The sequence below is a fragment of the Paenarthrobacter sp. DKR-5 genome (assembly GCF_018531425.1).
In the GTDB taxonomy this organism is placed as follows: Bacteria; Actinomycetota; Actinomycetes; order Actinomycetales; family Micrococcaceae; genus DKR-5.
Genome location: NZ_JAHBOI010000004.1, coordinates 225,459 through 283,129, shown reverse-complemented (window position 1 = coordinate 283,129; position 57,671 = coordinate 225,459). Strand labels below are relative to the sequence as shown.

The following is a 57,671-nucleotide window of genomic DNA, read 5'->3' as shown; positions in this document are numbered from 1 at the left end:
CCCGGGTCCAGGATGCTCTGCAGCAGCCGGTTGTCCGCAACGGACAGCAGCCGGCGCGCCCCGGGGGCGGCCGCCGTCAGCGCCCCTGCGGCCTCGGCCAGCGCCTGCCGGTCCGCGGCGGACCAGCCATCCCCGCCGGCCCGGGCAAGTACCATGCCAAACACATGCACGCGCAGGATTTTAGTGACAATGGCTGTGCGGGCACGCTGCGGCAGATGCCGGAACCACTCGCCCGCGACGAGGTCGGTGGCGAAGCCAAGGTCCTCGGCAACCGGGCGCCGGGCGCTGGTGATGCGGTCCGCGGCGTCCGCGCCAACCACGTACCGCCCTGCTCCGCGGGCGTAATCGATCCGGCCGCCGCCGAACCACAGCTTCGAAGAGAACTCCTGGTCCTCGCCCGACCGGCGGCCCGCGCTGAAGGCCAGCCCCTGCCGCCGGATTTCGGCGGTCCGCACCAGGCCCAGGGGCGCCGTCCGGTAGCTCAGCCTGTCCTTGACAGGATCCAGGTGCCGCCGCCGGCCCACGCGGACCGGTGGTGTCCTGACCTTTGCTCCGCCGGCGTGGCGCTGCGGAGCGATGACTGCGTCCGAGGTGCAGCAGCGGGCGACCTCCAACCAGTCCGCCAGCGCGCCGGGTTCGAGCGTGTCATCGCTGCCCATGATGCTCACATACTCGGCGTCGGCTGCCGCAAGGCCGGTGTTGAACGGTCCGGCAGGGCTGGGAATGCCGTCGGCACAGCTCAGGAAACGCACCTGTTCAGCCAGCGGCGACGGGAAGAGCGCCCGGATCTCTTCAACGGGCACGTTGTGGCAGACCACGGAGACCCGCACGCCGCCGTCCCTGCCGGGGGCCAGCCCGGCCGCGAAGACCGACTCCACTGCCCGGCGAACGGGCCGGGCGGCGTTGTGGACGGCTATGACGACGTCGACGGCGGGACGGATCGGGGGCTTCGCGGCAGGCACCCCGGCAGGCTATCACTTCACCTTCCGCGCGGCTCAGGGCCGGATCAGCGGAGCACAGGACCTCTCTTGGTAGTCTGAATCGTCATCCGCGTCAACCGAAGGCTCCCCCTCCATGCATTGGTCACAAACGGTCCCTGCTGCTCTGGCCTGTGTTGTGATCGTGTTCCTTCCGGGAGCCTTCCTCGCACGGATCATCGGGTTCCGCGGACTGGCGTGGGCAGGCGTCTCCGCGCCCCTGACAGCCGCCGTGGGAGCCGGGGGTGCCATTGCCCTGCAGCTGGTTCACGTCCGATGGTCCGTGGCGGCGTTCGCGGTGCTGACGCTCGCGTCCGGGGTGGCCGCCGCGCTCGCGCGGCTGGTGGTCCTGCGCATCAAGCGGGTGACCCTGCGCGAGGCTTTTGCGTTCCGGCGGCCCTCCTCTTTGTCGATGGCGGCTTTCGTTGCGGGCTTGGCGACCGGCGCCGGCATTATCGGCTACCGGTTCATCAAGATCTTCGGGCCACCGGACAATATCTCGCAAACGTTCGACAATGTCTTCCATCTGAACGCTGTCCGCTTCATCCTCGACACCGGGCGTGGCTCTTCGCTCACCCTGGGAGCGCTGGACCCCCAGTCCTCGGCCGTCTCCATCTACCCCGGCGCCTGGCATGACCTGGTCGCTCTGGTCATTGAGGCTTCCGGCGCGTCCATCCCGGTCGGCGTCAACGTCACGAACATCGTCATTGCCGCCCTCGTCTGGCCTCTCTCGGCGCTTTTCCTGGTGAGCCGGCTCACCGGTGCCCGGCCGGCGGCCATGGTCGTGACAGGGGTGCTCGCTTCCGGTTTCGCGTCCTTCCCCTACCTGATGGTCAACTTCGGGGTGCTCTATCCAAACCTGCTGGCGATTGCGATCCTCCCGGCGGCCATCGCGCTGGTGCTGGACCTGCTCGGGCTTTCGCTGCTGCCCAGCGGCGGCAGGCTCAAGACGATCGCCAGCCTGCTGCTTCTCCTCGCCGGGCTCGCCCTCGCCCATCCGAGCATGCCGATGGCTGTTTTCGCACTCTCGATCGCGCCCCTGCTCGCTTGGCTTGTCCTCAGGCTCGTGGCGGCGAAGCGGTCGAAGGCCCGTGCCTGGCAGTACATCTGGCCACCGGCCGCCGTCGTCGCCTATTTCCTGGTCCTGCAGCAGCTGTGGATCCGCGTCCGGCCCAGCGATAACGCGTCCTTCTGGCCACCCACCCGTACCATTCCGATGGCGCTTGGGGAGGCCGTGTTTTCCGCACCGGTGGGCCGTCCGATGCCGTGGGTTATTGCCATCCTGACCGTTGCCGGCGTCGTCGTGCTGCTCGCCCGCCGGCGGGCGCTGTGGCTGGTCGGCAGTTTCATCATCAGCTGCGGGCTCTACGTGGTGGTCTCGTCATTCAACAAGGACGAGGTCCGCTCGTTCATCACCGGTGTCTGGTACAACGACAGCTTCCGTCTCGCCGCAATGCTCCCGGTCATCGCCCTGCCCCTGGCGGCGGTCGGTGCCGTCTGGGTGATCGACAGGCTTCGGATCTGGATGGTCTCCGTGGCGGTCCGCACGGGGCGTTTCCCGCTGCTGCGGCCCGGCTGGCCGGCCGCCGCGACCGCTGCTCTCGCTCTCGGGCTGCTGGCCGTGGGCGTGCAGGGCGACGCCGTCAACCAGGAACAGGACGCGGCCCAGGACAAGTACGGGTACACGTCCGACGCACCGCTGCTGACCAGCGAGGAACATGACCTGATCGGCCGCCTCGACCGTGAGGTGCCGGCTGACGCCCTCATCGTGGGCGACCCGTACACCGGCGCCTCCCTGAGCTACGCACTGGCCGACCGCCAGGCCCTGATGCCCTCCGGCGGCTCTCCGTTGAACGCGGACGAGCAAAAGGTGATCGCCAAGCTCCGCGACGTCGCCAAGGACCCTTCCGTCTGCCCCGCGGTCAAGCGTCTGCGCCTGAAGTACGTGCTCGATTTCGGCGGCACCGAGGTCAATCTGGGGAACCACGGCCTCGGCGGCATCCAGAACCTGGACAAGGTCCCCGGCTTCGAGGTGGTCGATTCCCAAGGGTCCGCGGCGAAGCTGTACAAGATCACCGCCTGCGGCAGCTGAACCGGGGGCTGCCTGGCTGACGCCCGGCGGCCGGTCAGTGGCCTGTCAGTGGCCGACGCCGCTGCGAAGGCGGGCGATGGCCTCATCCACCGGTGCGTCCATGATGACCTTGCCGTGCTCGAGGAGCACGCCGCGGTCGCAGATTTGCGCCACCAGGTCCAGGTCGTGGCTGACGACGACGAGCGTCTTGCCGGCCTCCCCCAGTTCCTTGATCTTGGCGATGCACTTGCGCTGGAAGGGCTCGTCGCCGACGGCGAGGATCTCATCCACCAGGAACACCTCAGGGTCGGTGTGAACGGCCACCGAGAACGCCAGGCGCAGGTACATACCCGAGGAATAGAATTTCACCTCGGTGTCGATGAATTCGCCGATTTCGGAGAAGGCGACGATGTCGTCGAAGCGTTCGTTGATCTGCTCCTCCGACATCCCGAGGATGGCGCCGTTGAGGAACACGTTGTCCCGGCCGGTGAGGTCGTGATGGAAACCGGCGCCGACCTCGATCAGGCCGGCCACCCTCCCCCGCGTGCGGACGGAGCCGCTGTCGGGAACCATTACGCCGGAGATGTGCTTGAGCAGTGTTGACTTGCCTGAGCCGTTCAGGCCCAGCAATGCCACGGTCTCCCCCTGCTGCACGGTGACGGAAACGTCGTCGAGCGCCTTGAACTTCTTGGAGAGATCCCCGCGCCGGCCCTTGATCAACCAGACAAGTGCTTCCTTCAGCGAGCGTGTGTGCCGGAGCACGAACTTCTTGCTGATGTGCTCGACTTCGATGGCCGTGGGCATGCTCAGAGCTCCTGCGCGAAGCGGCCTTCCAGCCGCCGGAATGTGAATTGGCCCAGCAGGATCAGCAGCACGGAGACGACCAGGCCGACCGGCAGCCACAGGGCGAGCAGGTTCGGCGGAAGCTCCGCGGTCTGGGCCGTGGTGGGGTACCAGAAGGCGTAGTGGAAGATCTCGACCGCGATCGTGATCGGGTTCATCTGGTAAACGAAGAAGAAGCCGGTTCCGAGCGCCTTGCGGACCATGGTCCACATGTACAGCACCGGGGAGGCCCAGGTGACGACCATCAGCAACAGGTCCACGATGTTCTCCGAGTCACGGAAGTACACGTTCACAGCACCGAAGAACAGTCCGAGTCCGGTCGCCAGCAGTGCGGTCAGCAGGAAGGCGGCCACAGCCGCCAGCAGCTGGATGATCGACGGGTGCCAGCCGGAGAACACGCAGGCAATCACGAGTACCACCAGCTGGGGGAAGAAATGCACTCCGGAGACCCAGACAGAAGCCACCGGGAACAGTTCCCGGGGCAGGTAGATCTTTTTGATCAGATTGCCGTTGCCCACGATGGACCGTGCCGCGTTGCCGAGGGCTTCGGTGAAGAAGTTAATCAGCACGATGCCGGAGAACAGGTACACCGCGTAGTTCTCGGTGCCCTTGTTCAGACCAAGGAATACCCCGAGTGCCAGATAGAAGACGATGAACTGGACGCCCGGCTTCACATAGGACCACAGCAGGCCCAGCACCGACCCGCGGTAGCGGACCTTCAGTTCCTTGCGTACCAGCAGCTTGAGCAGGAAACGCGAGCGTACAACATCACCGAGCCCGCCCCCGATACCGGGGACAGCCAGCTCCTGCGGACCGGCGCTCATTAGTCCTGGCCGGAGTGCGCGTCGAAGGTCTTTTTCCACGCCTCGAAGGAGGTGATCTCCTGCAGGGCCGCACGGTACTGCGCGCGCAGCTCCGGCCACTTGCGCAGGACCTCGGAATAGACGACGGCGCTTTCCTTCATCAGTTCGCGGACGGCGCGGGGGTCGCGCTGGTACCAGGACGCAGCGCTGCCCTCCGCGTTGGAGACCACTGCGCTGTCGTACTGCGACATGCGCCACCACTTGTTGTCCTCATGCGGAACCAACGCCTGGGGGTGCTCCTTGCTCACCTCGTTCGCGGGCAGCACCACCTGGCGCAGGATGTTCTTCGCCAGCCACGGCGCGATCGTGACGATAGAGGGCACACTGGCCCGCTTGCCCCGGCGCGGAAGCTTGGTGATCTTCACATCCGGGAAGTCGTCCACGCTGGGCTTGAACTTGGTCTCCGTGTAGTCCCCGGCCATCGCCCTGATGGCCGGCAGCTTCGTGGGCAGGATGTCATGCAGGATGCTGGGCCCGCGCAGCAGGTCGCGCATGGCTTCGATCCGGCCCTGTGCCGTGTAGTACTGCATCGAGATGGTGTGCTTCAGGTCCAGCTTCAGGGCGTTTTCGATCAGCCCTCCGCCGCGCGGGTACGGGCTGTGCAGCAGTGCGTAGATGAAGCGGTTCCGGGAGTGGAAGTAGGCCTGCCAGCCGACGAGGTCATCCTTGTCGATCCAGGAGACGTGCCACACGGCGGACCCGGGCAGCGACACGGTGTGGTAGCCGGCGGACTTGGCACGGACACCGTACTCGGAGTCGTCCCACTTGATGAAGACCGGCAGGGAGAGCCCGATTTCGCGGATCACTTCGGTCGGGATCAGGCACATCCACCAGCCGTTGTAGTCGACGTCGACGCGCCGGTGCATCCATGCGGTATCACGCAGGTTGCTCTGCGCGAAGTTGTGCCGCATCTTTTGGCTGGCGTTGGGCTCGGACGGCCCGATCAGGTAGGGGTCAACGATCTCCCCCAAGGTGTGCAGCACGTTGCGGTCGTGGAGGTCGAACATGTGGCCGCCGACCAGCGTCGGCTTCTTGCAGTAGTCGGCGAAGGTGGACAGCCGGACGATGCTTTCGGGCTCGACCACGACGTCGTCGTCGAGAAGAAGAACGTAGTCGCTGCCGTTCTCCACGGCTTCGTACATCCCCCGGGCAAACCCGCCCGAACCGCCCAGGTTGTCCTGGTTGATCATCCGGAGCTTGCTTCCGAGGACGCCCGCCACTTCCTCAAAGCCCTCGGCCTCGGCAACCTTCTGGGTGCCCTGGTCGACGACGATGATTTCCTTCACCGCGGCGAGCGCGTCGGGATTCTCGCTGAGGATGCGCAGGTTGTTGACGCAGAAGTCGGTCTTGTTCAGTGTGGTGATTTCGACAGTCACCGATCCGGTGAGCCGGCGCGGGGCGTCGGTCTCCCAGCGGGCCCCGACGAATTCCATTTGGTCCGCCCCGGCGGTCACTTCGAACCAGTACCAGCCGCCGTCGCCAAAGGGCGCCAGCGAAAGCGTGTAGGTGGTGGTGACCTCGTCGCCGCTGACGCGGGTGGTTTCCACGTGCTGCAGTGAGCCGCGGGCGTTGGACTTGTAGACGCTCACGGTGCCCGCACCCGCAGTGGTCACCGAAAGCCGGACTTCCTTCAGGTTGGTCCACCGGCGCCAGTAGCTCGCCGGAAAGGCATTGAAGTAGGTGGCGAAGGAGATGCGCTCACCCGGACGGACGAGCGCGGATTCGCGCGAGCTGACGTCGTCGGCGTGGGCCGACCGCAACCGGACGGCGGAGGAGGCGGACTCCTCCTCACGGGAACTCGACGAGGTGTTGCCGGCGTTGGAAGGGCCGGTGACGACCCCTGAGTCCATGTAGAGCGGCAGGGTCTCCATGCCCTTCTCGCCGGGCAGGATGACCCGCTGGATCGTGGTCCACTCGCCGTTCACGCCAATGGCGGCCTCGGCTGACTCTTCAACTTTGGTGCTCACGCGTCCACTCCTCCGCTTTCAAGCTTCGCGCCGCCGGTGAAGTGCGGCTTGATCTTGTTGTCGTACATGCTCAGCGCCGATCCGATGGCCATGTGCATGTCCAGGTACTTGTAGGTTCCCAGCCGGCCGCCGAACAGCACCGACTTCTCGCCCTTGGCAAGGTCGCGGTAGGCCAGCAGCTTGTCGCGGTCCTCCGAGGTGTTCACCGGGTAGTACGGTTCGTCGCCCTTTTCGGCGAAGCGCGAGTATTCGCGCATGATGACCGTGGCGTCCTTGGTGTAGTCGCGCTCGGGGTGGAAGTGCCGGAACTCGTGGATGCGGGTGTACGGAACATCCTCGTCCGGATAGTTCATCACCGAGGTGCCTTGGAAGTCCTCGATCGGCAGGACCTCTTCCTCGAGGTCGATCGTGCGCCACGAGAGGTCGCCCTCGGCGTAGTCGAAGTAGCGGTCCACGGGCCCGGTGTAGACCACCGGCACCTGGCCCAGCGTCGTCGAGCGGGAGAACTCGTGCCCCTCGTCGAAGAAGTCGGTGTTCAGCGCCACCGTGATGTTGGGGTTGTCCGCCATCCGCTCGATCCAGGCGGTGTAGCCGTCGACCGGCAGGCCCTCGTACTTGTCGTTGAAGTACCGGTTGTCGTAGGTGTAGCGCACCGGGAGCCGGGAGATGATGTCCGCTGGCAGGTTCTTCGGGTCCGTCTGCCACTGCTTGCCGGTGTAGTACTTGATGAACGCCTCGTAGAGCGGACGCCCGATCAGCTGGATGCCCTTGTCATTGAGGTTCTGCGGGTCGGTCCCTGCCAGCTCGCCAGCCTGCTCCTGGATGAGGGCGCGCGCCTCGGCCGGCCCGTGGGAGGAGCGGAAGAACTGGTTGATGGTGCCGAGGTTGATTGGCATCGGGTACACCTCGCCCTTGTGGCTCGTGTACACCCGGTGGACGTAGCTGGTGAAGTCGGTGAAACGGTTGACGTACTCCCAGACCCGTTCGTTGGAGGTGTGGAAGAGGTGCGCGCCGTAGCGGTGGACCTCGATTCCGGTCTGCTCCTCGTTCTCGCTGTAGGCGTTGCCACCAATGTGGTGGCGCCGGTCCAGGACCGCCACCTTCAGCCCCAGCTCGGTGGCGGCGCGTTCCGCGATGGTGAGGCCGAAAAATCCGGACCCGACGACGACGAGATCAGCGTTCACAAACTCTCCTGTTACATTCGATGCAGGCCAAAGGTCCTTTGTCCGCCTGGTCAAGATTACCCGATATCGCCTGCCGGACCGGTATCCGAACCTGCGCGAGGACGGCCGGACGGCAGCATCGGCCGGCAAACCCACCACAGGAAGGAGCGCCCATGCCTCGGAGCGGGGAGCCACGGGTCACGCACTTCAACGACTGCGCATTTGTCGCCAAGACGCTGGTCGACGCCGCCGCCGCACAGGGGCACCGGTGGGGCTATCTGCCGCCCGGGAAGGTACGTCCCGAGGGCGGTTTCTCGTCCTCCGCTGCCGGCCGCCTCCGGCAACTGCCCTATGTGGCACGGCACCTGCAGGTTCTGCTGAGCTCGGACGTGCTGCACATCCATTACGCGACGGCGGCCGCACTGCTGGAGAAGAGCTTCTACCCCCGCAGACCGTACCTGCTCACCCTGCACGGCAGCGACATCCGCAAGCAGTGGCTTGACCCGGCTTACCACGACCAGATTCAGCGCGCGATCGACGGCGCTTCGATGGTCTTCTACGCGAACCTGGACACTGCCGAAAACGCGCTGAAGGCCCGCCCCGACGCGGTCTACATGCCGCCGCTGCTCCGCCCCGGCAGGCTGCCGCAGTGGACCCCGGCGAGCACTTCGGGAGCTCCGCGCGTGGTCTTCGCCTCGCGCTGGGACGAGTCCAAGGGCGTCGAGGCGCAGCTGGAACTCGCGGCGGCTCTTCGCGCAGCCCTGCCTCCCGCGGTGGACCTCGTCGGCCTGGACTGGGGTCCGGGGGCCGCCAGGGCACAGAAGCTGGGCGTGCGGCTCGTTCCCCGGATGGAGCAACCCGACTACCTGCGCCTGCTCGCCTCAGCCGATCTGGTGGTCGGCCAGCCGCAGGGCATCCTGGCCACCAGCGAACTGGAGGCCATGGCGATCGGTGTGCCGCTGGCGTGCCCGGGCCGGCAGCTGGAGGGCCCCGGCGGCACTCCCCCCGTCCTGCAGGGCACCGTCGCGGAAATCGTCGAGCAGACCAAAGACGTGCTGGCCGATCCGGCGGCAGCGTCGGCCGCGCTGAACGCCCGGCCGTGGGTCCTCGAGCACAACACTGCTGACGCGTGGATTCCCCTTCTCTCCCGGGCCTACAGCAAAGCGGCCGCGGAGGGAGTGCGCCGCTGAAAGTCCGACGTCAGCCGATCAGCGCCGCCACCTTGCGGCCGACGTAGTAGCGGAGATTACTCTCCACCCGGAGGTTGTCCCACGGCCGCGGGGTGAGGATCGTTCGGAGGTAACCGCCGGGCCATCCCCTCAGCGCGGCAGCAAAATGTTCGCGGTCCAGGTGCCGCGACCGCGCGAGCCTGACCAGGCGCCGCTCGGCGACGCTCAAGGGCCGCTCGGCGCCGGGGGCGAACGCCATGATTTCCTCGACGGCTGCGGCAAGCGCCGCGCGGTCCGGTTCCACCCACGGGAAGTCCGCCCCGCGCCGGAGCAACGCGCCGAGCACGTGGATGCGCAGCAGTTTCACCGCGACCGCCTGCCGGGCACCGCGGCGGAGATCCTTGAGCCAGCCGGCCTGCAGCACCTGTCCCAGGGCCCTGAATTCCTCCGCCAGCGGCAGCACGTGGCTCGTGACCCGCTCCACGGCATCCTCACCCATGATGTAACGCGGCCCGGGCCGCCCCATTTCCAGCCGGTCCGCGCCGAACCACAGGTGCAGGCTGAAGTCGATGTCCTCGCCGGTACGGACGCCGGGAGTGAGGCGCAGGCCAAGCTTCTCGACGGAGGACCGCCGCATAAGTCCGAACGGAACAGTGCGGTAGGCCAGACGGTCGCGCACTGGATCCAGCCTGCCCCGGCGCACCGCGCGCAGCCGCGGAGTCAGGTCCAGCACCCCGCTCTGCATTCGGATCGGCGCGATCACGGCGTCCGCGCCGGTCTCGTCCGCCTGCGCGATCCACGCCGCCAAGGCACCGGGCTCCAGGTAATCGTCGGAGTCCAGGATCGCCACGTAGCAGGTGTCCGCCCGATCCAGGCCGGCGTTCTTCGGCCCCGCCGGAGACGGGATGCCGTCCGCGAATTCGATGATCTCGAGATCCTCCTGAGGGAGGTCCGCCAGCAGCGCCTGCACCTCCGCCGACGGGATGCCGTGGCACATCACCAGCACCTTCACCTGGCCGGAAAGCCCCGCCAGGAGCGCCGACTCCGCGGCCCGCCGGACCGGCCGGTTCAGCTGGTGAACCGCAATAACAACGGTGACGGCGCGGGCCTCAGTCATCGACACTCTCCAGGTCCCCCGTGAGCCCGGCCAGCGCGGCCTGTTCGGCGAAGTCGGGCACCGCCGCGACGAGCTCGTCGAAGGTTCCCTGCGCCTTCACCTCGCCGTTGGCCAGGAAAAAGATGGTGTCCGCGTGGCGGATGGTCGAGAGCCGGTGGGCGACAAGGATCACAGTGGTCTTGCCGTGCAGGTCCCGGATGGCGGCACTGACGGCAGCTTCGGTGGCGGTGTCAAGGGCGCTGGTCGCCTCGTCCATGACCAGGACATACGGCTGCGGGTACAGGGCGCGGGCGATGCCGAGACGCTGGCGCTGGCCGCCCGAGAGCGCGAGGCCCTTCTCACCGATCCTGCCCTCGATCCCGTCCGCGCGCTGTTCGATGACGTTCAGCAACTGCGCCTGCCGCAAGGCTTCCTTGATCTGGCCCGGATCGTAGTTGTCCGTCCAGGTGAGCGCCACATTCTGCGCGACGGTCGCGTCGAACAGGGACACGTCCTGGGGCACGTAGCCCACCCGGGCACGCCATGCGCGCGAGACGTCGCTGATGGGTGTTCCGTCGATCGTGACGGACCCGCTGGTGGGTTCCATCAGGCCCAGTAGAAGGTCCACGACGGTGGACTTCCCGGCCCCCGACGATCCGACAAAGGCCACCGTGGAGCCGAACGGAATGTGCAGGGACACGTCCTTCAGCGCGGCCGGTTTGTCCGGTGCGTAGGCGAACGTCACGTGGTCCAGGTCGAGGCTGCGAGGCGCGTGGGCCAGCTCCCCTCCCCCGGCGGCGGCCTGCTCCGGCCCGACGGCAGCCTCGACGCTGCGGATGTCCTCCACGACGATGTTGGCGAACGGCGCGTTGGCGGAAGTGGTCGAGATGATCGCCTGGAAGCGCTGGATGGACGGGGCCATCCGGAATCCTGCGAGCCCGAACACGGCAACGGCCGTGACCGCCTGCGTGATGCCGCCGAGCAGGAACCCGGCGACGCCGACCAGGACGAATCCGCCGATCAGGCCGGCGTCGAGCACATAACGGGGAACGATGCCGAGGAATTGAATGTTGGCGCGCGCCCGTGAGGTGTGGATTCGGTTGCCGTGGATCACCTCCGAAACTTCCTCCGTCTTGTTGCGCAAGGTGATTTCCTTCAGCGCCCCGACCATTTCGGTGAGCATCTGCGCCACGCGGAACGAGTAGTCCCGGTTCACCCGGCCGGCGACCACGGAGCGACGGGATACCAGGAAGTAGAGCATCGCACCCAGCAGCCCGAGATACAGGAGCGAGACGAGGCCGGTGACCGGCTGGCTAATCAGCAGCACGGCCACGACGGTGACAAAGGACATCGCCTCGCCCACCAGCGACGAAGCGGGAAGCAGGACACCCGAGATGCTGTTGGCGATCCCGATGTCCGCGAGGCGGATGAGCTCGGAGGAGTTGCGCTTCAAGCGGTCCACCCAGGGCGAGCGGAAGTACGCCGCGAGCAGCCTGTCACCCATTTGCAGTTCGTACTTAGCGAACCGCCGGGTGGCCGCCCACTGCAGAATCACCGCGAGCACGCTCTTGCTCAGGATCAGCAGGCAGACCAGCCCGATCACCACGAGCAGCCCCCCGCCGGAGACTTCAATGCCAAGCAGCGGAATCCGCAGCGCGGTATTGCTGACCATCGGGGTCATCACCATCGCCAGCAGGGCCAGCGCGAGGGCGTCGAAAATGGCGAGTACGCCGCTTGCTACCGAGTAGTAGCGCAGGAACCGGCCGCTGCCCGCCGGCAGGATCGTGAGCAGCGAGCGGTAGGTGGCGTAAAGGGATTTCACCGGCCCAGTCTACCGGGCAGTGCGCTCACGCCCGGTGGCCGCTCCGCCGAGTGGGCACCAGTCCACGGCCGGCCGCCGTCCTCTAAGCTGGAACTCATGCGTATTCTGAGCGTCGTGGGCGCACGCCCCCAATTCGTGAAACTTGCCCCCATAGCAGCAGCGATGTCCGGCAAGGCCGAGCACATCATTGCCCATACCGGCCAGCACTACGACGAGCTCATGAGCGATGTCTTCTTCCGCGACCTCGGCATCCCCGAACCGGACTACAACCTCGGCGTCGGCTCAGGAAAGCACGGCGCCCAGACCGGAGCCATGCTCGGCGGCCTCGAGGAGATCTTTGAGAAGGCAAAGCCGGACTGTGTCCTGGTCTACGGGGACACCAACTCCACGCTTGCCGCCGCCGTCGCCGCAGTGAAGATGCACATTCCGCTGGCGCACCTGGAAGCGGGGCTGCGCTCGTTCAACCGGCGGATGCCCGAAGAGCACAACCGCGTGCTGACGGACCATGCGGCCGACCTGCTGCTTGCCCCGACGCAGACCGCGGTGGACCATCTGGCCACCGAGGGACTGGCGGACAGGACCGTGTTGGTGGGGGACGTGATGACGGATGTGTTGTTCAAGGTCCGCGACTCGCTGTCCTCCGCCGCCCAGCCGCTGCCCTTCGACCTGCCGGCACAGGGCTATTACGTCAGCACGCTGCACCGGCCGGACAACACGGACTCAGCGGAGCGGCTCTCCGCCATCGTCGAGGCGCTCGCTGCGCTGGACAAGCCGGTGGTGCTGCTCGCGCACCCGCGCCTGGTGGATCTGTCGCGGCGCCACGGCATCGAACTGGAGCAGGGCGCCATCAAGGTCGCCTCTCCACTGGCCTACCCGCAGCTGATCCACGCGGTCATGAACAGCGCGGGAGTCGTCACGGACTCCGGTGGCCTGCAGAAGGAGGCCTTCCTGCTGCGGGTGCCGTGCACCACGGTCCGGCCGGAGACGGAATGGGTGGAGACGGTCGACCTGGACTGGAACGTGCTGGTGAGCGAGGACCTCTCGTTGCTCACCAAGACGGTCGAACGGCCGCGGCCGGAGGCCACCGATGCCACTCCGTACGGTGACGGGCACGCCGCCACCCGCACGGTGGACGCCCTGTTGGAGCGGTTCGGTTCCTAAGCCGGCGGAGCCGCCGCGGAGCTAGCTGCGGGCCGCGGCGGAGAGGACCTCCGCCGCGGCCAGACGGCCCGACGCCGCCAGCGAGGCGTGCTCCCGCACCCACGCCGCGCGCGCCGACCGGCGGGTGTCCTGGCCGTCGAGGGCTTCGGCCATCGCCTTGGCCACCGCATCCACTTCGTACTCGGCGGCCGTCCCCAGCCCGTTGTCCGCGACGACAGCGGCACCGTCGCCCTGGCCCGCGAAGATGACCGGAGTGCCGCACGCCGCCGCAGCGTAGATCTTGGTCGGCTTGGCAAAGTCATAGCCTTGGTCAGGCTTGATGCTCACCAAGGCAGCCGCGGCGCCGCGGATCCAGCGTGCGGCGTCGGCAGGAGGAACCACGCCGCCGAAGTGGACGCTGCCGGGAGCGAGCCGGGCGGCAAGAGTGCGCAGGTGCGGTTCGTCGGCGCCCTGGCCAAAGAATCTGATGCTCACGCCCGGGTGGGCAGCGAGCACCGACGGCAGCGCACGGATGAAGATATCCGCCCCCTGCCACTCGGACATCGTGCCGGTGTAGACGAAATAGGCCGCATCGGCGGCGGCCTTCTCCCCCTCCTCGCTGAACACGGTCGTGTCCACGCCGTTGCCCACAACCGCGATGCTGGCCGCGGGAATGCCGAACTTTTCCACCTGGTAGGCAACGGGGTCCGAGACGGCGACCACGCGGTGCGCCCGGCGCAGGACGAAGCCTTCGACGGCGCGCATGATCCGAACCACAACCGGCGGAACGTCCATGGCCGAGAGGGCTTCGGTCCAGACATCGGCCGCGTAGTAAACGAACGGCCGGCGCCGCAGCCAGGAGCTCAGTGCCACTGCCAGACCGGTCGTAGGCGGCGGCTCGGAGACCACAACGTCGGCGCCGGTCAGCAGCAGCCGGAAGAACGCCGGAATGTCATAGCTGAGATACTGCACGTAGCCGCGGACGTTGCCGCCCGCGTCCCGCAGCACCGGCCAGCGTGATACCGCGAAGCGCTGCCGCGGCACCGGGGTGCGCGCCGGCGGCGTCGTCGTGAGTACCCGGACGTCCGCCCCGGCCTCGGCCAGCCCGTCCGCCAGCGCCTGCAGCCGGAAGGCGGCGGCGCCCACCTCAGGGGTGAACAGCCGGCTCGCGAGAATGACCTTCACCACAGAGGTCACGAAGCCGCGATCCTCACCAGGCCTCCGCCGGATGCGGACTGCAGTGCGGCCTCGGCCACCTTGATCGTGTTCAGCCCTTCGCGCATCGTCACCACATCGCTGCGCAGACCCAGTACGGCGTCGCGGAAAGCCTCGTGCTCGGTGCGCAGCGGCTCGGGCTTGGCGATCGCCAGGCGCGTCATATTGCCCTCGGAGACGCCGCGGAAGTTGGCCACGGAGTCCCACTCGGTGACGATGGTGCCGTTTTCGTAGAAGGTCAGGTCCGCCGTGACGGTGTCGGCAACAAACGCGCCCTTTTCGCCGGTGACCACGGTCAGGCGCTCCTTCATCGGCGAGAGCCAGTTCACCAGGTGGCTGGTGATCACGCCGCTGGCGAGCTGGCCGGTGGCCGCGACCATGTCCTCGTGCGGGCGGCCGCTGCGGGTCGTGGTGCGCGCGAAGATCGACTCGAAGTTGCTCTGGGCGAGCCAGGCGGTCAGGTCGATGTCGTGCGTGCCGAGGTCCTTGACGACGCCGACATCGGCGATCCGTGCAGGGAACGGGCCCTGGCGCCGGGTGGCGATCTGGTAGACATCACCCAGTTCTCCGGCGGCGAGCCGCTTGCGCAGCGTCTGCAGTGCCGGGTTGAAGCGCTCGATGTGGCCGACGGCGCCAACCAGGCCCTTGGCTTCGAAGGCATCCACCAGGCGCTGCCCGGCTTCGGCGGTGGAGGCGATGGGCTTCTCCACCAGGGTGTGGACGCCGGCGTCGGCCAACGCGAGCCCGACCTCCTCGTGGAGGCCGGTCGGCACCGCGGCCACCGCCATGTCCAGGCCCACCTTGATGAGGTCCTCGACCGAGGAGAGCACGGGAAGGCCGGCGGCCACGTGGTGCGGGTCGCCGTACGCATCGGCGACGGCAACCAGTTCGACGCCTTCCACCTCACGGATCACCCGTGCGTGGTGGCGCCCCATCATTCCGAGCCCGATCAGGCCCACGCGCAGGTTAGCCATCAGGCGCCTGCCTTCGCGAGGGCGTTCACGGCGGTGACGATGCGGTCCAGGTCTTCCTGGCTGAGCGACGGATGCACCGGCAGGGACAGCACCTCGCGGGCCGCGGTTTCCGTGTTCGGCAGGTCTTCGGTCCGGTTGAAGGAGGGCAGGCGGTGGTTCGGAACCGGGTAGTACACACCGGAGCCGATGTTGTATTCCTCGCGCAGGGCCTTCGCGAAGCCGTCCCGGTCCCCTGAGACCCGGATCGTGTACTGGTGGTAGACGTGCACGGCGCCGTCGGCAACCTTGGGCGCGTCCACGCCCTCGAGGTTCGCGGTGAGGAACGCGGCGTTGGCCTGGCGCTGCTCGGTCCAACCCTTGACCTTGGTGAGCTGCACGCGGCCGATCGCGGCGTGCAGGTCGGTCATGCGGTTGTTGAAGCCGACGAGTTCGTTCTGGTACTGCGTCTCCATGCCTTGGTTGCGCAGCAGGCGGATCCGGCGTTCGACGTCGGCGTCCGGCGTCGAGACCATGCCGCCCTCGCCCGACGTCATGTTCTTCGTCGGGTAGAGGCTGAACATGGCGAAGGTGCCGAAGGTGCCGACCATTTTGCCGTTCACGCTGGCCCCGTGCGCCTGCGCCGCATCCTCGTAGAGGTCGATGCCGCGTTCCTTGGCGAGGGCGCCGAGTGCCTCCGCGTTGAAGGGGTGGCCGTAAAGGTGCACCGGCATGATGCCCTTGGTCTTGTCAGTGATCAGCGAGGCCACGTGGTCCACGTCGAGGGCGTAGTGGTCCAGCTCGATGTCTGCGAAGACAGGAGTCGCGCCGGTGAGGGCCACGGAGTTGCCGGTGGCCGCGAAGGTGAAGGAAGGAACGATGACCTCGTCGCCCGGCCCGACGCCGGCGGCGAGGAGGCCAAGGTGAAGGCCGGAAGTGCCGGAGTTCACGGCCACGGTGGCGCGGCCGTCGAGGAGCACATCGGAGAACTCCTTTTCGAATTCGGCCACCTGCTTGCCCTGGGCGAGCATGCCGGACGCGAGGACGGCGTCGACGGCCGCCCGCTCCTCGTCACCGATGATCGGCTTAGCCGCGGGAATGAATTCTTGGCTCATGCTTCGTCCTCTGCCTCTTTCAGGGAATTTCCATCTTCGACGTAGGCGGCACCCGTTTCCGGGCACACCCACCGTCCGTCCTTGTTCTCCAGCGGGTGGCCCGCTTTGCCGACCCACCCCACGCGGCGTGCGGGCACGCCTGCCATCAGGGCGAAGGCGGGGACGTCCTTCGTCACCACGGCGCCTGCAGCAATGGTGGCCCAGCGGCCGATCGTCAGCGGGGCGATGCACACGGCGCGGGCGCCGATCGAAGCGCCGTCCTCCACCGTGACCCCCACCGGCGTCCAGTCGTGCGCACTCTTCAGCGATCCGTCGGGGCTCACCGAGCGCGGGTAGGTGTCGTTGGTCAGCACGACGGCCGGGCCGATGAAGACGCCGTCGCCGAGCCGAGCGGGTTCATAGACCAGCGCGTAGTTCTGGATCTTGGTATTCCGCCCGATTTGCACGCCGGTCCCGACATAGGCGCCGCGCCCGACGATGCAGTTCTCGCCCAAGTGCGCGTCTTCGCGGACCTGGGCCAGATGCCAGATCCGGGTCCCCTCGCCCAGGACCGCCTGGTCCGAGACGTCAGCGGTCGCAGCAATGGTTGACATGAGTGGTTCCTTTCCTAAACCCCGCTCGCGCAGCGTTCGGCTGTGACGCTGGCAGGCGCGGGTCCCCTAGTGGCAAGACTATCTTCAGCGCTTCCGCTGGCGAAAAAACGGCACCGACGCGCGGCGCCTGAGGGACGCCGCCCACCCTCTGTCCGGCTGCCCGGCAGCGAGCAGGGCGCCGAAGAGCGCCACGCCGACGGCAGCAGGGATGCCCCGGTAGGTAAAGAAGGAATGGATCTGCGAATGGTTGTTGAGCGCCTCATACCAGACGGGCACCACCACCGCGGCAGCGGCAATCACGACCCCGGCTACGGCGCGGCGCCAGCCGTGCCGTAGCCACGCGGTGAGCAGGGCAGCCACGACGACGATGCCCGCCGCGACGACGACGAAGCGGGCCGTCGCCACGTGGTCAAGCCAGAAGTGCCAGTTGGCCAGCGTCGGCGCCCCGAAGCTCTTATCCACACCGGCATGGGCCCCCGAGGAACGGAAATCGACATTCGACCGGATGAACGCCACGGTCTGGTCAAAGCCCAGGAAGAGGGCAGCGATCAGCCACCGGGCGGCCCAGGTGAAGCCGAAGGCCACCGGCCACATGATGACGGCAGCGGCGGCTGCCAGAGCCGTCTCCCGGAGCTTCCTGCTCCTGGCGAAGGTGACGCCAGCCACCGCTGCCGTGCTGAGCGCCCAGGGAACTGCCGGCGTCGTGAGCAGGTCCACGTAGCAGAAGAGCGCAGCCGAGAGCGCCACGCCGCCCATCGCCCAAGCGAGGGACTTTGACGCCGCCCAGGAGGAAATCGCTATCCCCAGGAAGATGGCTGAGATGGAGATGGCCTGGCTGAACGACGTGGACGGCGTGGACATCACGTTTGAGGCGAGCAGCAGGGGCAGCAGGATGCCGACGGCGGCCAGTTTGGCCGTGCGCTTGGCCAGGGACGCAACCGCCGCGAGACCGGAGAACAGCAGCATGGCGCCAGAGACGATGCGCAACCCGTCGAGCCCGAACAGTGCCAGTACCGGCCGGGTGAGGACGGTGTAGCCGGACCAGTACTTGTAGTAGCCGCTCACGGAACCGGGCGGGAGGGCCTGGCCCTTGGCGAGGGTCAGGATCTGGCCGGCGCCCGCTTGGCAGTTGGCGATGCGCGGCATGAAGACCGCGCGGGCAAACGGGTTCGGGTCGGACCAGCCGAGCCCGGTTCCGACAACAACACATTCGGTGAAGGTGTCGGAGATTCCGCCCATCCGGTCGGGGGCGCCGGACGGGCCGTAGGTGCCTGCCCTCACAGCGGCCGCCAGATGGTCCACGATGGGCTTGTCCGGAACCGCAGCCCCTGCCACCAGCAGGGAAAAGAAGACGGCCTGCAGGACGGCCAGGCCGGCGACAAACCATCCGGCCTTCTTGAGGTACCCGAGCACGGCGGACCGCGACGGACGGCGTACGGTCATCGACGGACCGGCGCCGGAGCGGGCATTGTCAGGTAGGCCGTCCGGGCGTTCTCCTGGCGGATCTTGCGCAGGCCGTCGAGGAGGATCCCGATCATCAGTGCGAGGACGGACAGCAGCACCAGCGAGGAAGCCAGCACCGCCGTCGGCAGCTTGGGCACCAGGCCAGTGTGCAGGAATTCGACGATAACGGGCAGCCCGAAGATCAGGCCGGCGAGGAAGAGCAGGCCGGAAATGATTCCGTGCAGCAGCAGCGGCCGCTCGTGGTGGACCAGTTTGAGGATCATCGAGAGGATGCGGATCCCGTCGTGGTACGTGCGCAGCTTGCTCTCGGTGCCTTCGGCGCGGTCCTGGAACTTCACGGTCCGTTCCGCCTGCGGCACGCGGGCATTGATCGCATGCACCGTCAGTTCGGTTTCGATCTCGAAGGCTTTCGAAACGGCTGGGAAGGACTTCACGAAGCGGCGGGAGAACACACGGTACCCGCTGAGCATGTCGCTGACCGGGTAACCGAAGATCCGTCCGACGATCGAGTTGAAGGCCCGGTTGCCCAGTTCATGACCGGCACGGTAGGCCGAATCCGTCTGCTGCGCCCGGACGCCGGTCACTTGGTCGAAGGGCCCTTCAAGCAACGTCCGGATGAGTTCCGGTGCGGCCGCGGCGTCGTAGGTGTCGTCCCCGTCGATGAGCAGGTAGATGTCCGCGTCGATGTCCGCCATGGCCCGGCGCACCACATTGCCCTTGCCCTTGAGGTGCTCGTACCGCACCTCCGCGCCGGCGGCACGCGCCACCTCGTCGGTGCCGTCGGTGCTCGCGTTGTCGTAGACGTAGACGGTCATGCCGGGGACCGCTGCCTTCAGGTCTGCGACTACCTTGGCAATGGCGCCTCGTTCGTTATGGCACGGAACGATGGCCGCAATCTGCTGTTCGAACATGTGTCCCAACTCGTTGTCCGGCGCCCGGTAGGGCGGGATTTAGGTGTACAAGAACGGCGAGTGGCTGCAACCGCCGCCGGGAGTGGAGTGCTGCGTTTGATCAGGCCTTGCCGATGACCCGGTAGGTCACGCCGTCCCACTTGTCGGCGCTGCTCACGCGGCGGCCGTCGATGAAGACCTTGGCTCCCGGCAGGTCGGCCGGGCCGAGGGACCGGTAGTCGGCGTGGTCGGCCTGGACGACGGCGGCGTCGACGGGCTCGCCGAAGTGGTACGGCTCAAAGCCGAGCCGGGCGAGTTCCTCGTCGGAGTAGAGCGGATCGTTGACCAGCGCGGTGCCGCCGCGTTCGGTGATCGCCTTCACGGCGTCGAAGACGCCGGAGAACGCCGTCTCCTTCACGCCACCGCGGTACGCCGCGCCCAGCACTGCGACGCGGGCACCGGAGAGGTCACCGTACGCTCCTTCGAGCAGGCCCACAGTGTAATCCGGCATTCCGGCGTTCGCGGCGCGGGCCGCACGGACCACGGTGGCTTCCGGGTCGTTCCAGAGGTAGAGGCGCGGGTAGACAGGGATGCAGTGGCCGCCGACGGCGATGCCGGGCTGGTGGATGTGGCTGTACGGCTGCGAGTTCGACGCTTCAATGACCTGGTAGATGTCGATGCCCACGGTCGCCGCGAAGCGCGCGAACTGGTTCGCCAGGCCGATGTTCACGTCCCGGTAGGTGGTTTCGGCGAGCTTGGCCAGCTCGGAGGCCTCGGCCGAGCCGAGGTCCCAGACGCCGTTCGCGCGCTTCAGGTCGGGCCGCTCGTCGAAGTCCAGCACGGCTTCATAGAACGTCACTGCCTGCGCTGCCCCTTCGGCGGAGAGGCCGCCGACGAGCTTGGGGTACTTGCGCAGGTCCGCGAAGACACGGCCGGTGAGCACGCGCTCGGGCGAGAACACGAGGTGGAAATCCTTGCCTTCGGTCAGGCCCGACCCGGCTTCCAGCGCCGGCTTCCAACGGCTGCGGGTGGTTCCGACCGGCAGCGTGGTCTCATAGGAGACGAGCGTTCCGGGGGTCAGGTGCTTGGCCAGTTCCGCGGTGGCCTCATCCATCCAGCCGAAGTCCGGCTTCGCCTCCGCGTCGACGAACAGCGGCACCACCAGCACGACGGCGTCGGCACCCGGGACGGCGTCGGCATAGTCGGTGGTTGCGCGCAGCCGGCCTGCCGAAACGGACTCGGAGAGTTTCTGCGCGAGCTGGTCCTCGCCCGGGAACGGCTCGGTCCCCGCGTTGACCAGTTCCACCACTTTGGCGTTGACGTCCACACCGACGACCTCGTGGCCCTTTGATGCGAACTGCACGGCCAGCGGCAGACCGATCTTTCCCAGGGCAATGACAGCGATCTTCACGGAACTTGGGCGCCTTTCCTCATGACAAACCTTCGGGCGGCACCGGTCTCCGGGCACGCCTATCCCACCTTAGGCTATCGGGTCCACCCGGAAGCTGCGTCCCCGGCCGGCGACGCAGCGGGCAGGTGTGACACTGCTCACCGGCCGGGCCGCGCCGCGATCAGTGTGCGGTAGGCCGCCCGCCGCAGCGGTTCCGGGACCAGCCGGTAGCCGCCTCGGACGGCGACATTGCGGGCGAACTGCAGCGGACCGGTGAAGCCCTCCCCCAGGAACCTGGCCTGCAGCTCAAGCTCGGCGCGGAGCAGCCTGATCCCGCCGCGGCGCGCATAGGCGCCGGAACTGACCCGGTACTTCAGCAGGGACTGCTCGACGTTGGCGACCGAGGCGCCGGAGGCGATCATCCTCGCGAATAGCCAGTAGTCCTCCATCAGGTCCAGTCTCCGGTAGCCGCCCGCGGCCGCGACCGCGGACTTGCGGTACACCACGCTGGGGTGGTTGAACGGGTCCTTGAAGCGGGCCTCGCGCGCGATCCGTGCCGGGTCGGTCTCCATCCGCCGGACCGCAACGATGTTGTCCTCGGCGCCGCTGAACTCCTCAAGCGCCGAGCCGACCAGGTCAGCCCCCGCCTCGATGACGGGCAGCTGGAGCTTGAAGCGGTCCGGCAGCGAGACGTCGTCGGCGTCCATCCTGGCCACTACCTCGTGCGTGCAGGCGAGAAGTCCGGCGTCGAGCGCCGCGGCAAGGCCCTCGTTGCGCTTGAGCGGAACGTCGACGACCGGCACCGTGCTGGCGGCAATGGTTTCGTCGACCGCGGCCGCCAAGGCGGCGTTCAGCGGTCCGTCCCGGACGATGACCACCTCAGCGGGAGGCCGGGTCTGGTCCGCGGTGACCGATGCGAAGGCACGCCGGAAGAAGCCGGCGTCGTCGCCGTCGTAGATCGGCAGCAGCACGGAAAACTCCAGCGGAGCCCCGCCGGAGCCGGCCGCACTGCCCTTGCCTCCGGCGGTGCCGACGGGCAGCTGCTCGGGCAGCTCGTAGACGCCGCCGAGGACTGCGGAGTTGGGCCGCGGCGAGGTGCCGGCGCCCGCCGCCAGCCCCTTGGCCAGGCAGCGCAGCAGCAGGCCCTTGTTCCGGGACTTGCGCACGGTGCGGCCCCACCGCAGCAGGCTGGAGCCTCCGTAGAGGAGCTTTTCGGCGGGGGCCAGGGACCGCGAGCGCAGCCACATCCAGCTCTTGTTGCGCACCTCCCAGAAGAAGCGTTCGCCCGGATCCGCGTCCGTGGATCCAAAGGTCTTGGTGTGGTGCACGACAACACTGGCCGGCGCGTACAGCCCGGCGCCGTGCCGCGCCAGCCGGGTGGAGTATTCGAAATCGTCATTCCACAGGAAGTAGTCCGCGACCGGCAGGCCCACGCGCCGCACCGCGGCGGCGTCGACCAGGAGGGAGACGAACGATGCGCTGCGCACAGGCATGGCACCGACGTCGGCGGCGAGCCGCAGGGCAGCGGCCGTGACCCCCGGGCGTTGCCGGGGAGTGTTCATGGGGTGGTCCCGGCCGTCGGTCCAGACGACCTTCGAAGCGACAAAGGCGGGGCGGACCGCCTGGTTCGGCGCGTAGGTGCTCCAGACCTTCAGGGCTTCGGCGAGCGTGCCCTCCGTCGGGACGGTGTCGTCGTCCATCAGCCAGACGAGGTCGGCATGGTGTTCGGCGAGCGCGTGGGCCAGCCCCACGGTGAACCCCCCGGCGCCCCCGGTGTTGCGTTCCAGTGCGACGACATCCACCGGCACCGGGGAGCTGAAGCCGCGGGCGGCGTCAGCGGAGCCGTCGCTGGAACCGTTGTCCACGACAACGACGGCGGCCGGAACCGAGACCGCGGAAACGATTCCCTGCAGGGTCTTCAGCAGGAGTTCGCGGCGGTTGAAGGAAACGACGACGGCGACCGTCCTGGGCTCTGTCACGGGCGGCTGCTGGTTAGACACGGTCCCCATTGTATGAGAGCCGGGTCCGGGTCCCGGCCTGTGAGGGCGGCGGCGGGCGGGAGGGGGCGCCGCTCGTATCGGCGCACTGATCCTCCCCGGGGCTGCAACGGCCCTTGCTCTTCCACATGGCCTTCCGGCCGTCTCCGCCCCGGTCGAGCCCGGCCCTACGGTGGCAGGTACGGACGGGAGGATCGGGAGGCGGGAGTCACAGTGGTGTTCCATTTCAGCGTGGTGCGCGGGCCCGCGGCACGCCCGCTGCCTCCAGGAGCCGCGGTGCCCGCCTTCGGGCCCGGGGCGCCCGGCCAGCCGGAGCAGCCTTGGGAGATCACTGTGGACATTCCCGCCGGTGCGTCGGGCGAAGCACTGGCAGCCGCGCTCAGCAGCCGGCTCGGCAGGCAACGGTTTACGGTTGGCGGCCTTCCGCTGCCGGAGCTGACCGTCGGGACTCCCCCGCTGGTGGACGGCGCGGTCCTCGTCTGCGGCGGCGCGCCCGGGTCCGCCGCCCCGAGGTCGGGATTGTTCCTCGTTGTCCTAAGCGGACCGGATGCCGGCCGGATCTTTCCGGCGGCGCGCGGCTTGCACCGGGTGGGACGTTCCGCCGACATCCGGATCCGGGACCCGGCGCTGTCCCGGGTGCAGGCGGAACTGGTCGTCGGGGCCTCGGAGGTGCTCCTTCGGAGCCTCTCCTCGGCGGGGTGCTGCGAGGTGGACGGCCGTCCCGTGACGGGTGCAGTGGAAGTGGGAACCTCCTCGGAGCTGAGGTTCGGGGACAGCCGTTGCGCGCTTCGCCTGCCCGGGCAGCCAACCGAATCCACTGCATCCACGCCGACGGCGGGTCAGGACCTGGAGGAGTTTCTGGCTGTGCCGCGCAACTCCGGCAGTGCCGGCCGCCCGACCCTGCTGCTCTCCGCGCTGGTCCCGCTCGTGGCAGGGACCGTGGTGGCGGCAGTGACGGGAATGTGGATGTTCCTCCTGTTCAGCGGAGCCTCGGCATTGGCCTTGCTGCTGCCCGCCGCCGTCGGTGGCGCGCGCCGGCGCAAACAATTCGCCTCCGCGCTGGCAGCCGCCGCCGCGGAGGATGCGCGGCGGCGCAGCCGGAAGGCACCCGGGCCCGGGGAACTGCTCGTTCGGGCCATGTCCGGGCCGCTCCGAGCCCCGACCTGTCCCGGGACCGTCCCGGTGACGGTTGCGTTGAGGGTGGGGTTGGGAGACCAGTCTGCGGCGGTGCGGACCGAGCCGCCCGACTCCGGCTTCGTGCCGCCCCTGCTGGCGGCCGTGCCGGTCATAGCCGACCTCGGGGAGCATGGGTGCCTGGACGTGGTCGGCACCCCGGCACGGACGAGAGCCGCAGTGCGGGCGCTGTTGATGCAACTCGCGGCGTCCACCTCCGCCGGACCGGTCATCGTTTTCGGTGCTCCCGCGGTGCTTCCCCTCAGCGCCCGGTTCCTGCCGGGTGTGCGCCTTGCTTCGCGCCCGGACCGGCTCGCGGCCGAACTCGCAACGGCTGGCTCCGGCGCCGTGCTGGTCGCGGTCGACCAAGCTCCTCTGCCCGCGCCGCTGCTCGGACTCGTGGCCCTCCGTTGTGCGCAGGGTTCGCTGCGGCTGATCCGGTGCCGGCGGGATCCGGCCGTTCCGCCACCGGGTCCCGGCGCGCCGCTCGTGCTCACCCTCGACGGGCATCCCGCGCTCACCTTCCCGGGGCGGGGCGCCGGCGGGAATGTCCGGCTGCTGCGCCTGGTGCCGGACCTGGTCAGCAGCAGTGTTTTCGACCGGTTCTGCCGGCAGGTTGCCGCGCGCGGCTGTCCGCAGGAGGCGAGCAACCACGGCGTCCCGGACCGCTGCGTGCTCAGTGACCTCGTGCCCGTTGACCTCCGCCCGGTCCTGGATGCCTGGCGGCGTCCTGCGGAGGCGGTGGGCGTCCCGGTGCGGATCGGCTGCGGCGCTGACGGGCCGGTCGTCCTCGACTTGTGCACGGATGGTCCGCACTTCCTCGTCGCCGGCACCACCGGCGCCGGCAAATCCGTCCTGCTGCGCACGATCGTGTTATCCGCCGCCCTGAGCCAGCCGCCGTCGCTGCTCACTTTCCTGTTCCTGGATTTCAAGGGCGGGGCCGGTCTCGGACCGCTGCAGGACCTGCCGCACTGCGCGGGACTGCTGACGGATCTCCGGCCGGAAGCAGTGCACCGGGCCTTGGCATCGCTGCGTGCAGAAGTCCGGCGCCGGGAGGCCCTGTTTGCGCAATCCCGGTGCGAGGACCTCGCGGACTACCGCCGCAGGACGCCTGACGGGCCGGCGCTCCCCCGGCTCGTCATCGTCGTCGACGAGTTCCGTGCCCTGGTCGACGACGTTCCCGGCGCCATAACCGAGCTGCTCAGGATCGCCGCAACCGGCCGGTCCCTCGGACTGCACCTGCTGCTGGCCACCCAGCGGCCGCAAGGTGCCGTATCCGCCGACATCCGTGCCAACATCACCACCAGCATCGCGCTGCGGACCCAGTCGGCGCTGGAGTCCATCGATGTGATCGGGTCCGGCGACGCGGCGCAACTCGGGCCGGGGCAGGCCGGCCGGGCCTTCCTGAAGCGTGCGGCGCAGGCGCCGCTGGAATTTCAGACGGCCGCGGCGCGGGCCCCCACCGCGACAAGCACGCCCGTGATCTTCGACCTCGCCGAGCAGCTCTGGGCACCTGAGGACGGGAAGCACCCGGACGGGGACGCCGCGGACCTCGACGGTTCCACCGGCGCCTCCAACGGCGTCGAGACGCTGTGCTCCTTGCTGCGCGAAGCAGCAAGGGCAGCCGACGCGCCTCTCCCGCCGCGGCCCGTGGCGCCGCCCCTGCCGGTTCGGCTTCCCTTCCCGGCCAGCACCCCGGACGGGACGACCGGGACGGTGCGGCTGGGACTGCTCGACGTGCCGGCCCGGCAGCGCGTCAACCGTCTGGACTGGGACCCGCGGCGTCATTCCGCCGTTGCGATGGTGGGCGGCCCGGCCAGCGGCCTGGCGTCGGGGCTGCGGCTCGCGGTGGACCAACTGGCCGCAGGCTCGGCCGGCGCGTGCCAGCTCTATCTGCTCGACGGTGATGGTGCTCTTGCCCGTGCTGCGGAAGCCGCTCCCGGCACGGCCTGCGGGACGGAAGACCCGCGGCGCGCGGCGCGGCTGTTGCAGTTGTTCGCTGCCGAGGCGGAGCGCCGGCGTCACAGCGCGGAAGCCGCCGCCGGGACTGAGCTGCTCACCTTGGTCGTCAGCGGATGGGGGCACTGGCTGGCCCGCTGGCGGAACGGGCCGCACGCCTGGGCGGAGGACCTGGTGCTGGACCTCGCCCGCAGTGCTGCCGCCGGAGGGTGCGCGCTGCTCGTGGGCGGTGAACGCGAGCTCGTCTCCTCACGTCTTTTCCCCGCGCTGTCCTGCCGCCTTTTCCTCCCGTCCGGGTCTCCGCCGGAAGCCAGGCTCGCCTGGCCCCGGCTGCCGGAGACCGAGTCGGCACCCGGCAGGGGCGTTGCCCAGGGACCGTGGGCGCCCGACAATGAGGCGGTCGCGCAGCTGTTTCTCGGGCCAGTAGACGGGTGGCCGGTCCGCGGACGCTGCAAACCACCGTTCCGGGTCCTCCCGCTGCCGAACCGTTTTCCGGCGTCCGCTCTCTGCACAGCCGATCCTGCGCCGGGTTCGCTGCTCGTGGGTGTGGGTGGCGACGACCTGGAACCGGTCCGGCTGCCGCTCGGCCCGGGCGAGGTGCTGCTTGCGGTCGGCGGAGAAGGCACGGGGAAGACCACCCTGCTCGACACGGCCGCCGCGCTCAACGGCGGGTTCTCCCGGATGCTGCACCCGGCGCCGGGTGAGGATGCGGAGGGCTTCTGGAGCACGGTGCCACCGCAGCCACCCGGCACGGTTGCCCTCGTGGACGACGCCGACAGGCTCGGGAGCAGCGCGCAGGCGCGCGTGGCGCAGCTGGCGGCGGACGGGACCGCCGTCCTGGCGACCGCCCGCCCGAACGCGGCCCGGCTGGCGGGCAGCCCCCTGCTCCTGCAGGCCCGCAGGTCCGGGACCGGGCTCATCCTTGGTGCGGCCCGCGCCTCTGACGGGGAACTCTTCGGAGTCCGTCCGGACACCGCTGCAGGTCTTCCGCCCGGCCGCGCCCAGCTGGTCGAAGCGGGCACCGCGCGTTACATTCAGCTCGCCGTCAGCGACCGGCCGTAACCCGCGGCGCCAGCCATCACAAAGCCGGCGGCGTTCCCGTGGTGCGGGACATGAAGGCGATGACGGACTTGTCGAACAGAAGCAGCAGCACCACCAGCGGCGGCAGCAGCAACGCCAGGCCGGGCAGCACCAGGCCCGCGCTCAAGGTCGGAACCGCGATGGTCAGCAGGAACAGCTGCCAGACGAGGGCCGCGGCGCGTGTCCAGCGCAGGCCGCGGAAGAGGAAGACGCCGACCGAGAGAAGCCACACCCCGGCAACCACCAGCAATCCCAGGGTGAAGATGGCGCCCCAGAAGGAGGCCGGCGTGGCGGTGGACAGCTCATAGACGTACCAGCCCGCCGCGGCCAGCAATGCCAGAGCCTCCAGCAGCACGAGCGCGGCGATCACCGTCACTGCCCGCGGCCGCTCCGGCGGGACCGCCGGGGCTCCGCCCGCTGGTGCAGGAGTAGGGCCGGGATCGCGGTGGGGAGGTCTTGACACATTGGCACGATACCCGACATAGTCAAATCCGGGGTGCGGGAGCGTCACACAATGTGACACATCGCTCACGCATTGGGGGCAATTGGCCCGGACATCCTCTTGTTTACGCACCGTTAACGTGACACGCTGGAGACAGAAACAAGGGGGCCTTACTGAGGCCCCTTTCCTTTGGAGCCTTTAGTGAATTATTTCACAAGGCGTCCCCAGAACCCGCATAAGGAGTATGTGATCAGCATGGATTGGCGTAATCGCGCTGCCTGCCTCGACAAGGACCCGGAACTGTTCTTCCCGGTGGGCAACACCGGCCCGGCCCTCCTGCAAATCGAGGAAGCCAAGAGCGTCTGCCGCCGCTGCCAGGTCGTAGACACCTGCCTGCAGTGGGCCCTGGAATCCGGCCAGGATGCCGGAGTGTGGGGCGGCATGAGCGAAGACGAGCGCCGCGCCCTCAAGCGCCGCGCCGCCCGCGCCCGCCGCGCTTCCTAAGCCGCACTGCCTGAGCCCGCTTCCTGGCCGGGGCGGCCCGTCCGCCCGGCCCAAGACGTGAAAGGTCCGCCGCACCGGCCAGGTGCGGCGGACCTTTGCGTTTGCGTCCCTGGACTTCGAACTGTGGAGTTCGAACCGTGAGGTTCGAACTGCGCGGCCGGGCGGTTTAGCGGTGCTTGTCGACCGACAGGTCGATGCGGACCGCCGTTCCCCCGCCGTCGCGCTCGGTCCATTCGATCGTTCCGCCGAGTTCGCTGGTGACCAGCGTGCGCACGATCTGCAGGCCCAGGCCCTCCGCATAGGTGCCGGGAGGCAGGCCCACGCCGTCGTCGGCGACGGTAACGCGGAGCATTTCCTCCCCCGTGCCGGACTCGGTGCGCCGGGCATCCAGCCAGACCGTCCCGGCCCTGTCCTGGAGTCCGTGCTCGACAGCGTTGGTCACCAGTTCGTTGATCACCAGGGCCAGCGGGGTGGCCAGGTCGCTGGGAAGCTCGCCGAAGACGCCGGACCGTTCGGTGCTCACCTTCTGCGACGGCGAGGCCACTTCGGCGGAGAGCCGGAACTGGCGGCTGATCAGTTCGTCGAAGTCCACGTTCTGCGTCAGCCCCTGGGAGAGGGTCTCGTGCACAAGGGCAATGGTGGCCACCCGCCGCATGGCTTGCTCCAGCCCCTCGCGCGCTTCGTCGCTCTTCATCCGGCGTGACTGCATGCGCAGCAGCGCGGCGACGGTCTGCAGGTTGTTCTTCACACGGTGGTGGATTTCCCGGATGGTGGCGTCCTTGGACACCAGTTCCATTTCGCGGCGCCGCAGCTCCGACACGTCGCGGCAGAGCACCAGCGCACCGAAACGCTCCTTCGCGTCGCGCAGCGGGATGGCCCGCAGCGACAGGCTCACTCCGCGGGATTCGATTTCCGTCCGCCATGGCATCCGGCCGGTGACCACGAGCGGAAGCGTCTCGTCCACCAGCCGCCGGTCGGTGAGCAGGCTCGCGGTGACTTCGGCCAGCGAGCGGCCCTCCAGGGATTCCACGTCGCCCAGGCGGCGGAACGCCGAGACGCCGTTGGGGCTGGCGTACTGGACGATGCCGTCGGCGTCGAGCCTGATCAGGCCGTCCCCGACCCGGGGAGCGCCGCGGCGGGAGCCGGTCGGCGAGGCGAAGTCCGGCCACAGGCCAAGCGTGCCCATCCGGAGCAGGTCATAGGCGCACTGCCGATAGGTCAGCTCCAGCCGCGAGGGCATCCGGGAGCTGGAAAGGTCCATGTGCGAGGTGACCACGGCCAGGGTCCGGCCGTTGCGCACCATCGGCACGGCCTCGACCCGCAGCGCCATCTCGCTGCTCCAGTCCGTCTCGTGCGAGCGCTCGATCGCCTTCGACGCCCAGGCCTTGTCGACCAGGGGCCGCAGGTCCGAGCGGATCTTCTCCCCCACGAAGTCACTGTGGAACACCGTGTGCGTCGTCGAGGGGCGCACATGGGCCAATGCCACATAGCCGCACTCCGGATCGGGGAACCAGAGGGCCAGGTCGGCGAAGCCCAGGTCCGCCACCAGCTGCCAGTCGCCAACGAGCAGATGGAGCCATTCAGCGTCACCGGGCCCGAAATCAGCATGCTCCCTGATCGGGTCGGTGAAAATTGCCACCCTGCCTCCAATTAGTGTCGAACGATTGACCTCAAGAGCCTCAATGCTACCGACAGCGAAGCCATGTCGTCCCGCTCGAGCTGGTTGACCTCGGCGAACATCCGCCGCGCCCGCTCGAGCTGCTCGGCATTGCTGTGCTCCCACGCGGCCACCCGTTCCTCCGCCGGTGTTGAGGCATCCATGCTCCCGGCGGCGGAGACCTGCAGGACGGCGACCGTCATGTCGGCCACGGTTGAGTACAGGTCATCGCGCAGCGCCGCCCGGGCGAGCGCCTGCCAGCGGTCCATCCTCGGCAGCGCCGTGATCCGCTCCAGCAGCCCGTCGACGCCGAACCGGTCATAGAGGGTGTAGTAGACGCCGGCGACTTCCGCGACCGGAGCCCCTGTCTGCTCGGAGATGCGGGCGATGTCGAGCATGGCAAAGCTCTCGAAGAGCTCGGCCCAGCGCTTGCCCAGGTCCTCGGGGAGGTCCCACTCAGCAGCCTTGTGCAGCCACTGCAGAACACGGGCCTTGTCCCCGCCCCTGAGGTGGTCCACCAGGCGCGCCCGGAGCGGGTCGATCTGCGGCTTGAAGGCGGCAATCAGCTCGGAGACGGGCCGGGATCCGTTGCCCTGGTTGACCAGCCAGCGCACAGCCCGGTCAAGCAGCCGGCGCATGTCCAGGTGGACGGCCGTCCAGTGCTCGGTGGGGAACGACGGCGGCAGGTCATTGAGTTCCGCGGCCATCACGTCGAGGCCGTAGATTTCCCGCAGCGCCACGAAGGCGCGCGCAACCGCAGCTTCGCCGACGCTGGTTTCCTCCATGGCCCGGAAGGCAAAGGTGATCCCGCCCATGTTGACCATGTCGTTGGCCACCACCGTCGCGATGATCTCGCGCCGGAGCGGGTGGGTGTCCAGGTCGGCGTCGAACCGCTCGGCGAGCCGGTCCGGGAAGTAGCGGCGGAGCGTGGCGCGGAAGTACGGGTCGTCAGCCAGGTCGCTTTCGCCCAGTGCCGTGGCGAGTTCGATCTTGGCGTAGGCGGCCAGGACGGAGAGCTCCGGCGAGGTCAGGCCCTGGCCCTGCTCGAGCCTTTCGTGCAGGGCGGCGGTGGTCGGCAGCGCCTCCAATCCGCGTTTCAGTCCCGCCGAGGACTCCAGCCAGTCCATCAGCCGTTCGTAGCTGGGGCTCCATTCCACGACGCGGGTGCGGTCGTTGAGCAGCAGGATGTTCTGGTCGACGTTGTCCTCGAGCACCAGGCGCCCGACGTCGTCCGTCATCTCGGCCAGGAACGCGGCGCGTTCGCCGGCATCGAGCTTGCCGGCAGCCACCATCCGGTCGACGAAGATCTTGATGTTCACCTCGTGGTCGGAGCAGTCCACGCCGGCGGAGTTGTCGATCGCGTCCGTGTTGAGGATGATGCCCTGCAGCGCCGCCTCGATCCGGCCGCGCTGGGTCAGGCCGAGGTTGCCGCCCTCCCCGACGACCTTCACCCGCAGGTCGCGGCCGTTGACGCGGATGGTGTCGTTGGTCTTGTCCCCGACGTCGGCGTTCGTCTCGGTGCTGGCCTTCACATAGGTCCCGATGCCGCCGTTGTAGAGCAGGTCCGCGGGGGCGTGCAGGATGGCGCGCAGCAGGTCCGGCGGGCTGAGCTCCGCGACGTCGTCGGCGATGCCGAGGGCCGTGCGGACCTGGGGCGTCATCGGGATCGACTTCATCTGCCGCGGGTAGACGCCGCCGCCTTCGCTGATGAGGGCCTCGTCGTAGTCCTGCCAGGAGGACCTCGGGAGCTCGAACAGCCTCTGGCGTTCCGCGAACGACGTCGCGGCGTCCGGGTCCGGGTCCAGGAAAATGTGACGGTGGTCGAAGGCCGCGATCAGGCGGATGTGCTCGGAGAGCAGCATGCCGTTGCCGAACACGTCCCCCGACATATCGCCGATGCCGACCACCGTGAAGTCCTCGGTCTGGGTGTCCAGGTCCAGCTCGCTGAAGTGGCGCTTCACGGATTCCCAGGCGCCGCGGGCGGTGATGCCCATGGCCTTGTGGTCGTAGCCGACGGAGCCGCCGGACGCGAAGGCGTCGCCCAGCCAGAACCCGTACTCCGCGGAGAGCGAGTTGGCGATGTCGGAGAAGGATGCGGTGCCCTTGTCCGCGGCGACGACCAGGTAGGAATCATCGCTGTCGTGGCGTACCACCCGTTGCGGCGGGACCACCGTTTCGCCGTCGGCGGCCGTGACCAGGTTGTCTGTCAGGTCCAGCAGGCCGCGGATGAAGGTCTTGTAGCTTTCCACTCCCTCGGCCATCCAGGCGGCCCGGTCAGCGCCGGGATCCGGGAGCTGCTTGGCGAAGAAACCGCCCTTGGCCCCGGTCGGGACGATGACGGCGTTCTTGACCGTCTGCGCCTTCACCAGGCCCAGGATCTCGGTCCGGAAATCCTCGCGCCGGTCGGACCAGCGCAGGCCGCCGCGGGCCACCTTCCCGAAGCGCAGGTGCACGCCCTCGACCCGGGGCGAATAGACCCAGATCTCGAACATCGGCCGGGGGAAGGGCAGCCCGTCGATGGAGGCCGGGCTGAGTTTGATGCTCAGGTAGGCCTTGTCCTGGAAGTAGTTGGTGCGCAGCGAGGCATCGATGAGGTTCACGAAGGTGCGCAGCACGCGGTCGGCGTCCAGGGTGGGAACGCCGTCGAGGTCCTCTTCGAGCCGGGGCTTGATGCGCCCGATCTTCTGTTCCCTTTCCTCGTCGCCGAGGTCCGGGTCGAAGCGCGTCTCGAACAGCTCCAGCAGTCCGCGGGTGACGGCGGGATTGGCGACCAAGGTGTCCCCGATGAAGCCGTAGGAATTCGTGTTGCCCATCTGGCGCATGTATTTCGCGTAGCTGCGCAGCACCACCACCTGGCGCACGGCGACCCGTTCCCGCAGCACCAGGCGGTCGAAGGTATCCGACTCCACGCTGCCGGTCACGGCGGCGCCGAAAGCGTCCGCCAGCAGGTTCTCGGTCGCCAGCGGGTCGATCCGCGGCGGGTACTTTAAGCCCAGGTCATAGAGGAAGAAATCGCGGTGGTCCGTGGTCTGGATTTCGAACGGGCGCTCGTCGAGCACCTGCAGGCCAAGGTTGTGGAAGAACGGAAGGATCTGGCTCAGGCTCTTCGGTTCAGCCATGTAGAGCTTCACGCGGGCGTCCTCGTCGAGGATGTCCGCGGCTCCTTCGGGAACGTAGACGTGCAGCCCTGGCCTGCACGGCGCGCCGGGGCCTTCCGTGCGGCGCTGCTCTTCCAGCAGGGCCGCGAACGACTCGAAGCGCTCAATATCCTCCAGCGCCTCCTCGACCTCGTAGTCCACCCGGTAGGACGCCGGGAACGCCTCGGCCCAGACGGAGGAGAGGTGCTCGGCGTGCTCGAGCGGGTAGCTTGCCTTCAGTACCTCGGTGATGCCTTCGGACCAGGACCGGGTGGCTTGCACCAGCCGTTCCTGGAGGGCGGTGGCGTCGACATTGCGCACCTCCTCGCCCTTGGGCAGGCGGATCCGGAAGAACAGCCGGGCCAAGGCGGACTCGGTCATCCGTGCCTCGAAATCGATGGACTCCGCCTGGAAGGTGCTGCGCAGTTCGGATTCGATGCGCAGGCGGACACTCGTGGTGTAGCGGTCGCGCGGGAGGTAGACCAGGGCTGACATGAAGCGGCCGTAGATGTCCGGCCGGAGGAACAGCCGGGTGCGCCGGCGTTCCTGCAGCCGCAGGATCCCTGTGGTGGTCTCCGCGAGGGTGCGCGTGTCGATCTGGAACAGCTCGTCGCGCGGGTACGTTTCCAGGATGCCGAGCAGGTCCTTGCCCGAATGCGAGTCCGGCGGGAACCCTGCCTGCCGGAGTACCTGGTCCACCTTTTCGCGGATGATCGGGATGCTGCGCACCGAACCGGTGTAGGCGCTGGTGGCGAACAGCCCGATGAAGCGCTGCTCCCCGCTGACATTGCCGGCGGCGTCGAACATCTTGATGCCGATGTAGTCCAGGTAGGCCGAACGGTGCACGGTGGAACGCGAGTTGGCCTTGGTGATCACCGCCGCGCGCTTCTCCCGGGCCAGCGCGCGGCCGGCATCCGTCAGGTGCTGCAAGTGCGGGGCGCGCTCGGCCTCCCGGAGCAGGCCGAGGCCGCTGCCGGGCCGGTTCTGCAGGACGTCCTCGCCGTCCTCGCTCATCAGGTCGTATTCGCGGTAGCCGAGGAACGTGAAGTTGCCGCCCTCCATCCAGCGCAGCAGATCCTGGGTTTCCCGCAGGCCCTCCACATCGTCACGGTGCGAAACCCGGTCCAGGCCCCCGGCGATTTCGAGCGCTTTGCGGCGCATCGAATCCCAGTCCTCGACGGCGGCCCGCACGTCCCCGAGGACGCGGCCCAGGCCGGCGGTTAGCGAGTCACGCTGGCTGTCGGGGACGCGGCTGATCTCGACGGCGATCCAGGACTCCATGTGCGAGGCGAGATTGCCCGTGCCCACAAGGTTGGCGATGCTCGGCATCGATGAGGTGTCACCGCTGGCTATCCCGTGGTAGCTGGGCACGCGGGAGACTTCGGCCAGTTCATGGGTGTCCCGGTCGCGTTTGGCTACGAAAAGCGGGTGGATGACCAGGTGGATCGCTGCTTGCTCCCGGACGAGTTCGGCGGTGACCGAGTCCACCAGGAAGGGCATGTCATCCGTAACGATGTAGACAACGCTGCGCTCCGCCTCGTTCACGACGGCGATGCGGGCGGTGCCGGGAGTGCGTTCGCGCGCCAGGTCGTAGTGGGCCAGGGCGCGGTTCCGCAGGGCGGCGGGATCGTAGGCCGCGGTGTCCTCGGCGTCGAGATGTTCGTAGTAGTCCGCTATGAAGGTTGCCAGCGTACTGTCCGAAGGGAACCGATCCACTGCGTGGGATCCTGACGACATCGAGAAACGCCTCCAATAGGTCGATGACCGCCCCGTCGCGGCCTGCCAATTGCGAGCTTAGCGCGATCGCCGCACCAGTGCTGTAGCCAATCGTCCAGCGGCCCGGGACCGGTGCTGGGCGGGCGCACAAACCAGTCCCGCCACGGCCCGGCGCAGCCCGGAGTCCGGGGCGGACTCGAGCAGGACCGAGCCGGCCGCCAGCGCGTCGTCGGCGGCGCGTGGGTCGAACGGCAGGAAAGCCCTGATCGGGGCGCCGGGTCCGTAGCGCTCCCAGGCCTCTTCCAGCTGCCTTTCCGGCGAGCGCCCGACGGCGGCCGGCCGGACCTTGTTGAGCAGCACCTGGGGCGCGGCTCCGGGAACGGCCTCCGCCAGTTCCGCCAGCCCCCTGACCAGGCGCGGGACACCGATCGAGTCCGCCGAGCCCACAGCGTAGATGGTGTCCGCGGACTCCAAGGTGTGCAGGGCTGCGGCGTTGCGGCGCGGGGCGGCGGTGTCAAAGCTGAGCTCCTCGTCCGACTCGAGCGGGAAGCCGACGTCGACGACGGTCAGGTCCGCGAGTTCGCGGCACCGGTGGAGCACCCGCCCGAGGGCCGCGGCCCGCAGCTCGGGCCACCGGGACGAGCGGCTGATGCCGGTCAGCACGCGGAGCTGGAAGGACCGGATCACCACCGGGGCGGCGACCCGCAGCAAGGCGGGAGCGTCGAGCAGGCCCTGGTCCGCGAGCCGGCAGGCCTGGGCGATCCCCGCCGACTCATCGAGCAGCCCCAGCATCGTGGCAACGCTGGCGCCGTAGGTGTCGGCGTCGACGAGGATGACTTCGCGGCCGGCAGCAGCCGCCTCCGCGGCGAGATTGACCGCGACAGTGGACCTCCCGGGCGCGCCGGTCGGCCCCCAGACGGCCGTGATGCTCCCGGCACGGGTGTCCCCGACCGGCCCGCCGGCCGCCGCGTCCGGTCCCGCAGCGCCCGCCTCGGCGCGGCTCTCCACGGAGGGGCGCCCTGCGTGCCCGCCCCGGCCCAGTTCCTCAACGGCGTCGGCGATGCAGGCAGCGAGCTCGGCAGCCTCAAGACCGGTGGCCGCCGTCGCCGCGCGCAGTTCCCGCAGCCGGCTGACCTCGGCGGGATCATCCGCCAACGCAACGACAGCCACCCCGGCCGACTGCAGCCGCTCCACCAGCGACGCCGTCAGTTCCTCGGACCCGGCAGCCACCACGGCCGCCCTGGCCAGACCGCCCTGGCAGACCGCCAACAGCTCGGCCAGCGCCGAACAGCGCCGCACCACTGTCACCGGGCCGTGCAGCCGCTCCAGCCCTCCGACAAGGTCCTGGCGCGTGTGGCCCACCGTCACCACGGGGATGCTCACCGCCGGCCGCCGGCGGGGTTCCAGACCACGGCGATGCGGGCCTTGTTGGCCTGGGCACCGAGCAAGCCCGGCAGCTGGGCATCCGGGACCAGCACCTGCACCACGGTGGACCTGGAAGATCCGAGGGCCGTCGATGCGGGGGTGAGGTCCGAGATTTCCGCTCCGGAGAGCAGGAGCTTCGGTTCGCTGAACCCGTTGCGTGCGTCGGGCGGGGACACCCACACGTCCACTCGTGAACCGGCCACCGCTTCCTTGGGAAGCTGGTCCTCGACGGTGATGGCCACGGGCTTGCGGTCCAACGCGGCCGCGGAACCCAGGCCGCTGCGTGCCACGAGCTCGCCCTTGGGAACCATCCGCAGGGCCACCTGGCCGCCCGGAACCCCCTGGGCCGGTGTGAGGTAGGAGCCCTCAAGGTCTCCAAGCCTGACCCTGACCCGGACCAGCGCCGTCTCGTCGATCCGCTCCCCCACGGAGATTCCGTTCCTGGCCGCATAGACTTCCGTCGTCCTGTCCGCCGCACCCACCAGCGCGACGACGCCGGCCACCGATGCCAGCACCAGCAGGATCCCGACCAGCAGCCGCGGGTCCTTCCAGGAAGGCTTCCGCAGCCTTGCCGCCTTGCCTGCCGGCACGCTCATCCTTCTCCCCCTGTCGTCGACGGCAGCGGCACCCGGCCGGCCCGATCGTCCTCACATTGTCAGCACGAGCCCGCCGCCGCGCAACGGTAGTGCGCGCGGCCCTCCCCCAGCGGTGGAAAACCTGGCCGGTCCGCGCCTCCTGCACTATCCGATGGCACAATGAAGGTGCGGCGTCGGCTGACGTCCGCGGCCGGCCGCCGCGGCCGGTCTGTCGCAGCGCCGAAACAGGGAGGTCCGCCGAATGGCCGAGAAGCGGTTCCTCACCTTGACCGACGTCGGCGAGATCCTGAACATCTCCTCCTCCCAGACGTACGCGCTGGTGCGCTCCGGGGAACTGCCCGCCATCCAGATCGGCGGCAGGGGCCAGTGGCGGGTGGAAACCCGGGTACTGGAGGACTACATCGCGCAGGCCTACCAAAAAACCGCCGCCGCAGTCAGGGAAGGCCGCGCCCCCGAGCAGGGCGCCCTGGCCGAGCCAGGCAGTTCCGCGCCAGCCGGCTGAGCCGCGCCTGACAGAGAGCGGCACCCGAATGAGACCCCCCGCCGGGATCAGACCAGCGGGGATCAGACCAGGGGGATCAGACCAGCGACGCCGCCGAGACGACGGCGGCATAAGGAACAGCACATACTGCTGACACGGTCCTGCGCCGGCGGGCCTCCCCGGGCGGGAGCACCGCAAAGTCCAGGTGGTCCCGAGCGGCCCGGTCCACCACGCCGTTGAGCACCGCGGCGTCCGCACCGCCCCCGCCGTCGAGCTCCAGCGTCAGGGGAGCCCGGTCGCGGGCGAGAGCGCGGAAGGCAGAAGCGAGCGTCAGCCGCTGAACGACGAGGCCCTCGGAGGCTTCGGCACCAGGACCCAGCCCTTCCACCCACAGCAGAGCTGCAAGCGGCAGCAGTACAGAGCGCCCTTCGCCGGCCAGCGTCAGCCAGTCCGCCCCGACCGCGGAGATGGTCCCGGCGTGGGAATGTCCGTTGCGGACCCGTGCCGTGACCGCGGCGCCGTTGTTCGCCCGCAACCGGGCCCGCAGCGTCACGCCGGCGAGTTCGGCCCGCGTTCGCTCGGCGGTCTCCGACTCGAAGGCAAGGGCTTCCTCGGCGGCGAGCTGGGCCTGGAGGTCGCCGAACAAGGCTTCCCATCGCATCCCGCCACAGTAGGACCGGCCACCCCTGCGGTCAACGCCTTGTGCACAGGTAGAAAAACCCCTCGACAGCCAGCCCTCAACACGATCAAACTTGGTCAAACGGCATCAAACGGAGGTTGGAGGGATGATGGAACACCGCGCGGAACGCGGGCTGAGGGCCGATGCAGCCATGGGTGCGTGCGTCCTGCTGCTGGGGATCGGCCTGGCTGCCCTCGGCACTGTCCTGCAGGCGCAGCGGGCGCGGGCCGCGGCACGCCACGAAGGTGCGGGCCTTGATGACCTGCTGGCGTCCGCCGCCTCCCTCGCGGGAACAGCGGTCACCGCGTGGTGGTTAATTGGCCTCGTGCTCGCGCTGTTCTCGGCGGCGCTCCAGCGCGCCGGTCACCACCGGCTGGCCGGGGCAACGGCACGGCTCAGCCCATCGTTCCTCCGCCGCCTCGCGGTCGCCGCCTTCGGCGTCCAGCTGATCGCCGCCGCGGCCGCCTCCGCGGCAGACCGACCGCCCGAGCCGGCCTGGTCCGTTTCCCCGCCAGCCCGCGCAGGTGCCGCCAGCCCGAGCCCCGCCGCCGCACCGGTGGCCGGACCACAGGCGGCCGCCGGGGCCGCCCACGCACCGCCCTGGCGCCCGTTGCGGCCGGTGATACCTCCCGGCCTGCTCGCACCCGCGCCGCGCCCGGCCCCTGCAACGGGTGCCCCTGCCGGTTCGGTGGTGGTCCGTGACGGGGACTGCCTGTGGTCGATAGCGGCCCGCCAGCTCGGCCCGGACGCGACCGACGTCGACATCGCCCGTGCGTGGCCGCGGTGGCACGCCGCGAACCTCGCGGTCATCGGGGAGGATCCAAGTCACATCCTCCCCGGCCAGGTCCTCGTTCCTCCCCGCCCCTGAATCCAAAGGAGTCCGCCATGTCAGCCCAGCCCGAGCTCGACCGATCCCGGCCCCCGGCGCCCCGGTACAACGTTCGCCCCGTACCGGTGCTCGAACCCGGCGCCGTCTACGCGCCGGTGATCAAGCTGAACCCGCCGCCGCGGCCGGACCGAGGCACTCCCGCCGGCGGCGGGCAGGTCGTGCCGCTGCGGCGCACCGAAGAGCACCGCGAGGCCTGCCTGCTGGCTCGGAAAATGGCGCTCGCCGCCGTGGAGGTGCTGGCCGGCGTGCGGCAGCCCCAGCAACTCGCCCGGTGGATGGACGCCCGCAGCTACGAAGCCCTTCGCCTCCGCGCCGCGCTGACCGCCCAGCGGCCCGCGTCGGCAGCCGGCGCACTGCATCGCAATCCCGCCATCCGCTCAGTGCACGCGTGCGCGGTGCGCCCGGGAGCGTACGAACTCTCACTCGTCGTCGCCGAGGAACGCCGCGTCCGGGCCGTGGCAATGCGCCTCGAACAGGACGGCGGCGCCTGGAAGGTTGCGGCGCTGGAGATCGGGTGAGCGGACTCCGTGTGCTAGCGGCGCTTCTTCTTGTTGTTCGCGCGCTGGCTGCTGCGCGGCCGGGTGGCCTCGGCCGCTGCGGCGCGGCGCTCCACGTGGGTCTCCACCCCGCCGCCCTCGCTCGGCGCGGTGAACTGCAGCTGGGCAGGCTGCTCCGGCGCCTCGAGACCGGCGGCAACGATCCGCGGCTCGTGCGACGACAGCGCAGCACCCGGGGCGCCGGAGACGACAGCCTCCGCGCCCACGCGCAGGTTCCCCGCGTCGGTCTCGTCCACCGGGGTCACTTCGACTTCCAGGTTGAACAGGAAGCCGATGCTCTCCTCGCGGATCGCCTCCATCATCGCCTGGAACATGGTGAAGCCCTCGCGCTGGTATTCGACCAGCGGGTCACGCTGGGCCATGGCCCGCAGCCCGATGCCTTCCTTCAGGTAGTCCATCTCGTACAGGTGTTCCTGCCACTTGCGGCCCACCACGGAGAGGACGACGCGGCGCTCGAGCTCGCGCATGGCCTCGGACCCGATTGCTTCCTCGCGTGCCTGGTAGGCCAGCTTCGCGTCCGAGAGGATTTCCTGCTTCAGGAACTCGGAGGTAACCCTGGACTTGCCGCCGGCCTCCTCGACAATGTCGTCGACGGTGAGCGACACGGGGTAGAGCGTGCGCAGGTTCGCCCACAGCTGCTCGTAGTCCCAGTCGTCGCCGTGGCCTTCGGCCGTCGCGGCGTCAATCATCGAGGTGAGCGTGTCCTCAAGGAAGAACTGGACCTTCTCGTGCAGGTCGTCGCCTTCGAGGATGCGGCGGCGGTCGCCGTAGATTGCCTCGCGCTGGCGGTTGAGCACGTCGTCGTACTTGAGCACGTTCTTGCGCTGCTCAGCATTGCGCGCCTCGACCTGGCCCTGCGCCGACGCGATGGCCCGGGAGACGAGCTTGGATTCGAGCGCGACGTCGTCCGGCATCGCGGAGCGGCCCATCAGGCGTTCGGCGGCGCCGGAGTTGAACAGCCGCATCAGGTCATCGGTCAGCGAGAGGTAGAAACGGGATTCGCCGGGGTCGCCCTGGCGCCCGGACCGGCCGCGCAACTGGTTGTCGATGCGCCGGGACTCGTGGCGCTCGGTGCCAAGCACGTACAGGCCGCCCAGTTCGAGGACCTCCTCGTGCTCGGCCTTGACGGCTTCCTTGGCCGCCTCGAAGGCCGCCGGCCACGCGGCCTCGTACTCCTCGGGGGTGTCCACCGGGTCCAGCCCGCGCTTGGCGAGCTCCGCCACCGCGCTGAACTCGGCGTTGCCGCCGAGCATGATGTCGGTACCGCGGCCGGCCATGTTGGTAGCGACGGTCACCGCACCCTTGTGCCCGGCCTGGGCGACGATCGCCGCCTCGCGGGCGTGGTTCTTGGCGTTCAGCACCTCGTGCCGGATGCCTTCCTTGGCCAGCTGCTGGCTGAGGTATTCGCTCTTCTCGACGCTGGTGGTGCCCACGAGCACCGGCTGGCCCTTCGCGTGCCGCTCGGCGATGTCCTTGACCACGGCGGCGAACTTGACCACTTCGTTCTTGTACACCAGGTCCGACTGGTCCTTGCGGGCCATGGGCTTATTCGTCGGGATCGGCACCACGCCCAGCTTGTAGGTGCTCATGAATTCCGCGGCCTCGGTCTCGGCGGTACCGGTCATGCCGGAGAGCTTTCCGTACAGGCGGAAGTAGTTCTGCAGAGTGATCGTGGCCAGCGTCTGGTTCTCGGCCTTGATCTCCACCCCTTCCTTCGCCTCGATGGCCTGGTGCATGCCCTCGTTGTAGCGCCGGCCAGCCAGGATGCGGCCGGTGTGCTCGTCGACGATGAGCACTTCGCCGTCCAGGATCACGTAGTCCTTGTCCCGCTTGAACAGTTCCTTCGCCTTGATGGCGTTGTTGAGGAACCCGATCAGCGGGGTGTTCGCCGACTCGTACAGGTTGTGGATGCCGAGGTAGTCCTCGACCTTTTCAATGCCGGACTCGAGCACGCCCACTGTGCGCTTCTTCTCGTCCACCTCGTAGTCCTTTTCGGCTTCGAGACGGAGCACAACCTTCGCGAACTCGCTGTACCAGCGGTTGGCGTCACCCGAGGCCGGGCCGGAAATGATCAGCGGGGTGCGCGCCTCGTCAATGAGGATCGAGTCCACTTCGTCGACGATGGCGAAGTGGTGGCCGCGCTGGACGAGCTCGTCCTTGCTCCAGGCCATGTTGTCGCGCAGATAGTCGAACCCGAATTCGTTGTTCGTGCCGTAGGTGATGTCCGCCTCGTACTGCTCACGGCGGACGGACGGCTCCTGGTTGGAGAGGATGCAGCCGGTGCTCATGCCCAGGAAACGGAAGACGCGGCCCATCAGGTCCGACTGGTACTCGGCGAGGTAGTCGTTGACGGTGACCACGTGCACGCCCTTGCCGGTCAGGGCGTTGAGGTAGGCCGGAGCAGTGGCCACCAGGGTCTTGCCTTCACCGGTCTTCATCTCGGCGATGTTGCCCAGGTGCAGGGCCGCGCCGCCCATGAGCTGGACGTCGAAGTGGCGCATGCCCAGAGTGCGTGAGGCGGCTTCCCGCACCGCCGCGAAAGCCTCGGGCAACAGATCGTCGAGGGATTCGCCGTCCGCCACGCGCGCCTTCAGGCGGTCGGTTTCCTCGCGCAGCTCGGCGTCGGTGAACGATGTGAAGGACTCTTCCAGAGCGTTGATGGACTCCGCGTAGGTGCGCAGTTGCTTAAGCGTCCGCTTGTCACCGGCACGGAGGACTCTCTCGAGAAGTGATGGCACTGAAATTGCTCCCAATCATCGGCTGCCTGAATCTGGCGTGTTCAGTCTACGTGAGTGACGAATGGGCCGTGCCACAGGTTCCCCGCGGCCGGCGCCGGCTCAGGCTGCGGCGACCGCGGCCCCCAGGGCGGCGGCAAGGTCCCCCGCGGGTTCCACCCGCACGTCGGCCAGTCCCATCCACGCAGCCATTTCGCGCAGTTCGGCGGCCAGCTCGACGGCGGTGCCGGCCGGCGCTCCCGGCTCGGCAAATGCGGCCCGCACCAGCAGCGCGCCGGCCGCTCGGTCCGCTTTGAGGTCGACCCGGGCCGCGAGAGTCTCGCCGAGCAGGAACGGCAGCACATAGTAGCCGTGGGTGCGCAGCGCCGCAGGGGTGTAGATGCCGATCCGGTAGTGGAAGCCGAACAGCCGCTCCGTGCGCTGGCGTTCGAAGACCAGCGAGTCGAAAGGGCTCAGCAGCGCCCTGCCGTCCGCGCGCCGCGGGACCACCGCTTCATGGTGCCGGTACAGCGTGGCGTCCCAGCCCCGGACGGTGACCGGCTCCAGCAGTCCACGCCCGGCGAGCTCGCGGACCGCTGCGGCCGTTTCCGTCAGCGGCACCCGGAAATAATCGGCGAAGCACCTGACCGTGCCGATGCCGTGCGCGCGGGCCGCCCTGAGGGTCAGTTCCAGCACGGCCTCCTCCTGGCCGGGTGCGGGAGCCTGGAGCACAGCCGGCGGCAGCACCCGTTCAGTGAGGTCGTACAGCCGCTCGAACTGGGGGTTGCGGGCCGCGGAGCTGATCTGTCCGGTCCAGAACAACGCCTCCATGACCTGCTTCACGACGCTCCAGTTCCAGCCCCAGTTGGTGGTGTTGCGAGGTTCATCGTGCTCGAGCCGGACCTTCATCTGCGAGGCACTCTGCGGGCCGTGGCCTTCCAGTTCGGCGAGCACGCTGCGGGCCAGGTCCGGGTGGGCGTAGAGGATCCGGCGGAAGTAGGCCTCTTCACGGCCGCCCTTCCAGCGCTTCGAGCGTTCAAGGAACAGAGGGTAAAGCTCGGGCAGGATCAGGGACGCTTCGTGGGCCCAGTATTCGACCAGCCGGCGCGGCCTGCGGTGGGCCAGGCGGTGCAGGTCCTCGATGTCGTAGCTGCCCAGCCGGGAGAACACCGGAAGGTACTGGCTCCGGGTGAGGACATTGACCGAATCGATCTGGATCAGCTGCAGCCGTTGCGCAGTGCGGCCCACCGCCCGCGCAGTGGCGGGGCCGGTGGGCCGCCTGCGTGCCAGGCCCTGGGCGTCAAGGGCGATGCGCCGTGCCTGCGACAGGCTCAGCGCTGCGCTCAAGTCATACCTCCGGGTCCGGACTGGTTAGTAGTCCAAGACTAAGCGGTGGCGGCCTCCTCCGCCGCGCGGTACACGAGGGTTTGCTCTTCCACCGGTTCCGAGCCCGCCGGGCACTCCTGGTCGAGGGTGATCACGCCGTAGGTCCAGCCGCGGCGCCGGTACACCACCGAGGGTGCGTTCGTGGCCTCGTCGATGAAGAGGTAGAAGCTGTGGCCGACGAGTTCCATGTTGTCCACAGCGTCGTCGATACTCAGCCGGGCGGCCGGGAACACCTTGCGCCGGATCATGACCGGCGAGTGCGGGCCGGGCGCTGCGCCTTCTTCCCCGGGCTGCACTTCGGTTGCGCCCGCGGCGGTTTCTTCGTAAATGGGCCGGTCGGCGCTGACGGTGGGCAGCGAAGCGGTGGCTTCGCGGACGGCGACCGGTGTGTGGCGGCCGTGGTGGACCTTCTTGCGGTCCTTGGCCCGGCGCAGGCGTTCGAGAAGCTTGTTGTAGGCAAGGTCGAAGGCTGCGAATTTGTCCGCGGCGGAGGCTTCCGCACGGATCACCGGGCCCTTGCCCAGAAGGGTGAGTTCCACGGTGAGCTGCGCGTCTGCCTGCCGCGCTTTCGTTTCCTTTGAGACCTTGGCGTCGAGTCGCTGAATCTTGTCCGCGAGTTGTTCGATCTTGCCGATCTTTTCCCCCGCGTATTCACGGAAGCGGTCCGAGATAGTCAGATTCCGTCCGCTGATCATGAACTCCATGGTGCCCTCCAAATTCCTTCGGTGACACGATAGCGACCGCACTCCCCCCGGTCCTTCGACCTTCCCACGGTCGCTACCGACAGGTACTTTCTGGTTACGGTACCCAGTCCCCACGTTAGTTGACCGCCCCCTCTTATTCACCCTTTCGTCACTTATATTTTTCCCCCGCCTCCGGCGCCTTCCGTGCTGCCCCGCGCCTGCCCCTGAATTCCTGGCCGGGGCGCCGCGCCGGCCGCTGCGAGAACCACGGCACCGGCCACCACGGCTCCTGCCTGACGCAGCGCGCGGGCCGCTTCCGCGGCCGTCGCCCCGGTGGTCAGGACGTCGTCGACCACGACACACGGGACCCCCGCGAGGCGCTGCGTCCAGGATGCCCGCACCCTCAAGGTGCCGCGCACATTGAGCCTTCGCCTCGCCCGGCCGAGCCCCTTCTGCGCCCGTCCGGCAAACGGGCGCCGTGCCCGGTACCGAAGCACCGGCTGGACCCGGCAGCCCCGCGGGAGCCCATCGGTCCGGGCCAGCTCGCGGAGCAGGTCCAGCACCGGGTCGAAGCCGCGGCGCCGGAAGGACCGGCCGCTGGCGGGCACCGGAACCAGCACCATGCCGCCGGCATCCCCCGGGCCGAGGGCGGCCGCCAGGGCACCGGCGAGGCAGCCGGCGAGCACCGGCGCGAGGTCGCCGCGCCCGTGGTTCTTGTAGGCCAGGACCGCGCGGGCGAGCTCCGCGCGGTAATGTCCTGCGGCGACGGCAACCAGCAGCACCCGCCCGTCCGGCTCGACCAGCACCGGGGCAGCAGCCTCCGCCCGGAAAGGCTTCGCGGCGGCGGCCCGCAGCGCCTGGCCGCAGCCGGCGCACAGGGCTGTGTCCTCCGCGCCGCAGCAGGCGCAGTCGGCAGGGAACAGCAGTCCCGCGGCCTCCCGCCATGCACCGGCGGCGAGCGCTGCGAGACGCCGGAACGCGGTGCTCGCTCTCACCGTCCAAGCCTGCGTCCACCGACCCGCGGGCCGGCTGCGGAGCAACGCTCCAGGTGGAACCCGCGCCGAAGTCCCGCCGCTGTGGAGGAGAGCACAAGGCCGCGCCCGCACGCATCCCGGACGACGTCAGCCTGCGAAGGCCGGGTCCTTGATGTCCTTGGCCTGTTCGGCCCACCCGTTGCCGACCCTGATCGACAGCCCCGAGGCGGTCTGGCCGTAGAGGTCCTGCGCCCCGTTGCCGGCACTGATCGAGAGCATGCCCTGCAGGCCGCCCACCTGCGTTGTGTTGCCGTTGAGCCCGAGGATCTGGGGCACCACCATTGCCGTCCCGGAGCCCTTGATCACGGCCACGCTGGTTTCATCGACCCAGACCCCCGAATCAGCTGCCACCGTGGTGCTCAGCGTCAGCGGCGGCGTCAGGTCCTTGGGTGTGCCGTCCGAGCCCTGAACCACGCCGCTGATCTGTATTGCGGTGACGCCGTTGCGGTCCGAGATGACCAGGGCGCGTGCGCCGTCGCGGGAGATGCGCAGGTCCTTGACGGTGCGGCCGACAAGCCACTGTGCCGTGATCGCCACCGCCGGGCTCTGCTGGTTGTCCGCGGCGCCGCGGGGCTGCACGGCGAGCACCTTGCCCGACCCGTCGGCGGCGGCTGTCCAGACCCAGTCCTGCGGGCTGATTGAGGGCGCCGTCAGCTTCGGACCCGTTGCTGCCACCTTGACCTGGTGCCCGGGAACCACTGTCATGAGCTGGCTGCGGTCCCCGGTCAGGAAAGCGAAGAGCCGCTGCGAATAGGACATGGCCGGGCCCCGCGGGGAGTACGCCGCCACCGAGGGCACCCCTTCCAGCCGCGTGGTCTGCGTGTTCTCGTACCGGACGAGCTCGTTGTGCAGGATGCCCACCTGGCTGCCGGCCACCGGCCGGTTCCGCACTGGCTGCGGAACGCTGTCGTCGCGGTTGCCCAGATCGACGTCGCGCTGGTCTGCCCGAAGGGTGACGGCGCTGATCGAGCTGAGGTTCTGCAGCGTGCTCAGCAGCTGGGTCTGCATGCGCTGGCGGTCCCGGATGGAGGAATCCAGGATGTCCTGTGAGGACAGGTCCACGGAGGCGACCCCGGACACCACGGGAACCGAGTCGCGGGCGAGCTTGATCCCGGCCGGGAACGCACTGACAACGGCACCCTTCAGGTACGGCGCAGGCCCGTCCATCAGGGCCCGCACCAGGGAAAAGGCCACCGTCGGCCGGTTCACGAAGAAGCGGATATCCGGCACGAGGTAGAGGTAGGAGGGGTCGTAGTAGTAGAGCGTGTAGGACGAGAACAGGGTGCTGAAGTTGGAGAGCGAAACGAGGATGCCGTCCGGCACCGAGGAGATCCGCCACTGCCCGTCCACCTGCACCAGTTTGATGGCGACGCTTTCCACCGCTCCCGGGGCCGCCTGGGTGGCAACGCCGTCGCCGTCGATCGACTGGGCAAGATTCACATCCACCCGGAAGCTCTCGCTTGACCCGTTGTTCGTGATCTTCGCGTTGTCGCGGTACACCAGGGTCCGCTCGTCCGGCTTCCACGTGCCCGCGAAGCCGGGCGCCAGGAACTGGCGGGCCACTGCGTAGTCGTCCTGTGACCCGGTGCCGGCGCCGAGGAACCCCTCGATGATCGCCTGCTGGCTGGCGCCGGGGACGGGACCTTGCGGAATGAAAGCGAACGGGTTCGAATGCGAAACGCTGTTCTCGGCCTGGCTCGTGCCGACCGGGCCGGACCTCGGGATGGACGCGCACCCCGTGAGGACCAGCAGCAGGGCGGCGAGCAGGACAGCGGCACGGCGCAGCGGGCGGCGCTGTCGTTGCATCGGTGCCCGCGTCGGGACGTGCGTCATGAGGAGGCCTCCACCCGGTGAGTCGTGCCGGCAGGCGCGGGGCCGGGCGCCGGTTGGTCGGGAAGCCCAGGTTGTTCGGCGGGCGCGGACGGGGCGCTGGTGATCGCGGCAGGCACATGCACCCGTCCCGTCCCGGCAACCTGGCCGGGAGGCAGGGGCAGGGGGGACCGGTGGATCACTCCGCCGACCTTCAGCGGGAGGGTCAGCCGGAAGCAGGACCCTTCGTTTTCCTTGCCCCAGGCCTGCAGCCAGCCGCCGTGCAGGCGTGCGTCCTCGGTGGCGATGGAGAGCCCGAGCCCGCTGCCGCCGGTGGTGCGGGCCCGGGCCGGGTCGGCGCGCCAGAAGCGGTCGAACACGCGCGCCACCGCCGCCGGGCTCATGCCGATGCCGTGGTCGCGGACGGCGACGGCGACGGCTTCCTCGTTGGCCGCGACCATGATTTCCACGGGCCTGCCCTCGCCGTGTTCCAGCGCGTTGACCAGCAGGTTGCGCAGGATCCTCTCGATCCGGCGGCTGTCCATCTCCACGATGAACCCGGAGCCGGCGGTGCCGATGTTCACGCTGGACCCACAGTTGTCAGCCAGCGGCTGGGCGTCTTCGACCACCTTCCGGATCAGCGGCAGGATGTCGTGGTACTCCGGGTCGAGCACGGCCGCTCCGGCGTCGAACCGGGAAATTTCCAGCAGGTCCGCCAGCAGGTCCTGGAACCGCTCGACCTGGTGGTAGAGCAGCTCGGCGGAGCGCCTGTTGACCGGATCGAAGCTGTCACGGGCGTCGTGGAGAACCTCCGCGGCCATCCGGACGGTGGTCAGCGGTGTGCGCAGCTCGTGCGAGACATCGGAGACGAAGCGCTGCTGCATCTGGGACAGGTTCGCCAGCTGCGTGATCTGCTCCTGCAGGCTGGCCGCCATGTGGTTGAAGGACGCGCCCAGCCGGGCCACCTCGTCCTCGCCGCGGACCACCATGCGCTCCTGCAGGTGGCCGCCGGCGAGTTTTTCCGACACGATCGCGGCGTGTCGGACAGGGCTGACGACGGCGCGGGTGACGTACCAGGCGATGGCGCCGATCAGCAGCACCAGGACCATGCCGCCGATCCAGAGCACGCCCTGGATGTAATCCAGCGTGTCCTGGGCGTTGGACAGGTCGTAAAGCAGGTAGAGCTCGTAGACACTGCCGTTGAACGTGACCTTGTTGCCGACGGCGATCGCGGGCACGTCCTTCGTCCCGAGCGGGAGGTTGATCGAGCGCCAGTACTGGCCGCTGCCGTTCTGGACGGCCGAACGCAGGTCCTGGGGAATCATCGTGGGCACGATGTTGAAGGAGGCCCGGGTGTCCACCCAGCGGGGCCTCGACGACGGCTGGTTCGGGACCGCGATCAGCAGGAACCGGCGCTGGATTTCCGTGCCCGACCCCTCCAGCAGCGGCAGGGTGTCGTTGACGAGCTTCTGCGCGCTTTGCTGGTCTCCCACCTGGGCGCCGTCGAAAGTCTCCTGAACCTGCTGCACTCCGCGGCGCGTCTCGACCTCGGCCTGCTGCAGGCGCTCGTTGAAGAGGCCGTGCTCGATCTGCGAGGACAGGTAGGCGCCGACAGCGCCGAACGCGGCGAAGGTCAGCACCAGCGTCATCAACACGGTGCGGAACTGCAGCGAGCGGCGCCACCGGTACAGGAAAGCATTGCGCAGCCGCACCAGCGGCCGGGACGCAATTGCGCCGGCGCGCGCGGCCCGTCTCAGCCAGGCCCGGCGGCCGGCCTCGCCCTCCGGTTCGTGGCCCGCTTCCGGCCGGCCCCCGTCCGGCTGGCCCCCGTTCGGCTCAAGGGGAACCGACGCCTGCCGCCGTTGCTGCCGGGCCCGGTAGCGTTCTGTTGCCGATTCCGCCACCAGGTAGAGCGCCACTGCGACCCCGCGCATCAAGGCAGCCAGCGCCAAGGCACGCGAACGCAGCCACGCCCGGAACCGGGCGAGGCTGCTGCCGCCGCTTCCGCTCATTGCGGACTCTCCTTACGAACCCGCCTTGTAGCCGACGCCGCGCACCGTCAGGACGACCTCGGGGGCATCCGGGTCCTTCTCAATCTTCGACCGGAGGCGCTGCACGTGCACATTGACCAGGCGCGTGTCCGCTGCGTGCCGGTAGCCCCAGACCTGCTCCAGCAGCAGCTCCCGGGTGAAAACCTGCCACGGCTTCCGGGCCAGGGCCACGAGCAGGTCGAACTCGAGAGGCGTGAGCGAGATGCGGTCCGGACCCCGCTTGACCGCGTGGCCGGCGACGTCGATCGTGACGTCCGCGATCCGCAGCGTCTCCGGCGCCTTCTGGTCCCCCGGGCGGAGGCGGGCCCGCACCCGCGCCACCAGTTCCGCCGGCTTGAACGGCTTGGGCACGTAGTCATCGGCACCGGATTCGAGGCCGCGGACAACGTCCGAGGTGTCCGACTTGGCGGTGAGCATGACGATCGGGACATCGGAATCGGCGCGGATCGCGCGGCATACCTCGATGCCGTCCATCCCGGGAAGCATGAGGTCAAGGAGCACCAGATCCGGCTTGGACTGCCGGAACACGTCAAGCGCCTGGGCACCGTCGGCGCAGAAGACAGGCTCGAAACCGTCGTTGCGCAGGACGATGCCGATCATCTCCGCCAAGGCCTCATCGTCGTCCACTACAAGAATGCGTGCCTTCATAGTTACATGTTCCCTTATTGCCATGGTGTTGTCGCGCCGGACGGCCGCCCGCAGACGCTAGGTGGAGGACCGATCAAACTATAGGCTAAGGGCAATCACGGACTGGAACCGGTACAGCACGGCCGGAGACCAGGGCCACGACCTGGGGGAGGTTGGAATGTCCGAAGGTTCCGAGCGGGCCGGCAGTGACGGCAGCGCGCCCGGATGGCCGCCGCCCGGCCAGTACGGCCAGCCCGGCCAGCCCGGTCAGTACGGCGGCCAGCCCGGCCAGCCCGGCGGCCAGCCGGGTCAGTACGTCCAGTCGGGTCAGCACGGCGGTCAGTACACGCCTCCGCAGTACGGCGGCCAGCCCACGCCGCCGCAGTGGGGCCAGTATGCGCCTCCGCAGTGGGGGCCGCCGCAGCAGCAGCCGCCTCAATGGGGCCGCCCCGCGCAGGGCTGGGGACCGGGGCCGGGCTACGTGCCGCCGCCCAAGCCGGGAGTCATTCCGCTCCGCCCGCTCGGACTGGGCGAGGTCCTTGACGGAGCCTTCCAGGCGATCCGCCGCAATGCCAAGGCCATGTTCGGTTCGGCACTGATCCTCCAGGTGGCGCTCGTCGCGGTTCCGGCCCTGCTGATCGCTTCCTTTGTCGGCTCCGGCCTGGACCCCGCGTCGCTCCTGCGCGGCGGCGCCGGTCAGAGCCAGGCCGTGATGCTCGCGCTCGGGCTGGTCGGCGCCCTGTTTGTCTCCTCGCTGCTCGGAGCGCTCAGCGTGCTGGTTCTGCAGGGAGCGCTGGTGATCCCGGTTTCCCGGGCGGTGCTCGACCGGCGCACCGGTTTCGGCCAGATGTGGCGCCTGGTCCGGCGGCGGGTCGTTCCGCTGATCCTGCTGGCCCTGCTGTATCTCGCCGCGACCATCGCCGCCTACATGGTCATGGTCATCGCCGTCGTCGGGCTCATCGCCGCGCTGCGCCGGGACGCCGTCGGGCCGGTCATCGTGCTGCTGGTGGGCGCCATGGCCGCCCTGGTTTGGGTCGCCGTGAAGCTCACTCTCGCCCCTGCCGCCCTGGTGCTCGAGGACGCCGGCGTCCTCGAGGCGATCCGCCGCTCCTGGACGCTGACCAAACGCAACTGGTGGCGCACCTTCGGCATCTCCGCGCTCGCCGCGCTCATGGTCGCGGTCATCACGCAAGTGGTGAGCATTCCTGTCTCCTTCGCTGTAGGGGCTGTGGTGCACCTGGTGGCGCCCGCGGCCTCCCCCGCCGCCGCCCTGTCGGCAACCCTGGTCTCGACCGCGATCAGCGCCGTGCTCACCAGCGTGGTGGCGGCCGTGGGCACCGCCTTCCAGTCGGGCGTGATGGCTTTGATCTACGTGGACCTGAGAATGCGGCGCGAGGGACTCGACCTTGTCCTGATGCGGGAAGCGGAGGCAGGAGCGGACGATGGCGGCCTTCCCGGCCGGCCCCGGGCGTACCCGCTGCCCCACCCCGGCCCGCTGGGCTGACAGGGCGCACCGCGATGCTGATCCGGGCTGCCGGTGCCGTGCCGTGCGACATCCCCGTGCTGCCCGACGCGGGAGAAGCCCGGCGCTGGGCTGCGGAGGAACTGGCGAAGGACGCCTACCGGAAGGCCAAACCGGGCTGGGTTGGGCAGCTGCTGGACCAGCTGCAGCACTGGTTGCAGGATGCGCTCGGCTCCGTCCGGGCCATCGACCCCAACCTGGGTGCGGTCCTGGCGCTCATGCTGGTCCTGGTCGTCGCCGCCGTCGCCGTCTGGCTGGTGCGTCCCCGGCTGAACCCGCGCCGCAGCGCGCCCGCCGCCGTCTTCGATGAGGACACCGCAGGCACCGCCCGGGAGCACCGTGCCCGCGCGGCCCGTGCCGCAGCCGCGGCTGACTTCTCCAGCGGCGTGCTGGAACTGTTCAGGGCCCTCAGCCGGGCGGCGGAGGCCCGCGACATCCTCCAGCCCCGGCCGGGCCGGACCGCCGACGAAACGGCCGCCGCCCTCGGCGCCGCCTTCGAGGGCCACCGCACTGCACTCAACCGGGCGGCGGAAGCGTTCAACGCCGTGCGCTACGGGCGGGCCACCGCCTCCCAGCGCGACTACGAGGCACTGCGCGTGCTGGACGCTCAGCTGGAAGCCGCGCGCCCTGCGTATGCCGCCGCGACGGGGTGGATGGTGCCGCGGTGACGGCCGCGGCAGGCACGGCGCAGGACACGGCGCAGGACACGGCGCAGGACACGACGCCGACGGCCCCGGCCGGCGGCGTGCGCGGGAAGCTGCGCCGGCACCGGTTCTGGCTCATTGCGGGTTTCCTGCTGGCCGCGGCCCTGCTGCTGTCCTATGCCGCCGGCACGGCAAAGATGGACGCCCGTGTGCTATCCCCGGGCAACCCCGGGCCGGACGGCGCCATGGCAGCGGCCGGGATTCTGCGCAGCCGCGGCGTCGACGTGCAGACCTCCGACAACCTCGACCGCACCCGGGAACTGGTGCACACCAAGGGCGCCGCAGCCGTGACCGTGCTGGTCGCGGATGACCTCGGCTACCTGCATGCGGCGCAGGTCCGCGAGCTGGCGGGCACCGGAGCCCGGCTGGTCCTGCTGGCACCCGGGGTGCAGGCCCTTTCCGGCGCCGGGGCGGGAATCAGCGCGGCCGGCGTCGCCCCGGACGGGCAGACCGAGGCGCAAGCGGGCTGCACTGCACCGGATCCGCAGGCGGCTGGCAGCGTCTCCGCCGGGCACGGCTTTCTTTACCGCGGGCCGGTGGTGTGCTTTGCGTCGCCCTCCGGCAGCGACGGCGCCCCCGGCAGCTACGCCGCCAGCGCCGACGGGAGCATCGTGGCGCTCGGCAACGTGCAGGTGCTTCAGAACGCCCGGCTGGACCAGCTCGGCAACGCAGCGCTGGTGCTGCGCACGCTCGGGTCGCGGCCAACGCTGGTCTGGTACCAGCCCGGGCTGAGGGATGCGCAGCCTGCGGCCGGCAGCGCCTCGCTCCCGGAACTGATGCCGCAGTGGGTCACTCCGGTGTCGGTGTGGCTGCTGCTCGCCGGCGTCGCCGCCATGCTCTGGCGCGGCCGCCGGACCGGCCCGCTCGTTCCGGAACCGCTGCCGGTGGTGGTCCGCGCCGCTGAAACAGTCGAGGGAAGGGCGCGCCTCTACCAGGGCGCACGCGCCGTCGACCGCGCGGCCGCGAGCCTGCGGGCCGGCGCCCTGACCCGCCTCTCGCGGCATTTCCGGCTCGACCGGTCCGCGCCGGCCGAAGCCGTGGCCGCAGCCACCGCGGAACGGACCGGGCGCCCCGGCTCCGAGGTTGCCCGGATCCTGCTCACCGAACGCCCCGCAACAGATTCGAGCCTGCTCCACTGGGCGCAGGAACTGGACACCCTGGAGAAAGAGGCCACCCGGCAATGAACGAACAGCACACCGACTTCGACCCCGCGGTGGCCCCGGACGACGCACCGGAGCCCTCCCCCGCAGCACCTGCCGCGGACGAGTCCGCCCGCCAGGCACTGCTGCGGGTGCGCGCCGAGGTCGCCAAGGCCGTGGTGGGGCAGGAACCAACAGTGACCGGTCTGCTGATCGCCCTGCTGGTCCGCGGCCACGTGCTGCTCGAAGGGGTGCCCGGCGTCGCCAAGACGCTGCTGGTGAGGGCGCTCTCCGCAGCCTTGGACCTGGAGACCAAACGAGTCCAGTTCACGCCGGATCTGATGCCCGGGGACGTGACCGGTTCGCTCGTCTACGACGCCCGCACTTCCGACTTCAGCTTCCGCGCCGGGCCGGTCTTCACCAATCTGCTGCTGGCTGACGAAATCAACAGGACGCCGCCGAAGACCCAGGCCTCGCTGCTGGAGGCCATGGAGGAGCGGCAGGTTTCGGTCGACGGCGTGTCCCGGCCGCTGCCGGACCCCTTCATCGTCGCGGCGACCCAGAACCCGGTGGAGTACGAGGGCACCTACCCGCTCCCCGAGGCGCAGCTGGACAGGTTCCTGCTCAAACTCACCCTGCCGCTGCCGGACCGCGGGGACGAAATCGAAGTGGTCCGCCGCCACAGCGCCGGGTTCGACCCGCGCGATCTCGCTGCCGCCGGCGTCCGCGCCGTGGCCGGCGCCGCGGAGCTTGACCGGGCGCGGAACGCGGTGGCCCGGGTCACGGTCGCGCCCGAGGTGCTCGGCTACATCGTCGACATCGCGCGGGCCACCCGCAGCGCGCCCTCCTTCCAGCTCGGGGTCTCGCCGCGCGGGGCGACTGCCCTGCTGGGCACGGCGCGGGCGTGGGCGTGGCTCTGCGGCCGCGGTTTCGTCACGCCCGACGACGTCAAGGCGCTGGCGCTTCCGACGCTCCGGCACCGCGTCGGGCTGCGGCCTGAGGCCGAGATGGACGGCGTCAGCGCGGACGGCATCCTCGGCTCGATCCTCGCCTCCGTTCCGGTTCCCCGGTAAACGGCACCGCCTGCGGCAATGGCACTGACCGGACGTTTCCTGATCCTCGCCCTGGCCTTCACCGTGCCCGTCGGGCTCTTTCCCGTGCCCGGAACCATCCTGTGGTCGCTGCTGGTCCTGCTGGTCCTCGTCCTGGTCGATCTCGCCCTCGCCGCCAGTCCCCGCCGTCTCACCCTGACGCGGGACCTGCCGGGCTCGGTTCGGCTCGGCGAAGCCTGCACCGCCGGCCTGGTTCTGCTGAACGACGCCGGGCGCAGCCTGCACGGTGTCGTCCGGGACGGTTGGCAGCCCTCCGCCGGTGCCGTCGACGCATTGCAGCCGCTCACGGTGCCGGCCGGCGAACGGCGCCGGCTGGCGGTCCACCTGGTCCCGCTGCGCCGCGGGGACCTGCATGCCCGGCACGTGACCGTGCGCTCAGAGGGTCCGCTGGGCCTCGCGGCACGGCAGCGGACCATCCCCTGCCCCGGCCGGCTGCGTGTGCTGCCGCCGTTCAGGTCCCGGCGCCTGCTGCCCTCGAAGCTGCGCCGCCTGCGCGAACTGGATGGCCGTGCCGCAGTGCAGATCCGGGGAGCCGGCACCGAGTTCGACTCGCTGCGCGACTATGTGCGTGGCGACGACGTGCGGTCCATCGACTGGCGGGCGACCGCGCGCCGCCAGTCGGTCGTGGTGCGCACCTGGCGGCCCGAGCGGGACCGGAAGGTGGTGATCGTGCTGGACACCTCCCGCACCTCCGCCGCCCGCGTCGAGGACGAGCCGCGGCTGGACACAGGCATCGAAGCTGCGCTGCTGCTGGCCGCCCTGGCGGAACGCGGCGGGGACCGGGTGGCGTTCCTGGCGTTCGACCGTGCTGTCCGGGCCCGCGTCGAGTCCGCATCCAAGGGCAGCACACTCAGCCGGCTGGTGAATGCTGCCGTTCCGCTGGAACCACGGCTTATCGAGCTGGACTGGGACCGGCTGCCCGCCGAGGTCGAGGCTGTCGCGGGCCATCGGAGCCTGGTGGTACTGCTGACATCGCTCGACGCCGGCGGAGCGGAGGAAGGGCTGGTTCCCGCGGCTGCCCGCCTTGCGGGACGGCACGTGGTCGCCGTCGCCTCCGTGCGGGACCCGCTGCTCGGGCGGCTGCTCACCGGGCGCACCTCCGCCAGCGACGTCTACCGCGCGGCGGCCGCGGAGCGGTCGGTGCTGGAGCGCAGCGCGCTGGCGGACGCGCTCCGGGGGGCCGGGGCGGAAATCGCGGACGCCGAACCGCACCAGCTGCCCTCGGATCTGGCGGACCTGTACATCCGGCTCAAGGCTGCCGGCCGGCTCTGAGGAACACAGCTTGGTCACCTAGACTGGGCCCGTGCCGCCGATCTCTGTTGTCTTCTCCAGCTGGACCTTCGATGGCACGGCCCTGTGCCTGATCCTGGCCAGCGCCGTGCTGTACGGTGCCGGTCTGCGGGCGGCGCGGCGCCGGGGCCGGCACTGGCCGCTGTGGCGTTCAGCCGCCTTCTACGTGCTGGGCCTGGGATCCCTGGCGTGGCTGGCGTTCGGCTTCCCCGGGGCGTTTTCGGCCCAGCTGCGGTGGGCCTTCGCGTTGAAGATCTCGCTCCTGCTCTTCGTCGTCCCCTTGCTCGTCGGCCTCGGGCGGCCCATCTCGCTGGCACGGGCGGCGCTCCCCGAGCGCGGGACAGCACGGCTGGATGCCGTACTGTCCAGCCGGCCGGTGCGCCTGGCCAGCAACTCGTTCGTGGCTCCGCTGCTCGGGCTGGCCTTGTTCTCGACCTTCCTCACCCCTGCCTTCTACACGCTGCGCACCAATCCGCTCGCGGAAGCGGTGCTGACCGTCGCCGTGCCGCTGCTCGGGCTGCTCTTTGCGCTGCCGATCATCGAGGAAGGCGACTTCGCCCGCTCGAGCGCCCTGATCACCCTCGAGTTCGTGTACGTCTTCATTGAGCTGCTGGCCGACGCCGTCCCCGGCATCCTGCTCAGGCTCAATGGGCATGTGCTCGACGGGGCGGGCCCCGTCGCCAACGGCCTGGCCTGGTTCCCCTCGCCGCTGCGGGACCAGCAACTGGCCGGGGACCTGCTGTGGTTCATCTGCGAGGCTGTGGACCTGCCGCTGATCATCCTGATGTTCATGCGGTTCTCCCGCAGCGACAAACGCGAGGCGCGCAGCTTCGACGAACTGAGCGACGAAGAGATGGACGCCCTCGCCGATGAGCACCTGCGGCGCCGGGGCTGAACGAATGGAATCCCTGTACCGGAAGGTGCTCGGCCCGGCCTTCGGGCGGTTGCAGCCCGAGCTCCAGGAATACTTCTCGCTGTTGCCCGGCAGCGGCAGCTACGGTGTCGGCACCGGCACGTTCGACGTCGCCGGGTGCCCGCAGGCGTGGCTGCGGCCGCTGCTGCGGCCGGCCGGACGCGAGGAAGCCTTCTTCCCTGAGTACGGCACGAACATCGGCTTCCGGATCGAAAACCACTCCCATCTGGATCCCTTCGGCCGGCCCTCGCTGACCGCCCGCCGCGAAATCCGCTTCCCGCGCGTCACCCGGATCTTCAGCGACACCACGAGCCTGGATACGCGGCTGGGGCTGCTCGACTATGTGGGCGCGTACCGCCGGCTGGTAACGGACCTTGAGCTGAGCGTCACCGCCGAAGGCTACCTGCGCGGGGTCTCACAGAAGTCGCGGGCGCTGCTGGGCCCGCTACGGGTTCCGTTGCCCGCGGCCCTGGATGCCAAGGCCTACGCGGAACAGCGCTGGGACGCGGCCGCGGGCAGGTTCCGCATCCAGGTCAAGGTGATCCAGCCCCTGCTCGGCACGGTGCTGGTGTATGCCGGAGCGTTCGACTACCGGCTTCAGGAGTATGCCGCCGGCAGCCCCGAAGGCCGAGGCGCGCCGGGGTCCCTGCCGCCCGCGGTGCAGCCGCGGGCGTGGCACGCCCAGGGCTGAGCCCCGCTGCCGGCGCCGCAACGGGTCATCCGTGACGGATCTGGTCCAGCGCGTCCGCCGTTGCCGTGAGCCGGGTCAGGACCTGCCGGGCGGCCGACGGCGCGAAGTGCTCCAATCCACCCGCGGTGGTGAGCCGCACCGACGGCAGCGCCGTCACCGGTAGGCCCAGCCTGCGCCACGGCCCTTCCACCGCGGCGACCAGGGCACTGACCTGCGGCGGGGCGGCCGCGCCGGCGGCCACAACACCGGCCCAGAAGAGCTTGCCCGACTCGACAGCGCCGGCCACGGTCTCCCACTGCGCAGCGGGCAGGCCCTCCACGGCGCACCCGGCCGCGTCAGCACTGGAGGCGAAGGCCAGCTCCAGGCTGCGTCCGGCGGCGGGCACGATCAGCGCCACCTCGGCGGCGCCGGCGGTCCGCGCCGCCTCCAGCACCCGTTCCCAGGCCGCGGCCACCTCGGCCCGCGCCACCGCGCGCAGGGTGCGGTAGCCGCTGGCCGTCGGGACGGTTCCGGCCAGCACCGACTCGAGCTCCGGCTCGTCCAGCTGCAGCACCAGGCGGGCGCCGGGGACGGCCGCCGCGGCCACCCTCAGGTGGTCCGCCAGACCCGCTGCGAGGGAGTCGGCCAGTTCACGGCGCGCCCCGGCGTCGAGCAGCACCCGCTCGCCGGAGTGCAGGTACAGGTTGGCGGCCAGCGAGAGCGGGCCGCGGAGCTGGAGCTTGAGCTCGCGGGCCGGCTGTTCCTCGGTCCCGGCGGTGTCGGCCAGCACGTTGATATCCGAGGCGAGCAGTGACGCTCCGCGCCGGCTGTCCCTTCCCGGGTGCGGCACCAGCCGCCAGCCGTGCGGCTGCAGGTCCACCGGCAGGTCCACCAGCACCGAAGCGGTCCGCCCGACGGCGTCGGCTCCCGGTCCGCGCGCCGGCAGCTCGGGCAGGAACGGCAGATGCGGGCTGCCCAGCTCGCCGCGGATGGCCCG

General features: G+C 69.4%; 44 protein-coding genes (2 of these 44 cut by a window edge). 15 read left to right on the top strand and 29 right to left on the bottom strand.

All coding sequences use genetic code 11. The features are described from left to right. A protein-coding gene (locus KIH31_RS10490) for a glycosyltransferase family 2 protein (protein ID WP_214427063.1) crosses the window boundary here: on the bottom strand, window positions 1-962 show its 5' portion. It extends 142 nt beyond the left edge of the window; 962 of the gene's 1,104 nt are visible here — the first part of the coding sequence; it begins with the start codon at window positions 960-962; its stop codon lies beyond the left edge, outside the window. 112 nt (window positions 963-1,074) lie between these two features. Here KIH31_RS10490 and KIH31_RS10485 point away from each other — a divergent pair, with 112 nt between their 5' ends. After that, the gene (locus tag KIH31_RS10485; RefSeq protein ID WP_214427062.1) at window positions 1,075-3,069 is read left to right on the top strand and encodes a DUF6541 family protein; all 1,995 of its coding nucleotides are present in this window, start codon (window positions 1,075-1,077) and stop codon (window positions 3,067-3,069) included. A 45-nt stretch (window positions 3,070-3,114) separates the two neighbouring features. Here KIH31_RS10485 and KIH31_RS10480 read toward each other — a convergent pair whose 3' ends face one another. The 4 genes from KIH31_RS10480 to glf form a co-directional block, all read right to left on the bottom strand. Beyond that, window positions 3,115-3,852 carry an ABC transporter ATP-binding protein gene (locus tag KIH31_RS10480; protein WP_214427061.1) on the bottom strand — a complete coding sequence of 246 codons (738 nt, stop codon included), beginning with the start codon at window positions 3,850-3,852 and terminating at the stop codon, window positions 3,115-3,117. A gap of 2 nt (window positions 3,853-3,854) precedes the next feature. Then, the gene (locus tag KIH31_RS10475; RefSeq protein WP_214427060.1) at window positions 3,855-4,715 is read right to left on the bottom strand and encodes an ABC transporter permease; all 861 of its coding nucleotides are present in this window, start codon (window positions 4,713-4,715) and stop codon (window positions 3,855-3,857) included. Continuing rightward, on the bottom strand, window positions 4,715-6,625 hold the full coding sequence (locus KIH31_RS10470) for a glycosyltransferase (RefSeq protein ID WP_214427262.1): 1,911 nt from the start codon (window positions 6,623-6,625) through the stop codon (window positions 4,715-4,717). Before KIH31_RS10470 ends, KIH31_RS10475 begins: the two co-directional genes overlap by 1 nt. Window positions 6,626-6,717: 92 nt before the next feature. Then, a complete protein-coding gene (gene glf, locus KIH31_RS10465) occupies window positions 6,718-7,905 on the bottom strand; it encodes a UDP-galactopyranose mutase (protein ID WP_214427059.1) in 1,188 nt (395 codons plus the stop codon). A gap of 152 nt (window positions 7,906-8,057) precedes the next feature. Here glf and KIH31_RS10460 point away from each other — a divergent pair, with 152 nt between their 5' ends. Continuing rightward, window positions 8,058-9,074, top strand: coding sequence for a hypothetical protein (locus KIH31_RS10460; protein ID WP_214427058.1), 1,017 nt, complete (start codon window positions 8,058-8,060; stop codon window positions 9,072-9,074). A 10-nt stretch (window positions 9,075-9,084) separates the two neighbouring features. Here the strand turns inward: KIH31_RS10460 and KIH31_RS10455 are convergent, their stop codons facing one another. Both KIH31_RS10455 and KIH31_RS10450 read right to left on the bottom strand, forming a co-directional pair. After that, on the bottom strand, window positions 9,085-10,170 hold the full coding sequence (locus tag KIH31_RS10455) for a glycosyltransferase family 2 protein (RefSeq protein ID WP_214427057.1): 1,086 nt from the start codon (window positions 10,168-10,170) through the stop codon (window positions 9,085-9,087). Beyond that, complete coding sequence (locus KIH31_RS10450) at window positions 10,163-11,971, bottom strand: ABC transporter ATP-binding protein (protein ID WP_214427056.1); 1,809 nt, start codon at window positions 11,969-11,971, stop codon at window positions 10,163-10,165. The genes KIH31_RS10455 and KIH31_RS10450 overlap by 8 nt, the downstream gene beginning before the upstream one ends. Window positions 11,972-12,067: 96 nt before the next feature. Between KIH31_RS10450 and wecB the strand changes: the two genes are divergently transcribed. Then, the gene (gene wecB / locus KIH31_RS10445; protein WP_214427055.1) at window positions 12,068-13,132 is read left to right on the top strand and encodes a non-hydrolyzing UDP-N-acetylglucosamine 2-epimerase; all 1,065 of its coding nucleotides are present in this window, start codon (window positions 12,068-12,070) and stop codon (window positions 13,130-13,132) included. A gap of 21 nt (window positions 13,133-13,153) precedes the next feature. Here wecB and KIH31_RS10440 read toward each other — a convergent pair whose 3' ends face one another. The 8 genes from KIH31_RS10440 to KIH31_RS10405 all read right to left on the bottom strand — a co-directional run bounded on the left by KIH31_RS10440 (window position 13,154) and on the right by KIH31_RS10405 (window position 22,728). Beyond that, on the bottom strand, window positions 13,154-14,308 hold the full coding sequence (locus tag KIH31_RS10440) for a glycosyltransferase family 4 protein (RefSeq protein ID WP_214427054.1): 1,155 nt from the start codon (window positions 14,306-14,308) through the stop codon (window positions 13,154-13,156). Further along, window positions 14,305-15,300 carry a Gfo/Idh/MocA family protein gene (locus KIH31_RS10435; RefSeq protein ID WP_214427053.1) on the bottom strand — a complete coding sequence of 332 codons (996 nt, stop codon included), beginning with the start codon at window positions 15,298-15,300 and terminating at the stop codon, window positions 14,305-14,307. Before KIH31_RS10435 ends, KIH31_RS10440 begins: the two co-directional genes overlap by 4 nt. After that, the gene (locus tag KIH31_RS10430) at window positions 15,300-16,391 is read right to left on the bottom strand and encodes a DegT/DnrJ/EryC1/StrS aminotransferase family protein (protein ID WP_214427052.1); all 1,092 of its coding nucleotides are present in this window, start codon (window positions 16,389-16,391) and stop codon (window positions 15,300-15,302) included. The genes KIH31_RS10435 and KIH31_RS10430 overlap by 1 nt, the downstream gene beginning before the upstream one ends. Beyond that, complete coding sequence (locus tag KIH31_RS10425) at window positions 16,388-16,984, bottom strand: acyltransferase (protein WP_214427051.1); 597 nt, start codon at window positions 16,982-16,984, stop codon at window positions 16,388-16,390. Before KIH31_RS10425 ends, KIH31_RS10430 begins: the two co-directional genes overlap by 4 nt. Window positions 16,985-17,068: 84 nt before the next feature. Beyond that, the gene (locus KIH31_RS10420) at window positions 17,069-18,427 is read right to left on the bottom strand and encodes a hypothetical protein (RefSeq protein WP_214427050.1); all 1,359 of its coding nucleotides are present in this window, start codon (window positions 18,425-18,427) and stop codon (window positions 17,069-17,071) included. After that, on the bottom strand, window positions 18,424-19,359 hold the full coding sequence (locus KIH31_RS10415) for a glycosyltransferase family 2 protein (protein ID WP_214427049.1): 936 nt from the start codon (window positions 19,357-19,359) through the stop codon (window positions 18,424-18,426). Before KIH31_RS10415 ends, KIH31_RS10420 begins: the two co-directional genes overlap by 4 nt. A 100-nt stretch (window positions 19,360-19,459) precedes the next feature. Then, window positions 19,460-20,749, bottom strand: coding sequence for a nucleotide sugar dehydrogenase (locus KIH31_RS10410; protein ID WP_214427048.1), 1,290 nt, complete (start codon window positions 20,747-20,749; stop codon window positions 19,460-19,462). A 137-nt stretch (window positions 20,750-20,886) separates the two neighbouring features. Beyond that, window positions 20,887-22,728 (bottom strand): glycosyltransferase, encoded by a 1,842-nt coding sequence (locus tag KIH31_RS10405; protein ID WP_307857615.1) that lies wholly within the window; start codon window positions 22,726-22,728, stop codon window positions 20,887-20,889. 210 nt (window positions 22,729-22,938) lie between these two features. Here KIH31_RS10405 and KIH31_RS10400 point away from each other — a divergent pair, with 210 nt between their 5' ends. Continuing rightward, complete coding sequence (locus tag KIH31_RS10400; protein ID WP_214427046.1) at window positions 22,939-26,919, top strand: FtsK/SpoIIIE domain-containing protein; 3,981 nt, start codon at window positions 22,939-22,941, stop codon at window positions 26,917-26,919. Between the two features lie 16 nt (window positions 26,920-26,935). Here the strand turns inward: KIH31_RS10400 and KIH31_RS10395 are convergent, their stop codons facing one another. Then, window positions 26,936-27,400, bottom strand: coding sequence for a hypothetical protein (locus KIH31_RS10395; protein ID WP_307857614.1), 465 nt, complete (start codon window positions 27,398-27,400; stop codon window positions 26,936-26,938). Between the two features lie 234 nt (window positions 27,401-27,634). On the opposite strand from KIH31_RS10395, the gene KIH31_RS10390 reads away from it, so the two are divergent. Continuing rightward, window positions 27,635-27,883, top strand: coding sequence for a WhiB family transcriptional regulator (locus KIH31_RS10390; RefSeq protein WP_214427045.1), 249 nt, complete (start codon window positions 27,635-27,637; stop codon window positions 27,881-27,883). A 166-nt stretch (window positions 27,884-28,049) separates the two neighbouring features. On the opposite strand, the gene KIH31_RS10385 is transcribed toward KIH31_RS10390, so the two are convergent. The 4 genes from KIH31_RS10385 to KIH31_RS10370 are packed head-to-tail and all read right to left on the bottom strand — an operon-like array spanning window position 28,050 to window position 36,414. Then, window positions 28,050-29,522 carry a sensor histidine kinase gene (locus KIH31_RS10385; protein ID WP_214427044.1) on the bottom strand — a complete coding sequence of 491 codons (1,473 nt, stop codon included), beginning with the start codon at window positions 29,520-29,522 and terminating at the stop codon, window positions 28,050-28,052. An 11-nt stretch (window positions 29,523-29,533) separates the two neighbouring features. Further along, window positions 29,534-34,414 carry an NAD-glutamate dehydrogenase gene (locus KIH31_RS10380; RefSeq protein WP_214427043.1) on the bottom strand — a complete coding sequence of 1,627 codons (4,881 nt, stop codon included), beginning with the start codon at window positions 34,412-34,414 and terminating at the stop codon, window positions 29,534-29,536. 57 nt (window positions 34,415-34,471) lie between these two features. Further along, window positions 34,472-35,776: a P-loop NTPase gene (locus KIH31_RS10375; protein WP_214427042.1), complete on the bottom strand. Its 1,305-nt coding sequence runs from the start codon at window positions 35,774-35,776 to the stop codon at window positions 34,472-34,474. After that, window positions 35,773-36,414: a hypothetical protein gene (locus tag KIH31_RS10370; protein ID WP_214427041.1), complete on the bottom strand. Its 642-nt coding sequence runs from the start codon at window positions 36,412-36,414 to the stop codon at window positions 35,773-35,775. Before KIH31_RS10370 ends, KIH31_RS10375 begins: the two co-directional genes overlap by 4 nt. Window positions 36,415-36,655: 241 nt before the next feature. On the opposite strand from KIH31_RS10370, the gene KIH31_RS10365 reads away from it, so the two are divergent. Continuing rightward, complete coding sequence (locus KIH31_RS10365) at window positions 36,656-36,916, top strand: helix-turn-helix domain-containing protein (protein WP_214427040.1); 261 nt, start codon at window positions 36,656-36,658, stop codon at window positions 36,914-36,916. 76 nt (window positions 36,917-36,992) lie between these two features. Here the strand turns inward: KIH31_RS10365 and KIH31_RS10360 are convergent, their stop codons facing one another. Then, on the bottom strand, window positions 36,993-37,556 hold the full coding sequence (locus KIH31_RS10360) for a hypothetical protein (protein WP_214427039.1): 564 nt from the start codon (window positions 37,554-37,556) through the stop codon (window positions 36,993-36,995). A gap of 124 nt (window positions 37,557-37,680) precedes the next feature. Here KIH31_RS10360 and KIH31_RS10355 point away from each other — a divergent pair, with 124 nt between their 5' ends. Together KIH31_RS10355 and KIH31_RS18140 are read left to right on the top strand one after the other, a co-directional pair. Beyond that, on the top strand, window positions 37,681-38,442 hold the full coding sequence (locus KIH31_RS10355) for a LysM peptidoglycan-binding domain-containing protein (protein WP_214427038.1): 762 nt from the start codon (window positions 37,681-37,683) through the stop codon (window positions 38,440-38,442). Between the two features lie 17 nt (window positions 38,443-38,459). Then, the gene (locus KIH31_RS18140; RefSeq protein WP_250545804.1) at window positions 38,460-38,981 is read left to right on the top strand and encodes an Rv3235 family protein; all 522 of its coding nucleotides are present in this window, start codon (window positions 38,460-38,462) and stop codon (window positions 38,979-38,981) included. Window positions 38,982-38,995: 14 nt separating this feature from the next. On the opposite strand, the gene secA is transcribed toward KIH31_RS18140, so the two are convergent. The 7 genes from secA to mtrA form a co-directional block, all read right to left on the bottom strand. Then, on the bottom strand, window positions 38,996-41,758 hold the full coding sequence (secA, locus tag KIH31_RS10345; protein ID WP_214427037.1) for a preprotein translocase subunit SecA: 2,763 nt from the start codon (window positions 41,756-41,758) through the stop codon (window positions 38,996-38,998). A 99-nt stretch (window positions 41,759-41,857) separates the two neighbouring features. After that, on the bottom strand, window positions 41,858-43,081 hold the full coding sequence (locus tag KIH31_RS10340; RefSeq protein WP_214427036.1) for a winged helix-turn-helix domain-containing protein: 1,224 nt from the start codon (window positions 43,079-43,081) through the stop codon (window positions 41,858-41,860). 38 nt (window positions 43,082-43,119) lie between these two features. After that, window positions 43,120-43,824, bottom strand: a complete 705-nt coding sequence (hpf, locus tag KIH31_RS10335; RefSeq protein ID WP_214427035.1) for a ribosome hibernation-promoting factor, HPF/YfiA family — start codon at window positions 43,822-43,824, stop codon at window positions 43,120-43,122. 152 nt (window positions 43,825-43,976) lie between these two features. Then, entirely contained in the window at window positions 43,977-44,798 is an 822-nt protein-coding gene (locus KIH31_RS18405) for a ComF family protein (protein WP_214427034.1), read from the bottom strand. A gap of 126 nt (window positions 44,799-44,924) precedes the next feature. Further along, window positions 44,925-46,670, bottom strand: a complete 1,746-nt coding sequence (locus tag KIH31_RS10325) for an LpqB family beta-propeller domain-containing protein (RefSeq protein WP_214427033.1) — start codon at window positions 46,668-46,670, stop codon at window positions 44,925-44,927. Next, a complete protein-coding gene (gene mtrB / locus KIH31_RS10320) occupies window positions 46,667-48,658 on the bottom strand; it encodes an MtrAB system histidine kinase MtrB (protein WP_250545802.1) in 1,992 nt (663 codons plus the stop codon). Before mtrB ends, KIH31_RS10325 begins: the two co-directional genes overlap by 4 nt. A 12-nt stretch (window positions 48,659-48,670) precedes the next feature. Next, a complete protein-coding gene (gene mtrA, locus KIH31_RS10315) occupies window positions 48,671-49,345 on the bottom strand; it encodes an MtrAB system response regulator MtrA (protein WP_214427032.1) in 675 nt (224 codons plus the stop codon). Between the two features lie 157 nt (window positions 49,346-49,502). Between mtrA and KIH31_RS10310 the strand changes: the two genes are divergently transcribed. The 7 genes from KIH31_RS10310 to KIH31_RS10280 are packed head-to-tail and all read left to right on the top strand — an operon-like array spanning window position 49,503 to window position 56,695. Beyond that, window positions 49,503-50,828 (top strand): glycerophosphoryl diester phosphodiesterase membrane domain-containing protein, encoded by a 1,326-nt coding sequence (locus KIH31_RS10310; RefSeq protein WP_214427031.1) that lies wholly within the window; start codon window positions 49,503-49,505, stop codon window positions 50,826-50,828. A gap of 14 nt (window positions 50,829-50,842) precedes the next feature. Continuing rightward, window positions 50,843-51,514 carry a DUF4129 domain-containing protein gene (locus KIH31_RS10305; RefSeq protein WP_214427030.1) on the top strand — a complete coding sequence of 224 codons (672 nt, stop codon included), beginning with the start codon at window positions 50,843-50,845 and terminating at the stop codon, window positions 51,512-51,514. Continuing rightward, window positions 51,511-52,734 carry a DUF4350 domain-containing protein gene (locus KIH31_RS10300; protein WP_214427029.1) on the top strand — a complete coding sequence of 408 codons (1,224 nt, stop codon included), beginning with the start codon at window positions 51,511-51,513 and terminating at the stop codon, window positions 52,732-52,734. Before KIH31_RS10305 ends, KIH31_RS10300 begins: the two co-directional genes overlap by 4 nt. Further along, a complete protein-coding gene (locus tag KIH31_RS10295) occupies window positions 52,731-53,762 on the top strand; it encodes a MoxR family ATPase (RefSeq protein ID WP_214427028.1) in 1,032 nt (343 codons plus the stop codon). Before KIH31_RS10300 ends, KIH31_RS10295 begins: the two co-directional genes overlap by 4 nt. A gap of 18 nt (window positions 53,763-53,780) precedes the next feature. Next, entirely contained in the window at window positions 53,781-55,073 is a 1,293-nt protein-coding gene (locus KIH31_RS10290) for a DUF58 domain-containing protein (RefSeq protein ID WP_214427027.1), read from the top strand. Window positions 55,074-55,104: 31 nt separating this feature from the next. Further along, on the top strand, window positions 55,105-55,986 hold the full coding sequence (locus KIH31_RS10285) for a cytochrome c oxidase assembly protein (protein WP_214427026.1): 882 nt from the start codon (window positions 55,105-55,107) through the stop codon (window positions 55,984-55,986). A 4-nt stretch (window positions 55,987-55,990) separates the two neighbouring features. Further along, a complete protein-coding gene (locus KIH31_RS10280; protein WP_250545801.1) occupies window positions 55,991-56,695 on the top strand; it encodes a DUF4166 domain-containing protein in 705 nt (234 codons plus the stop codon). A 25-nt stretch (window positions 56,696-56,720) separates the two neighbouring features. On the opposite strand, the gene KIH31_RS10275 is transcribed toward KIH31_RS10280, so the two are convergent. Beyond that, window positions 56,721-57,671 carry the 3' portion of a hypothetical protein gene (locus KIH31_RS10275; protein WP_214427024.1) on the bottom strand. It continues 96 nt past the right edge of the window, so only the last 951 of its 1,047 coding nucleotides appear in the window; its start codon lies off the right edge, out of view — the gene reads right to left on this strand; the stop codon is at window positions 56,721-56,723.

What these genes read in the sequence shown, in the direction of transcription:
- wecB (WP_214427055.1), top strand. Translation starts at nt 12,068, where the DNA reads ATGCGTATTCTGAGCGTCGTGGGCGCACGCCCCCAATTCGTGAAACTT.
- KIH31_RS10455 (WP_214427057.1), bottom strand. Translation starts at nt 10,170, where the DNA reads ATGACTGAGGCCCGCGCCGTCACCGTTGTTATTGCGGTTCACCAGCTG.
- KIH31_RS10360 (WP_214427039.1), bottom strand. Translation starts at nt 37,556, where the DNA reads ATGCGATGGGAAGCCTTGTTCGGCGACCTCCAGGCCCAGCTCGCCGCC.
- KIH31_RS10295 (WP_214427028.1), top strand. Translation starts at nt 52,731, where the DNA reads ATGAACGAACAGCACACCGACTTCGACCCCGCGGTGGCCCCGGACGAC.
- KIH31_RS10365 (WP_214427040.1), top strand. Translation starts at nt 36,656, where the DNA reads ATGGCCGAGAAGCGGTTCCTCACCTTGACCGACGTCGGCGAGATCCTG.
- KIH31_RS10355 (WP_214427038.1), top strand. Translation starts at nt 37,681, where the DNA reads ATGATGGAACACCGCGCGGAACGCGGGCTGAGGGCCGATGCAGCCATG.
- KIH31_RS10310 (WP_214427031.1), top strand. Translation starts at nt 49,503, where the DNA reads ATGTCCGAAGGTTCCGAGCGGGCCGGCAGTGACGGCAGCGCGCCCGGA.
- KIH31_RS10420 (WP_214427050.1), bottom strand. Translation starts at nt 18,427, where the DNA reads ATGACCGTACGCCGTCCGTCGCGGTCCGCCGTGCTCGGGTACCTCAAG.
- KIH31_RS10460 (WP_214427058.1), top strand. Translation starts at nt 8,058, where the DNA reads ATGCCTCGGAGCGGGGAGCCACGGGTCACGCACTTCAACGACTGCGCA.
- KIH31_RS10305 (WP_214427030.1), top strand. Translation starts at nt 50,843, where the DNA reads ATGCTGATCCGGGCTGCCGGTGCCGTGCCGTGCGACATCCCCGTGCTG.
- KIH31_RS10435 (WP_214427053.1), bottom strand. Translation starts at nt 15,300, where the DNA reads ATGGCTAACCTGCGCGTGGGCCTGATCGGGCTCGGAATGATGGGGCGC.
- KIH31_RS18140 (WP_250545804.1), top strand. Translation starts at nt 38,460, where the DNA reads ATGTCAGCCCAGCCCGAGCTCGACCGATCCCGGCCCCCGGCGCCCCGG.
- KIH31_RS10415 (WP_214427049.1), bottom strand. Translation starts at nt 19,359, where the DNA reads ATGTTCGAACAGCAGATTGCGGCCATCGTTCCGTGCCATAACGAACGA.
- KIH31_RS10485 (WP_214427062.1), top strand. Translation starts at nt 1,075, where the DNA reads ATGCATTGGTCACAAACGGTCCCTGCTGCTCTGGCCTGTGTTGTGATC.
- KIH31_RS10470 (WP_214427262.1), bottom strand. Translation starts at nt 6,625, where the DNA reads ATGGAGACCCTGCCGCTCTACATGGACTCAGGGGTCGTCACCGGCCCT.
- mtrB (WP_250545802.1), bottom strand. Translation starts at nt 48,658, where the DNA reads ATGAGCGGAAGCGGCGGCAGCAGCCTCGCCCGGTTCCGGGCGTGGCTG.
- KIH31_RS10380 (WP_214427043.1), bottom strand. Translation starts at nt 34,414, where the DNA reads ATGTCGTCAGGATCCCACGCAGTGGATCGGTTCCCTTCGGACAGTACG.
- KIH31_RS10390 (WP_214427045.1), top strand. Translation starts at nt 27,635, where the DNA reads ATGGATTGGCGTAATCGCGCTGCCTGCCTCGACAAGGACCCGGAACTG.
- mtrA (WP_214427032.1), bottom strand. Translation starts at nt 49,345, where the DNA reads ATGAAGGCACGCATTCTTGTAGTGGACGACGATGAGGCCTTGGCGGAG.
- hpf (WP_214427035.1), bottom strand. Translation starts at nt 43,824, where the DNA reads ATGGAGTTCATGATCAGCGGACGGAATCTGACTATCTCGGACCGCTTC.
- KIH31_RS10430 (WP_214427052.1), bottom strand. Translation starts at nt 16,391, where the DNA reads ATGAGCCAAGAATTCATTCCCGCGGCTAAGCCGATCATCGGTGACGAG.
- KIH31_RS10290 (WP_214427027.1), top strand. Translation starts at nt 53,781, where the DNA reads ATGGCACTGACCGGACGTTTCCTGATCCTCGCCCTGGCCTTCACCGTG.
- KIH31_RS10475 (WP_214427060.1), bottom strand. Translation starts at nt 4,715, where the DNA reads ATGAGCGCCGGTCCGCAGGAGCTGGCTGTCCCCGGTATCGGGGGCGGG.
- KIH31_RS10370 (WP_214427041.1), bottom strand. Translation starts at nt 36,414, where the DNA reads ATGAGCGTGCCGGCAGGCAAGGCGGCAAGGCTGCGGAAGCCTTCCTGG.
- KIH31_RS10325 (WP_214427033.1), bottom strand. Translation starts at nt 46,670, where the DNA reads ATGACGCACGTCCCGACGCGGGCACCGATGCAACGACAGCGCCGCCCG.
- KIH31_RS10280 (WP_250545801.1), top strand. Translation starts at nt 55,991, where the DNA reads ATGGAATCCCTGTACCGGAAGGTGCTCGGCCCGGCCTTCGGGCGGTTG.
- KIH31_RS10480 (WP_214427061.1), bottom strand. Translation starts at nt 3,852, where the DNA reads ATGCCCACGGCCATCGAAGTCGAGCACATCAGCAAGAAGTTCGTGCTC.
- KIH31_RS10425 (WP_214427051.1), bottom strand. Translation starts at nt 16,984, where the DNA reads ATGTCAACCATTGCTGCGACCGCTGACGTCTCGGACCAGGCGGTCCTG.